A 57,671-nucleotide genomic window follows, 5' to 3' on the forward strand; every position below is an offset into this window, starting at 1 on the left:
CCAAAGGGGATAAGCATGGAGGAGCCGTATGCGATGACCCGCACGTACGGATCTGCGAGAGGCGCATGAATTAATTTTCATGCGCCTACTCTATTGGGAGACTATTATCAAACTTAAGAAAATCAAGTATTGGTGAATAACAACGTAGTAAATATATGGTATAGAGCAACCATCTCAAAATTCAACAAACCTAAACTCGAGTAGCGAGTCGTAGAGTAAATATCTGGCAAAGAGCAACCAATTCTATCCTAAGAGCAACTAGTTTACTGATGAGAGCAATCAACCTCCTCGCGAAAGCAACCAGTCCATCCATGAAAGCAACCAATTACCAAGCGAGAGCAACCATCTCATAATCCAACAAACCTAAGCTCGAATAGCGAGTCGCAGAGTAAATATCTGGCAAAGAGCAACCAATCATATCGTCAGAGCAACCAGTTTACTGATGAGAGCAATCAACCTCCTCGCGAAAGCAACCAGTCCATCCATGAAAGCAACCAATTACCATGCGAGAGCAACCATGTCATAATCCAACAAACTTAAGCTCGAATAGCGAGTCGCAGAGTAAATATCTGGCAAAGAGCAACCAATCATATCGTCAGAGTAACCAGTTTACTGATGAGAGCAATCAACCTCCTCGCGAAAGCAACCAGTCCATCCATGAAAGCAACCAATTACCACGTCAGAGCAACCAACCACTATATCAGTGAGAACTATTCAGGAATTTTATCCATACTATCAAAAAAAAAGAGCAATCCAACGATGGATTGCTCTTTTTCAATATTATGGAGTTGAGCTAGAATTCTCTTCGCCGCCATTAGTGCCATCCGGATTCGTAGAGTCATCTGGATTTACATCTCCATCGGAAGTGTCATTGCTTTCATTGCCACTATTGTTGCCACTTCCGTTATTATTTCCGTTGTTATTATTGTTACCATTATTGTTCCAATTTCCATTGTTATTGTTATTGCCATTATTGTTCCAATTGCCGCCGTTATTATTTCCATTGCCGTTGTTATTTCCGTTGTTATTGTTACCGTTTCCGTTGTTATTCCACCAATCGCCGGAATTCTCATCTTCATCGGTTTCAGCAGGAGGTTCTTCTTCCATGTTCTCCTCTTCATATCCTTCTAGTGTAAGCGAAACGGAAGCAGGTTCACTTCTTACTTCACCAGAAACTGCTGTTACAGAGAATACATACGTGCTTCCTGGGATGAGACTTTGTACAATTAACCCTGTTTGATTGGTTGTTTGTAGGATTTCTGAAGGACCGTTATCAACTGCTACGGATACTTCAAATTGTACTTCTTGTTCTGCATCTTCAGGTTGTTCGAAGTCCCACATTAATGTTGCGGTTAATGCAGTTTCGTCTAAATCAACGGATAAATTGGTTGGTGCACTTAGCTCTAATTGTTCGTATTCTTCGGACACTGTTGTTGGTTCTGTGCCTTTTACAAATAACTCAGTTCTTTTTAATTCATCTGGCGTATATTCACTTGCTAATTGAAGTGGATTCGTACCTTTTTCGATTGTCGCTTCGACAACTGAATTTGGCTTACTAAACTTCTCTGTATTTTTGTCTTCTGAAATATTCGCCATTACTTTCTTGAAAATCTTTTGTGGCAAATAACGTTCTTCATTTGTTGTCATCGGTGTTTTCATTTCTGGATAACCAGACCAAACTGCAATCGAGTAGTTAGTTGTATAACCAGCGAACCAAACATCTGGAAATGCACTGCTTGGTAAATCCCATTCTTTCATTTGGTTAGAGTCATAGTTAGAAGTACCTGACTTACCGGCAATATCTAAACCACTTATTGCTGCAGTTTTAGCTGTTCCTTTTGTTAATACATCACGTAAAACGTCTGTTACGATATATGCAGTAGAATCTTTCATAACCGCATTTGATTTTGGACGGTAATCTTTTTCAGTTTTTCCGTCTCGATAGACAATTTTGTTGATCGCATAAGGTTCTGTATGAACACCGCCGTTACCGAATGCTGCGTATGCGCCAGCCATTTGAACAGGGGACATCGGTTTATCAATGCCGCCAATTGCAGAACTTTCATGCACTTCTCCTAAATCGATTCCAAAACGATTGATAAACTCTTTCGCATTTTTCGTGCCGACTTCTTTTAAAGTTTTCACGGCAGGAACATTTCGAGAGTTATAAAGTGCTTCACGCATAGTCATCGCACCTTTATATTTCCCATCAAAGTTACGTATATTTTGTTCCGTACCTGTATACTTCATTGGTTCATCTACAATCGTTTGACCGGTAGACCAATTTAAAAATTCAACCGCTGGTCCATAATCGAGCAACGGCTTAATAGTTGAACCTGGGGATCTAACTTTCATATCATATGCGTAGTTATAGCCACGTTCTACCCCGTAATTACGGCCGCCGCCTACTGCTGCAATTGCACCTGTTTTCGTATCAATAACAGCCACAGCTGATTGTATATCTTCCGTAGGGAACATATCAGAATTTAATGTGTCTTCCACTTGTTTTTGAGCATTTGGTTGAAGTGTTGTATGAATAGTAATTCCTTCTGAAATGGTATCACCATCTCCATGTTTTTCTAATTCATCTAAAACGACATCAATAAATGCATCATATTTTGTGTTTTGTTTTGCTATACGTTCTTCCTCTGGAAGTAAAGAATCCTCTATTGGTATTGCTTGTGCAGTTTTCATTTCTTCATCTGTTATTTTGCCGTGCAAGTTCATTAAATGTAGCACTGTATTTCTACGTTTTTCAGCAAGGTCAGGATTTTTAAACGGATTATATGCATTTGGCCGTTGCGAAATACCTGCTAAAACTGCGTACTGATCTAATGATAAATCCTTTAGCTCTTTCCCATAAAAATACTTGGCAGCTGTTCCGTATCCGTAAACTCTTCCGGACATGAGTACTTTATTAAAATACATTTCAAAGATTTCTTCTTTTTCATATTTACGTTCTAATTGAACTGATAAATATGCTTCTTGCGCTTTACGTTTTAACGTTTTTTCATTTGTTAAAAAAGAGTTTTTGATTACTTGTTGCGTAATAGTACTAGCTCCTTGTTCACCAAAACCATGGGTGATATTGGCAAGTACTGCTTTACCTAACCGTAAAAAATCTACCCCAAAATGTTCGTAAAAACGGGAATCCTCGGTAGCGATGATTGCATCATGCATTTGTTGAGGTATCTCATCGAAAGGTACATATTCTCTATTTTCTGCGCCAAGTGTCGCAAATAGCTCTCCGTTGGCATCTAACAGTTTAGGACTAATTGGATCTTTTAATGAACTTTCATCTAATTTAGGAGCTGAGCTCGCGTAATAAGCAAAAAGTGATCCTCCCGCAATAAGACCTACGATACCCACTGCGACTATTGCTAATAATATTCGTTTAATCCAGAGCTTAGCTGGTGTATTGGACGTTTTTTTCTTCTTTTGTTGTAATTGCTTTCTTCTTTGTTCACGAGTTTGTCTTTGCTCACTCATAAACTTCTCCTCACTTTCACTTTATGCATGTAAGTCATTAACTATTTTTAAATAATCAATCCTAGGTGCATATTTGGGTATTATTTCTATTGCATGTTCCTCGAATTCCGCTAAAGCAATAGACTTTCTACCTCCCGCTAGCATTCTATCCCAATATTCCTTTAATTGGTCAAAAGGTAAATAAAAATAACGGTCAACTGCAGAAAAACGCACGAGTAAAAAACTGATACCTTGCTGCTTCACTACTTTACTCATATGTTCGACTTGATGAAGATGGACGTTTTTTAAAGGAAATGCTGTTCTATTTTCCGTTTCTTTTGCTTCAAAGTCAATATATTTCCCTTCAAAAACACCATTAAAGTCGGTTGTAGATGGAGTTCGATAGTAAGCTTCTTTAATAACGGCGCTACTTCTGCTTGGATAATCGACTTTCACGACTTGTATCGGTATTGGTTTTTTATAAATGACTGCGATTTCATGAACGAGATAGTATTCATTTGCATCGCTGATTTCATCTTCTAATGTTTTACCCCTATTACTAAAGGAATAATCTTTTCTTTTTTTAGTTTCAGTTTCCTTTTTGGGCGTGTATAGTTTCCCGTTTGGATAACGAATAGCCAAGATATTCACCTCTCTATACTATTAGTTTATCACTTTTAGGTGATAAGACTCCACTCTTAATCGCCAAATGAAGGGGTTGTTGACCAACACAAGATAATTAGACGCCAATCGATTCTATTTAGTTTCACTGTGTATTCTAAGTTTTTCTGGGTACTGTAGGAATAGTGTGTTGTAACGTTTTTGCTACTATAGAACGCTTTCTACGAGATGAGCCTTCACCGCTTGCGTGTAAGAGTGCCACCCGCTACGAAATAAAATAAATTGCTTGTTTACTCAGTATCGCCTTATTCGTGTTTTTTCGTTACGTATATCCAGTAAATGGCTTAGGGCAACTAACTAATCATCCTAAGCAACCAGTTCTTACCTGAGAGCAATTAAACCAGCACAAGAGCAACCAAATTGCTGGTGAAAGCAACTAATTCTTCTAAATAGCTCGAATAAATTTGTCGTAGAGCATTTGGTGCAAAAGCCGCTATCATAAGACCCATTCACGGGATAGCACAGTTGGCACCTGTAAGGCGCAAAGCTATGATTCTGCAAGAACTTGTCGACATTCTACTAGTTTTGTCCATTGGAAAGAACGTTTGTCGAGTGGGAAGGGATTTCTAAAAAAAGAGGGAACATACTCTAAAAAGGGAGGTAACAAACATGAACAAAATCGAACGTATTATTGACCAATTGGAGCTATTAGAATTTTTACTGGAAGACCGGCTAAGTGATGAACAAGATCAGTTTGAAAAAGACTTTAGTAAATCATCCTTTCGATTGCTTGGGAAATTAGAAAAAATCGAGAACCAATTATAAGGAATGTACGTTCGTTTGCAACTAGTAATATGAGCTATAATTTGGTACACTATTACTAGAATGCGGGGGATTATAATGTCGTTATTGCGTTTAACTGAACAATTACTAAAAGAATGTGATGAAAGCATATTACGTTTTCAATTTTATAGAGAAGAAGATAAAGAACCAGATTTTTTTAATGATGTAAAACCACATGCCTATCAACTAGATGAATTATTGCTCGAATGGGAAAAACTCGTTCGAACATGGATTCAAGTGAAGCGTCCAAAATATGTGCATCCAAGTCAGATTGACTCTTTACTTGAATCCATGAAGCAATTCATCGTTCAATCGTATTATAAAGGGACAAGTAAGAAACGATTTTTAAAATCGATTCATTCATCCAAATATACATTAGAAACAATCATTCATGCGATCAAGGAAGTGGGGGATGAGCATGCGAGCGAATAAAAGCATACAGGAATTGCTAGATGACTGGAAAGTCGATGCGAATAGGTCTTCTAGAATCGAGCATATTCATGTAACAGAAGAGAAAGAAGCAATATATGCTCCATTTCCTGCAAACATGCATCCATCCATTCAAAAAGCATTAAAGAGCCGCGGGGTAGAACAATTATATCTCCATCAACGGCTAGCGTTTGATGCGGCAGCAGCAAAGAAATCCTATACAACTATAACCCCAACCGCCTCCGGAAAGTCGCTTTGTTACCATCTGCCGGTTCTTCAATCGATATTAGAAGACCCAACCTCGCGCGCTATTTATTTATTTCCAACAAAAGCATTAGCTCAAGACCAGAAAAGTGATTTAAATGATCTGATTAAAGCAAGCGGGGAAGAAATATTAAGCTTTACGTATGATGGAGATACGGAGCCTGGGATTCGACAAAAAGTACGTAAATCAGGTCATATCGTTTTAACCAATCCTGATATGCTTCATTCGGGGATTTTGCCTCATCATACTAAATGGGTCTCCCTTTTTGAAAACCTAAAATATATTGTGATTGATGAAATTCATACATATAAAGGTGTATTTGGAAGTCATGTGGCACATGTTATACGACGATTAAAAAGGATATGTGCGTTTTACGGAAGCAATCCGCAATTTATATGTACTTCCGCAACGATTAAAAATCCAAAAGAATTAGCCGAAAGCCTAACGAATACAACCCATGAATTAATTGATCAAAATGGAGCACCATCTGGAAAAAAATATTTTGTCTTTTACAATCCACCAATTGTTCATCCTGTATTTAATGTTCGGCGAAGCGCCATTTTAGAAGTGCGAGATATCGCGCAGGAATTGTATATAAATGGTATTCAAACAATTGTATTTGCGAAAAGTCGCGTCCGCGTGGAGATGCTTGTTACTTATTTACAGGCGTTAGTTAGCAAAAAGATTAATGACCAAACGATTCGTGGCTATAGAGGTGGTTACTTGCCTTCTGAAAGAAGGACCATTGAGAAAGGTTTACGAGACGGCATTATTCGAACTGTAGTTAGTACAAATGCGCTTGAGCTTGGTGTCGATATTGGCCAGCTGCAGGCATGTATTATGACAGGTTACCCGGGAAATATTGCGAGTGCTTGGCAGCAAGCTGGACGTGCAGGAAGAAGACAAGACGAGGCGCTTATTATATATGTAGCTCAGTCAACTGCTCTCGATCAATACGTGGTGAAAAATCCGGCATATTTTCTAGGTCAGTCTCCTGAAGAAGTACGTATTCATCCTGATAATATGATTATTTTAATGGATCATTTAAAATGTGCAGCATTTGAGCTTCCTTTTACAACGCTGGATTCCTATGCAGAGTTTTCGATTCAAGAACTGCTCGCTTATTTAGAAAGCGAAGGGGTTTTATTGCGAACATCCGATAAATGGCATTGGATGTCGGAAAGCTTTCCTGCAAGTAATATTAGCTTGCGTTCTGCTTCCCAGGAAAACGTTATTATTATAGACCAAACGATCCCAACTAAAACGAGAGTGATCGGAGAAATGGATTTATATAGTGCCATGACTTTACTCCATGAAGAAGCGATATACTTGCATCAAGGGACTCAGTTTCAAGTGGAGATACTCGATTGGGAAGAAAAGAAAGCATTTGTGAAAGAAGTGGATGTGGATTATTTCACAGATGCCAATATTGCAGTAGAGTTAAAAGTGTTAAGTGAAGATAAGGAAAGAGAAGCGAATATTGGAACGTTGCGATTTGGCGATATTATCGTCTTAGCACAGCCGACGATATTCAAAAAGATAAAGTTTGATACGCATGACAATATCGGCTCTGGGCAAATTCATTTACCTCCACTTGAATTGCATACATCTTCGACTTGGTTTAGTTTTGACAAGCCTAGTGATTGGACAGATACGTTATTATCGGATGCGATGACTGGGGTTGCTTATGCGCTGCATGCATTTATTCCGTTGTTTATCCATTGTGATGCAAAGGATATTCATGTTGTACCACAAGTAAAATCTGTTAATGTAGAGAAACCAACTTTTTATATATACGATAGCTATCCTGGTGGAATAGGTTTGTCGGAAAGAATGTTTGATTTATGGAATGCTTTAGTTCCAAAAGTGACGGAGCAAGTAGAGGCTTGCCCATGTTCAAATGGTTGCCCCGCATGTATTGGTGCCCAAGACGCAGAGTTAAATCTAAAAAAAGAAGTGATCAAATTATTTCATTTATTGCAGGTGGAAGAGCATGTCATATGAAAAAAAACTAATGCAAATGAAAGGTCTTGTAAAAAAGAAACCATTAAATGAAGAGCCTAAAAAGGAAGTGCATATACCAACACTTCCTTTTTATACGGAACAATGGAAAACAGCAGGACTAAAACTAATCCAAAATGAAAAAGGTTTTTTGTTTGTGAAAGAAACTTTTTATGAGCAGTCGCATATACATGGAAACATTGGGCTACATCAATTGCATGAAGCAATAACGTTCATGCAGGAAAAGTATCCTGATCATCCACTTACTCTAGCGCCTGGTACCCCTTTTTGTTTTTACGATACAGAAACAACAGGATTGAAAGGGACAGGTGTACTCATTTTTTTAAATGGTTTGTTAAAGCAAGTGGAAAATGGCTTTTTGTTAACGCAGTATGTGCTAGCGGAACCGGGTCAAGAGGCTTCGTTTTTATTGGCTTCTGAGTTTTGGAAAACGTCGCAGTCCATCATTACATACAATGGGAAAAGTTTCGATTTCCCACAACTTGTATCAAGATGGACGATGAACCGAAATACCATTCCTCCGCTACAGGAGCATCAGCACATTGATTTAATGCACTCCTCTAAAAGAATTTGGAAAGGTGATTTAGAGCGATTTAAGTTAAAGCAGTTAGAAGAACAAAAGCTAGGCTTTGTCAGGGAAAATGATATCCCTGGTCATCTTGCACCTATCATTTATTTCGATGCGGTGAAACATGGGGATCCCGCAAACTTGATGAAAGTGTTAAAGCATAATGAGTGGGATATTTTATCATTGGTAACTTTATATATTTTATCTGTGAAGTTATTAAAAGAAGATAGAGTAGTAGAGTCTTCTGTCACGTATACGAATATTGGGAAATGGTTTCGTGATTTAAAATCGGTGGATGCTAGTCAGGATTGGTTCCAGTTTGTTATTGAAAAGTTCGCAGACGATGAAGTAAGTATTGCTTATTATTACGTCGGCCTGCACCTGAAAAGAAAGCATTTATTCGATGAAAGTCTCAAAGCATTTCACGCATCCTTAACAGAAATAGTTGGGAAATATCGTATCGATGTTTATATGGAACTAGCAAAACTTTACGAACATCAGCTAAAATATTTAGAGAAGGCATTAGAGATGACGAGGGAATGTGCAGATTATCTAGCGAAAACACTAGATGTGGTAAGTGAAAAACAGCAATTACGCCTGCATGAGGACCTACAAAAGAGAGAAGCGAGAATAATTCGGAAATTAACTATTTCCCGGGAAAGCGCACAACCTAACAAAAAGCGAGTTTTCCAGTCTTAAAATGCTCCTTTATTCGACATCACTATGCTATAATACGATTAAGTGAACTGACGGAAGGAAGATACCATATGGAAACAAAGTTAAAGACTTCAGATATACTTGAAAAAGAATTTAAAACGGGCTTAAGAGGCTACAACCAAGAAGAAGTTGATATTTTTTTAGACGATATCATTCAAGATTATGAGGCATTTGAAAAGAAAATTGCCCAACTACAATCAGAGATTAACCAACTGAAAGAGGAACTTGCAGAAGCACCTAAAAGAACGGCGCCAGCACCTCAAGCAGGAGCGACGAACTTTGATATATTAAAAAGACTTTCTCATTTAGAAAAGCATGTATTCGGCAGTAAATTGTACGAATAATTATATTTATTCACATCGATTGAATCTAACAAGCACATCGTATATACTAGGTATACCACTTATATATCCGGGCAATCGCTGCAATGCTAGATCATTGTAGAGGAAAGTCCATGCTCACACAATTCTGAGATGAATGTAGTGTTCGTGCTTAGTGAAAAAATAAACTAAGGCAGCTAATTTAGCTGACGGCGGGATGAAGGCCTAAGTCTTAGGATATGGCTGACAATCTCTGAAAGTGCCACAGTGACGAAGCTGTATTGGAAACTTTACAGGTGGAACGAGGTAAACCCCACGAGTGAGAAACCCAAATTATGGTAGGGGAATTTTCTTGAAGGAAATGAACGGATAGAAGAACGAGAAGTAATTTTCGTAGATAGATGATTGCCATCTACATCGTACGAGGTAAGGCACCGTTTGAGTACCGTAGAAACAAAACATGGCTTATTGGGTGTATGAGTGGCTTATACTTAATAATTACAAAGCTCTCCAATCTAGGAGAGCTTTTCTGTTCTACATAAGAAAATTAGCGGTATCTTATTTTGATAAAAAGGCAGGTGTACTTAAGTGAAACAACTATCAGCTGAAAAATTTTCATCTTTGCCAGATAAGGTCATTGATCAAATATTGCACTCCACCAAGGAAGGCATCATGATTACAGACGATAAGATGACTATTTCACTTGTCAACACTGCCTTCGAATCATTGACAGGATACACATTGCAAGAAGTAAAAGGAAAAACACCCCGCATACTCCAATCTGGAAAACAAGATGCCAGCTTTTATAAAAACATGTGGAAAGACATAAGAATGAAAGGTTCATGGCAAGGGGAAATTTGGAACAGACGCAAAAATGGAGAAATCTATCCGGAACGTTTAACGATACATACAATCGTTAATGAAGAAGGGATAGTAACAAACTATTTTGGCGTTTTTTCTGATATATCACATAATAAAGTAATCGAAAAAGAAATAGAAGAATTGACGTTTACTGATTCATTGACGAATACGATGAATAGACACACATTCTATGAACAACTAGAAGATTTGATCGCAAAATCAACGGAAAACAGTGAACATGCGATGCTAGTAGTAGATTTAGATCGCTTTAAACAAATAAATGAAACATTGGGAAATGAAGTAGGGGACTTCCTATTAACAGAAGTCGCCGATCGAATAAATTCCATTGTTCGGGCTAACGATTTAGTCTCTAGATACGGGGGAGATGAATTTTTAGTTACGATTACCGATTTGAACTTTCAAAAAGAGGCTGTACACTTCGCAGATAAGCTAAATAAGTTACTAAATAAGCCTTTTTATATAAATGGAAGAGAAATTTACATTACATCAAGTATAGGAATTAGTTTTTATCCGCAAGATGGAGTAGAAGTAGAAACACTTATACAAAAAGCGGATAAAGCGATGTATTTTGCCAAACAAAACGGACGAAATCAATATTCGTTTTACTTTGATGAATTACAGACAGATGCAGAGCGATTACTTTTGTTAGAATCAGAACTGAGAAAAGCGATTCAACAAAAAGCGTTTGTTATCCATTACCAGCCGAAAGTGTCTTTAGATACGAACCAAATAATTGGAGTGGAGGCACTCGTTAGGTGGTCAAATGATACACTAGGCGTTGTGTCACCAGCAGAGTTTATCCCGTTTGCGGAGGATACTGGGTTAATCATTCCAATTAGTGAAGTTATTTTAGAAAAAGTATGCATGGATATAGTCGATTGGCGTTCACGAGGTATACAGCATATACCAGTCTCTATTAATATTGCAGCACTTCATTTTCAACAAGATGATTTTATGGAACGAATAAATACAATCCTTACGAAGTATAATTGTAGTCCGCAGCAGTTAGAGCTGGAGCTGACAGAGCGAACGGTGATGGAGGATTCTGAAAGCATTGTCCATAAATTAGTGAAACTAAAGCGTATGGGATTCAAACTATCAATCGATGATTTTGGAACAGGCTATTCATCCTTAAGTTATTTAAATAGATTCCCTTTAAACTATTTAAAAATTGATAGCAGCTTTATTCAACAGATGACAGAATTACAAGATAAGCAAGCGATAGTAGATACCATTATTTTAATGGCGCATCGATTACACATAAAGGTAATAGCGGAAGGCGCAGAAACGAAAGATCAAGTGAAACTTTTAAAGGAAATGGGCTGCGATATTGTGCAAGGGTATTATTTTAGCAAACCGATATCAAGTGCAGCGTTTTTGGATTTTTTAGAGCTATGGGAGATCCATAAGCAAGAAAGGACTATATAATGACAACATTTAAATTAGTAGCGACAGCTGCGATGGGATTAGAATCCATCGTTGCCGATGAAGTAAAAGCACTAGGATATGAAACAACGACTGAAAACGGAAAAGTATATTTTGAAGGGGACGAACGTGCTATTGCACGTGCAAACGTATGGCTACGTGTCGCTGATCGTGTGAAAATCGTAGCTGCTCAGTTCCCTGCAAAAACATTTGATCAGCTTTTTGAACGGACAAAAGCGATACAGTGGGAAAAGTTCTTACCAGTAGATGCAGCATTCCCGGTACAAGGGAAATCTGTTAAGTCTACGTTATTCAGTGTTCCCGACTGCCAGGCAATCGTGAAAAAAGCAATTGTAGAACGCTTAAAACTTGCATATAAACGTATTGGATTTTTAGATGAATCTGGTGCAACATATAAAATTGAAATAAGTATTTTAAAAGATGTTGCGACAATAACAATCGATACGAGTGGAGCAGGTCTTCACAAGCGTGGTTACCGTCAAGATCAAGGGGAAGCTCCTTTAAAAGAAACGTTAGCTGCGGCCCTAGTGAAAATTTCCAAGTGGAGTCCTAATCGTCCATTCGTCGATCCATTTTGCGGATCTGGAACGATTCCGATCGAAGCAGCGATGATTGGTCAAAATATTGCTCCGGGCTTCAATCGTGATTTTCATAGTGAAGCTTGGTCTTGGATGCCTAAGACGATCTGGGATGATGTACGCAATGAAGCAGAAGATCTTGCTGACTATGATCAAGAGCTTCAAATAATTGGATCTGATATCGACCATAAAATGATTCAAATGGCAGAGCAAAATGCATTTGAATCAGGCTTTGCCGATATAATCACGTTTAAGCAAATGCAAGCACGTGATTTTACCACATCGTTGACAGATGGGGTTATGATTGGAAACCCTCCTTACGGTGAACGTATTGGGGAAATCGAAGAAATTGAGCAAGTCATTAGTGATTTAGGCCATTTGATGGGACAATATCCTTCGTGGTCAGTTTATATGCTTTCTTCTATGGAAAACTTTGAAAATGCATATGGAAGAAAAGCAACGAAAAAGCGGAAATTATTTAATGGTTTTATCCGAACAGATTACTATCAGTTTTGGGGTAAACGTTCTTAAAAAGTAAGGGAGACTTGGTTCTCCCTTTCTTTTACGTTATTCCCATATTGGATTTTAGATACGAAGGAAAATTGATGGAAGTAGGGAGTTTTACAATGAAAAATGCGTTACCGTTTCAATTATCAAAAGACCGTTCTTTCTTCGAGTCGTTAGGAGATTGGATGGGGGACGTTCTATACGATGAATTACCCGAAAAAGGGTTTGAATGCCGCGATGAACAAATTTTCATGGCCTATCAAATCGAAAAAACATTGAAAGAAAAAAATGTACTATTTGCAGAAGCAGGCGTAGGTACAGGCAAAACGATTGCTTACTTACTTCCTGCAATATCTTACGCACGCTATACTGGGAAACCAGCATTAATCGCTTGTGCGGATGAAACGCTGATCGAGCAGCTAGTAAAAGAAGCTGGAGACATTTTCAAAATTCAAAATTATTTAGATATTAAAATAGATGTACGTTTAGCTAAATCACGCGATCAATATTTATGCATGAAGCGTTTAGAGGAAGCGCAAAAGGATGGAGATAATGATTTCTTTATAGAAGAGATTGAAGATCTAATTCCCGATTTTGTGTATGGGCATTCCTCGCTTCAAAAGATTTATCCTTATGGCGAACGAAGCCAGTTTCCTGGTGTAAGTGATACGGACTGGCAAAAGGTGAATTATCATCCGACACAGCAATGTACAGTTTGTGACCTGAGAAATCGATGTGGTCAAACGATTCATCGTCAAAATTACCGAGAGTCAACGGATTTAATCATTTGTTCGCATGAGTTCCTAATGGAGCATATTTGGACGAAAGAGTCTCGTGTGCGAGAAGGGCAAATGCCACTTTTACCAGATGTGTCGATGATTGTGTTAGATGAAGGGCATTTACTTGAGTATGCAGCACAAAAAGCGTTGACGTATGAAGTACAAAGTGAAACGCTAATTCAGTTATTAGAACGTGTGATGGTCGATGGAGTTCGTGAAAAAACTTTGAATTTAATGGAAGTGCAACAAGAAACACATGACCGTATTTTCGGCATTTTAAGAAAAAACAGCACGGAAGAAGAAAGTGAACGGATGAAAATCGATAAAACACCTGAGCTTATACAAATGTGTAAACAAGCGATTCGAATTACAGACGATTTGCTAGAGGAGTTTGTATTTGAATCCGAGTTGTTTACGATTCCTGAATATGAACTTCGTATGGTGGAGGAATTTTTGGAGCAATATGCATTCTCTTTACGTTTATTTACGGAAAAAGGGGACGGCGTTGAGTGGCTGGAAATCATTGACGGACACGAAACACTAATTGTGATGCCACGTTTAGTCACAGATATTTTGCACGAAAAATTATTTACAGCTAAATTACCAATTGTTTTCTCTTCTGCAACTTTATCAATTGAAAAAGATTTTACGTATATTGCAGATTCTTTAGGGATTGAAAAGTACCAATCATTTTCCGTTGAATCTCCTTTTGACTACGATGAAGTAATGAAAATTTATACTCATAAGACAAGTCAAGAAGACAAAGTGAAGAAAGTAGACGCATTATTAGAAAATACGCAGCAAACGTTGATATTGTTTAAATCAAAAACAGCGATGGAACATTTCCGCTCTCACACGTCCATTTCTGGTAATATTGTATTTGAAGGGGATCGTGAGCTTTCGACGATTGTAAAAGAATTCCAAAATGGTGAGTATGCAACATTATGTTCCTATCATTTATGGGAAGGGCTTGATTTGCCACAAGAAGCTCTAACCCGGGTAATTATTTACGATTTGCCATTCCCATTAGCAGATCCATTATTTGATGCAAAAAGATCGTTTTCGAATGATCCGTTTGAAGAAGTGGAGTTACCGTTTATGTTATTACGACTGCAGCAAGGAATTGGACGTCTGATTCGTACTTCAAGTGACCATGGGGAAATTCATCTTCTATTAAATGAAGAAGAAGCAAAACTAGAAAGTCGTTTTACAGGGATATTGCCAACAACAATATAAAGTGGCTAACAAGGGGGAATTGGGATGACAGTGGAACAACAGTTTTTAGATTACGTGAAAAAGATTGGTGCATATAATGAAGCATTAGGGGTTTTGTATTGGGATATGCGCACAGGGGCTCCCAAAAAGGGGATTGATCAACGTTCGGAAGTTGTAGGAATACTTGCTACCGACGTGTTTAACTTATCTACTTCGAAGGAACTCAAAGGTTTATTGGACGGAGTAGAGTCAAACCTTGATCAAGCGGATATTGTAACGAAACGTACTTACGAAGAAGTGAAGAAAGAATATGATATGAGTAAAAAGATTCCCGCAGAGGAATATAAAAAGTTTGTCATTCTTCAATCTAAATCTGAATCTGTATGGGAAGACGCAAAAGCAACCAATGATTGGGCAATGTTCATGCCTTACTTAAAAGAAATGGTCGCAACGTTAAAGAAGTTTGTTAACTATTGGGGAGTAAAAAATGATAATCCATACAATGTGTTATTAGACCAATACGAGCCAGGTATGACGACGGACGTTTTAGATGAAGTATTTGGTGAGTTAAGAAGCCGAATTGTTCCATTATTAAAGAAAATAACAGATTCTCCGAACCAGCCGAAAACAGATTTCTTATTCAAACATTTTGATAAACAGAAACAAGAAGCATTTAGCTTAGATGTCTTAAAACAGTTAGGATATGATTTTGACGCTGGAAGACTAGACGAAACCGTACATCCTTTTGCTACAGGTTTAAATCGTGGAGACGTGCGAATCACTACAAAATATGATGAGTCTGATTTCCGTTCCGCTGTTTTTGGAACGATTCATGAATGCGGACATGCGATTTATGAACAAAATGTTAGCGAAGATTTGACTGGGACTCCTTTAGCAGGTGGTGCTTCTATGGGAATTCATGAATCCCAATCGCTTTTTTATGAAAACTTTATTGGACGCAATCCGAAATTCTGGGAGCAGAATTATGAAAAGCTACAAAGCTATTCACCAGAGCAATTCTGGGATGTTAAGATGGAAGAATTCTTACGAGCTATTAATGAAGTAAAGCCTTCTTTCATTCGAATAGAAGCAGATGAACTCACATACGCGCTGCATATTATGATTCGCTATGAAATTGAAAAAGGCTTGTTCAATGGGGACTTGCAAGTAGAAGATTTACCGGAAATTTGGAATGCAAAATATGAGGAGTATTTAGGGATTCGTCCTTCTAATGATTCGGAAGGTATTTTACAGGATGTACATTGGGCTGGCGCAAGTTTTGGCTATTTCCCTTCCTATGCCCTGGGATATATGTATGCTTCTCAAATGAAAGCGGCTATGTTAAAAGATATACTTAATTTTGATGAGTTATTTGAAAAAGGCGATCTGTCTCCAATCAAAAACTGGCTTACTCAAAATGTGCATCAATATGGAGCGTTGAAAAAACCGCTTGAAATACTAAAAGATGCAACGGGAGAAGGGCTTAACGGCAATTACTTGGCAGATTATTTAGAACAGAAATATACGAAAATCTATCAATTAGTATAAAGTAAAAGAGAACATTATATATCAAGTTTTACCCCTCTAAGTAGGTTGTGTAAAAAATCTGTGCATGCATGGAGACACAATTATGCTTAGAGGGGTTTTTCATGTCTTCCCTATAAGTAAAATACAAGCGAACAACAAATTATAGGTAATTGCATAGAATAAATAATACAATGGCCTAAAACATCCTCCAATTTGAAAATCATTTATCCTGAATTTACGGGCAGTAAGACTCCGACTTCAAGATGTAAGAAAAGCGAAAAGATAAGCGGGAGATCAACTGCTGGCATGCGCCCGATGAAATGATTCCAGACTATGTACGCAACATCGTGTTGCTCCTGCGCAAAGCTCGTCGCAAAATAAAAGAGCGTTTGCAACGTCTGTGTGACCCACATCGTGCGGGACACAACTAACAATCAGTGGAGGATTGACGGGGACTAAAAACGCGACGTCCATGTCGCAACGTCCTGTGCATCGAAAAAACCCACTGATTGAAGTTTCACTTTATATATAAAGAGTTAAAGCAATTCAGCTTCTAATTGTTAATTTATAAGTAAGGTGGGGATGAAAATTACATGTTTAACGGTCGATCTATACCAAAAATAAAATTTAATCCCGAAAAAGTAAGCGTGACTACTATTACTCATGATTTTCATAATATGAACAACGAAGGGAAGTTGCCTCTTCCCTGGTTTGACTTGGAAACTATGCAAAAGAGGCATGTTTCACAAAAAAATGTTTTTACTTTTTCAGCTACCGGAGTTGCTCATGATTTGCCTGCAGAGGAAAAAGTGGGACGTGAGACTGCTTTAGCTTCAGTTACTGCAGTAAAAACAGAGGATAAACTTGTTGCTTATAAAAGGAACGAAACTGCTGAGCTCCCCAAAAAACGAGAACGCCATAGGAGAAAGATGCAATATGAAACTTCTGTCGAGGACATAAAAAATGAGCCTACTATTCAATCTGCTAAGCATCCGAAAGTCAGCAAAAAGGCTATAAAAATTCCTTTCTCCCTCTTTGCGAAGATCCATACTTTCCGTTATCCACCAATCTCGATCGAAGCGAATACGAACAGTGTTTATCAAATCGAAGCTCAAGCAGAGCAGGACATAGTGTTTAAGTCTGAATCTAACCGTGAAATGGAAGATTCACCAGAATTTAATCTTACGAATGATCCTGATAAATATCCAAAAGTAAGTAAAAAAGCTATTAGAATTCCTTTCTTTCTTTTTGAAAAGATCCATAATTTCCGTTACCCTCCCATCTCAACCAAAGCGAATACAAATTTAGTTCCGCAAATTGAAGCTCAGGTGGAGCAGGAGATAGTATCCAAGTCTGAGCTGAACTTTGAAATGGAAGATGAAGTAGGGCTAGATGTTCTAGAAGATACACAAGAATTCAATCAACAGAAGCAAACTGATCAACTCAACAAAATGTCCAAAAAGACTATAAAAATCCCATTCTCTCTTTTTGAAAAGATCTATAATTTTCGTTATCCTCCCATCTCAACCGAAGCGAATACTAATTGTGTTCCACAAATCGAAGATCAAGCGGAGCAGGAGATAGTGTCGCCGGCTGAGCCTAATCTTGAAATGGAAGAGATTATAGCATCAGACACTATTGTAGATGATTCAAATGAAGATTATAAAAATAACTATGAAGACGATAAAACAAACCAATCAAATAAGTTAAGTGGACAGACTGAGACACGTTTAAGAAAGTTAACAATCCCATTCTCTACCTTCGTAGAAATCGATAACTTTCTCCATCCTCCATTATTCGGAAGTACAGATCAAAAGACATTTACATTTAATGATTCATCTGATAATAAGCCCCCTCAATTGGACACAAAATTAGTTGATACAGTCACTTATCTTCATGAACAACCATATTGCCACCTAATCGGATTTAAATCACATGAACTTATATTCTCTACGAGTAATAAAAGTATTGAACGAGAGAGTAATAACAAGCAAAAGGCGTACCATCGAGCTGTTGTCGTCTCAATTCATAATTCAATTTCTATGAAAGAAGGAGAAACAAATAAACCATATCCCAATCACAAGTATGTATATACTCGAGTTCCGGTAATAGTAGGGGAATATAATGTGGAAGTCTGTTTAGACGAAGATGTTTTATTTGAAGAGAAAGTTTATAAAGTAAAAGAACTTTCTAAAGTAGTAGAATTAACAAATTGCAAGTTTGTTCCAACTAAATATTCTCCTTCATCGACCGGTAAGGACCGTATTGCATTAAAAGGGAAATTATTTATGGAAGGAAATATTCATCAAAGTATTGAGTATGTTACAAGGATAAAAGTAGAAGAAAATTCCGAGTCGTTAAAAGAGGAACAATCTTCTCATCCACTTCATCAAAACATTGTTATAGAATTAATAATCCAGCTGCTACAAGTCCAAACGGTTATTAATCAGCAGTTAACCTAAATTTTTGGTAAGTGAATAGAATGTATGCTTAAGATTAATTTAATAATTCTACAATCAAAAGACATCTTTACTTTTCAAAATGTAAAGATGTCTTTTGTTATGCACTTTATTGTAGTTAGCTCAAAAAGCAGAATAATTGTGTAAATAGGAGGACTTTTTAATTCCCTTTCCTCTGTGTTAATTGCTTATGTCCCAATTTCGTTTATAACATACTTTAGAACGTAAGGAAGAATGAATGGAGGAAATAATACTTTGAGTGAGCAAAATGAAACAAGCAATGAGTATTGGCCTGAAGTTATTCCATGTCCGGTCGAGGCAAGGTCATTAACCCCATTAAGTGACGAACGAGCAACACCTTGTATAATTCCACCGCCCGCTACCCCAATCATTAAAGTTCCTGTTGTATTGGCAGAAACAACGATTCAAATCGTAGTGGAAGCAGATATTCCGCTTAATCCACCAGCCAGTGAAATTAAACGAGTATTCAAAGATGTTTTTCTGACACAGTGCAAACTTGTCCCTGTGCGTTTTGAAGAAGAATTGTGTGATGATACGGTTCGTACAGTAACGAGAGCAAAATTGTTTATAGAAGGATACATTCGTAAAGATATTGAGTATGCTACAACGAATTGTAATGATGTAATTCGGGATCGGATTGCCACAGTTCCATTTTCTGGTTTTGTTGATTTAGCAGATGACGACTTTTTCCTTTTCCCTGTTTTAGGGGATTCTTCAGAAAATAGATCACGGTTCATCAATCCGAAAAATAGTGAAACTCCACGTTTGGATAAATTCTTCTTTGAAAATAGCGTTTATTATAATGAGCAGCCATATGGAGAGCTAGTAAGTGCAAAATTCTTCGAAGTCGACTTCTCACCGTGCCCTACAGATGTAGATGAATCGTTTAATGTTTTGCGTGAGAAAATTGTGGTAGATCTTACTTTAAAAGTACTACAAGTAAGACAAGTAAAAGTTACCGCTTTAGGTCTATAATCTCTAAGCAAAATAAAAAGACATTACCTATTACAAAAGTTTAGAGATTAAAGAATTGAAACGCATACTATAAGATTAGTATTAAGTTTGGTCAATTGAATGAGCACTAATAACAAAAATTTGAAAGGAGGTGATATTGATGAGTGAACAAAATATTACAAATAGTGGAGATTGTTCCATTATTCGTCCGTGTCCGGTTGATGCTGTGACACTAACACCTCTATCTGATGAAGTAGCAAGACCTAATTTAGTTCCAGCGAATCTTAATCCAATCCTTAAAGTTCCTGTTGTATTAGCAGAAACCACTCTTCAAATTGTAGTAGAAGCGAATATTCCGCTTAACCCACCGGCAAGTGAAATTAAACGAGTATTTAAAGATGTTTTTATCACGCAATGTAAGCTTGTTCCTGTACGTTTTGGTGCGGAATCATGTGAAGGTAATGTTCGTACAGTAACGAGAGCAAAATTGTTTGTAGAAGGATTTATCCGCAAAGATATTGAGTATGCTACTACAAATTGTAATGGATTTATTCGCGATCGAATTGCTACTGTTCCATTTTCTGGTTTTGCTGAATTAACTCCTGGAGAATTTTTTGTTTTCCCAACAATAGGAGGTTCTTCTGAAAGCAGATCCCGATTTATTAATCCGAAGAACAGTGATATCCCACGTTTGGATAAATACTTCTTTGAAAATAATGTGTATTATAATGAGCAGCCATATTGCGAGTTAGTAAGTGCTGATTTCTTTGAACTTGATTTTTCACCATGTCCAACGGGTGTAGGTGAGTCATTTGATACTTTACGTGAAAAGATTGTAATGGATCTAACCCTCAAAGTATTACAATTAAGACAAGTGCGAGTAGATGCATTAGGCTTGTAATAATATCATTAAAGATTAGCTGTTTGAAAATAGATTTATATGACAAAAACGCTTGGTGCAAACCAAGCGTTTTAACAATGTTCACAATCTTACCCATTAGATTCTAGCAATGCTGTTTGAAATAGGCCGTTGATAGGAACTTTATCCCGCCTTAACGGGCAGTAAGACTACCAATTCAAGATTTAAGAAAAGCGAAAAGATAAGTGGGAGATCAAGAAAACCCCAACTGATTGAATTTTCACTTTATAACAAATATTATTTAAAACACCAATTACAATAGCTTAGAGAGTAAGTGATAAACCGCATACTATAGATTGAACGAGCAGTATATCATGTCAAATGATTGATAAATAAACTGCAAAATAGGAGAGGAGGTGATTTTAATGAGTGAACAAAATATTATGAGTAGTGGAGAGTGCCCTATTGTTAACCCATGTCCGGTTGATGCAGTGACATTAACACCTCTATCAGATGAAGTAGCAACACCTTGTTTAGTTCCATCAAACGTTAATCCAATCATTAAAATTCCTGTTGTGTTAGCAGAAACCACACTTCAAATCGTAGTTGAAGCGAATATTCCCCTTAATCCACCAGCAAGTGAAATTAAACGAGTGTTTAAAGATGTCTTTCTCACACAATGTAAACTAATTCCTGTCCGTTTTGGAACGGACGGATGTGATGGGAATATTCGTACAGTTACAAGAGCAAAATTGTTTGTAGAAGGGTATATTCGAAAGGATATCGAATATGCAACTTCAAATTGTAACGGTGTTATTCGTGATCGAATTGCTACTGTTCCATTTTCCGGTTTTGCAGAATTAACTCCTGGGGAATTTTTTGTTTTCCCGATAATCGGTTCTTCTTCCGAAAGCAGATCTCGATATATTAATCCGAAAAACGGTCATACTCCACGTTTGGATAAATTCTTCTTTGAAAATAATGTGTATTACAATGAGCAGCCATACTGTGAGTTAGTTAGTGCGGATTTCTTTGAGCTTGATTTTTCACCATGTCCTGCAAATGTTGGTGAATCATTTAGTGTTTTACGTGAGAAAATTGTAGTGGATCTTACACTGAAAGTACTGCAAGTAAGACAAGTGAGAGTGGATGCTTTAGGTTTAGGTTAATAGCAGATTAGTTTGCATACAAAAACGCTTGGTAAAAAACCAAGCGTTTTTATCATTACCACAATTTAAATCCTTTAGATCCCGGAGGTGCATTTTGAATCATATCAATTACTGGAACTGTATAAGCGAACAATATCAATGCGATACAAATTGTCAGCCATATTTTCCAGTTTTCCAATGCCATTGGTGTTTTCTCAGCATTTTCCGATACCTCACCAACTGGGAATTCTGTTTCTCCTTTAGGTGCAAACCACAGTAAATTTGCAACGATATAAAGAACTAACACGATTCCGATAAAAAGAATAGTACCACCGACCGCTTGTGCAATTTGATACGGAATCCACTCAGCTGCTTGCGCAGATCCTCCATAAGTAGAGAAGTCTGAACGTCTTGGTGCGCCGAATAGTCCAACGATATGCATCGCTCCTGACATGATGGACATACCGAACGCCCAAACGATTGCTTGAATAATTGCAAGCTTATTCATTTGTTTCGTTAAAACTCGACCAGTAAGGTGGGGAATTAACCAATAAGCAGCTCCAAAGAACGTTAACACAACTGTAGTTGCAACAGTTAAATGGAAATGACCTGTTACCCAAATGGTATTATGAACTAATTGATTCATTTGGTGAGAAGCGTTAATAATACCACCCGCACCTGCTGGAATAAAAGCAGCCATTCCGATAAACGGTACAAGGAAGCGTGCATCTCCCCATGGCAATTTTTTGAACCAGCCTAAAACACCTTTTCCACCCAATGCGCGACCTCTAATTTCAAAAGTAGCGAACATAGAGAAAGCGGTTAATAAAGAAGGAATAACAACCATTAATGTTAATACTACTTGTAGAAACTTCCAGAAAGAACTAATTCCAGGCTCCACTAATTGATGGTGAAATCCTACAGGAATCGAAAATAATAAAAACAACATAAACGATAATCTAGCAAGTGCATCAGAGAAAATTTTTCCACCAATAACTTTTGGAATGACTACATACCAAACCATATACGCTGGTAATAACCAGAAATAAACAAGTGGATGACCAAAGTACCAAAACAATGTTCGGGAAAGTAGTACATCAACTTTATCTACCCATCCTAAAGACCAAGGTAGTAGTTGGAATAATACTTCTACTGCAACTCCAAGTGAACATACAATCCACATAGACAAGTTAACTACTACCATAAAAGTAAGTAGAGGACTCGATTGTCCAGGATTCGCTTTTCGCCATTCTATATATTTACCAATTTGACCAGCTCCGCCGATCCACGAACCAACAATGACTAATGCCAAGCCTGCATAGAAAATCCAATGAGCTTGAAGTGGTGCATAAAAAGTATAAAGCACAGATGCTTGGTTAAGCAGAACCATTGTCGCAGAGGCGGTAGTACCAATGGTCATTACCCAAAAGCCGACCCAACCTAACATACGTTGTTTATCTGTCAACGTGCCAGATGTCCTGCTAACTGCGGCAATTTGGAAACCAAAAATGAAATAAGTTGTTAGTACAAGTCCGAGTAATACACCGTGAACAGTTAAAATTTGATAATAGCCAATTCCCCAAGGAAGTGTAAATGTACCAGACCGTACTAATGTTTGTAATAGACCGCAAAGTCCACCAATCGCTAATGCGATGAACGCGACGTAAATATGTGCCAGAGCTAATTTACCATCTCTTCTATCTACTTTTACTAAATCTTTTGCTCTTTCAGCTACAGTTGTCATTTTACTCTACCACCTTTAGCATGGACGTCATGGACGAATGTCCAACCCCGCAATATTCGTTACATAATATTAAATATTCTCCTGCTTTATCAACAGTGGTTATATATTCAGATACATAACCAGGTTCCAAAATCATATTAATATTGGTTCCAGCTGCCTGGAAACCATGTACTACATCTTTCGTTGTTGCAATAAACTTAACGGTAGACCCAAGTGGAACTTCAATTTCAGGTGGATTATAATAAAATGCCGAAGCAACAAAGACAACCTCGTAATCCCAATCTTTTCCTTCTACTTTATGAACACCCGGATTATTAAATGGTGCAATCTCATCGACCCGCTCAGGATCCACGTAAACTTTTGCACTTGGCGGATGGGAACCGTAATGGAAAGCACTAAATCCAACAACAACTAAAAATAAAACAAGTGAGCTGATTCCAAATGTGAGCCACCATTTTTCATATTTATGAATATGCATAGCTTCAAACCTCCAATAAATTAAAATCGATCAATAAATAAATAAAATGCCATAAACCATGTGATTATAATAAATGCGCCAAGAACACCAACCGAATAAAGTGTACCTTTTAAATCTGGTTCTTTCTCACGTTTCTTCGACATTTTATACACCTCCAAATTTTGTTCTTGTATAGTCATATCATAAATACATTTTTAAAGAGATGATGTGATAAAAGTCACACATAATAACCGATTGTGTGAACTAAATGTGAAGAATCACAAAATCTCATTTTTCACATTCCCAAAAAAGAGTTTACCAACCAAAGTAAATTGGTTATTCAGTCGATTTGTTTTTTAGTCTCTGGTTTATTTAGTTCGAGGAACGATAAATGGTTTAATAAGACATAACATGCTGATAACACGACTAACGCCAGTTGAGCACTACAGAACCATTCTAGTGGATACCTTATTGGTAATAGCGCGATGATTTCCTATTATTTACTTTTTAGTTTTCCAATAATGATAAGCATCTCGCTGCAGTGTTTTCCAGTTAATGGTTAAGGGCAACCAATCAGTCATTGAAAGCAACCAAATCTATTCGGTAAGCAACTAAATCAGCACAAGAGCAACCTAATTAATGATAAGAGCAACCAAATTGCTAGTGAAAGCAACCAATCCCTAAATAACAAGTTTCATTTGAAGGAGACCAGGCTGATTATTACAGATTATTTATAAACATTGCGCAAATCAGAGCTAATGTTGCGGGTACTGACTGTGATATTGTGCTATTTTATTAGACAGCTCAACTAAATAGAGTAGGTATTCTTTCTATAGCGTACTGGGATGTATGACTGCGGCAAGTACGGAGACTTTCTATTATTTACTGCGCAGTTTTTCAATAATGACAAGCTTCTCGATGCAATGTTTTCCAGTTATTGGATAAGGGAGACCAACAGTAATTGAAAGCAACCAAGTCTATTAGGAAAGCAACCAAGTCAGCACAAGAGCAACCAATTTAATGATGAGAGCAATCAAATTGCTAGTGAAAGCAACCAATCCCTAAAATAAGAGGTTTTCTTTGAATGAACCAATAAAAAAAGATCTCCCTTTAATGGAAGATCTTTTGACTGCTTGCTATTCATCAATCGTTAAAATAATCGTTACTTCACCAACATCCGCAATTACAACTGGTAATTTGAAAGCATGCTGGAATCCGAATAATCTGGACGTCCCAACTATAACAGTAGGGGGAGTAATATCAATGTCCACTCCATTTGCAGCTACCGTCGTACACAAGTTGCCAGCAATCATATTACCTAATTCTCCAGTGAATGATTCGAGCATCTCTCCTTCTAAAGGCATTCCGAACATAGTAGCTCCGATTTTAGAGAAGCCATTAGAAGTAGAATCTATTATTATTCGACCTTTAATATCACCAATAATTCCTATTAGTACACTCATTTCTGTTTGCTCAAAAGGTTGTACCATTAGAGAAGGGGACTTTATATCCATCGAAAGAGGGATAACTGATTTTAATGATTGGATTGTTCCATTTAATATTGTTTGTATATGCTTTGAAGCACTCATTTTTTCCCCATCCTTAACATATAGATAGTACAATTTTAGCATGAAAAAGCGGGAAAAAGAATAGAAATTGTAGAAAGTAGTGAAATAATGTGTTATGTTGTAAATGAGAATGGTTTTCAAATGTAGGGAGGATGATTTATATGCTAGCTCTATTCATTGGTTCTACTGTTTTGTTATTTAGTGGTATAACAGCCTATGTGTTACGTTCTATAGCCCCACAACCAAAATAATTCTACGATTTAAATCAAAAGAGGCATTTAAGTCGATTTTTATAAATTTTCAAATGTAAATTTTATTAAGAAAAAAATCACTAATTTTATTAGTGAATATACTATCTTACTAAATATCCCTAATAGCCGATTCTTTAGTAATGAATTTCGGTTATTAAAATAAGATTATGTAGGTATTAAGGATAAAAATTTGTCATTAAACATTTACCGCTCCTTTATTTGCTATTAATACGTAACTAATAAACTATTAATAGCAACAAAAATAATATTTGGAGGAGAGGTTTTCATGTTTAAAAAAGTTGGCCTTATCGCACTAAGTACCGGACTTGTTCTTTCGGGAGTAGGTTTAAGCAATGCAGATGCTGCAAAAAAAGAGGTTAATACTTCAAAAGTCAAAATGAATGAGAACGGACCTGTAGAAAATGTTATTTATATGATTCCGGACGGATTTGGAGCAAATCATGCAGCAAATTACCGTATCTTTAAAGGACAAGAAGCAGTATGGGATTCACATATTAAAGGAATGTATACTACATACTCAGCAAACGCTGATATTACAGACTCTGCAGCTGCTGGTACGGCAATGGCAGCTGGCGTTAAAACAAACAATGGTGTTATTGGATTTGATCCAGAAGGGAATAAGGTGAAGACAATTCTGGAAGCATCAGAGGAAGCAGGGAAATCTTCCGGCCTAGTTGCAACCTCTACAATTACACATGCAACTCCGGCTAGTTTTGCATCACATGTAGAACATCGTAGTAATGAAACAGAAATTGCTCGCCAATACATCCAAGAAAGCGGTGTAGATGTAATTTTAGGCGGTGGTAAAAATAATTTTGTACCTGTTTCAGATGGTGGCAAGCAAACGGAATTGGACTTAATCGATGAAGCACAAGAAAACGGATTTGAATTTGTTGAAACACGTGCACAATTAGCGAATGCTAAAAATATAAACGTAGAAAAAGGCGATAAATTACTGGGTCTATTTGCAGACGAAGCACTAGCTCCTGAATTTGATCGTGTGGAAACTGAAGAGCCAAGCTTGGCAGAAATGACTGAAACGGCAATCGATGCCCTAAATCAAGATAAAGATGGTTTCGTCTTAATGGTAGAAGGAAGCCAAATAGACTGGGCAGGCGAGGAAAACGATGCTGGCTACGCAATGCATGATACAAAAGCTTTTGAAGAAGCAGTGCAGGAAGCAATTGAATTTGCAGAACAAGATGGCAAAACATTAGTAATTGTCGCTGGAGATCATGAGACTGGTGGAATGTCAGTTGGTTCAGCTACTTCATCTGATGCTGCAGCCGCTATTCTAAAAAATGTAACAGCTACTGGTGGCTTCATGGCTAGCCAATTAAACAAAGACCGTTTAAATGTAAAAGAGGTCATTTTAGAATATACGGGACTTGAATTATCGGTGGAAGAAGAAAGAACTATTCAACAAGCAGAAGATGCAAAGCCTGCTATTAATAAAGTGTTAAGTGAACGTGCAGGTATTGGCTGGACTAGATACGGCCATTCTGCAGCGCCCGTTCCTGTTTTTGCATTTGGTCCGCAATCATATAAATTTGTAGGATTCCACGACAATACAGAACTGCCAAAAATTATTTCGGAAGCGATGAAGCTTAAGTAAATCTAGAAAAATAATTAGACTGTAGACAAGCCCTGAGAATATCGGGGTTGACTACAGTCTTTTTTTAATACTTTTCTTCTGTTCTTGCCATGTTTTTAGCGTAAAAAATTTCATCCATTTCGGTTTTCAATTTTTTGGTGATAGCTGTTTTTTCTTCCTCAGTTAACTCGTCTTCCCGGTATCCGAAAAGATAGTTATTTAAGTCAAATTTCTTTAGCTTGCATTTTGTATGAAAAATATTTTCTGGGTATACATTCACATCAATCATTTGATAATATTCCTGTAAGCTTTCGGGAATATAGTTTTGAATAGAATTGATATCATGATCGATAAATAACTTATGACCTGTTACATCTCTAGTAAAGCCACGTACTCGATAATCCATTACCATGACGTCCGTCTCAAATGAATGAATCAAATAATTTAGTGCCTTTAAAGGAGAAATTTCACCGCAAGTGGAAATATCAATATCCGCACGGAAGGTACTAATTCCTTCATCCGGATGATATTCCGGATAAGTATGAACAGTTATATGACTTTTATCTAGATGACCGACGACTGATTCAGGTAACGGTCCTGGTGATTCTTTAAAAGAATCGACGGGAGTATCATCAACAGGTCCTTCCGAAACTAAAATAGTGACACTTGCTCCCTGCGGTTCATAATCTTGCTTGGCAATATTTAATACATTCGCCTCAATAATATCTGCCACTTTCGTTAAAATTTCGGTTAAACGATCCGCATTATATTGTTCGTCGATATAGTCAATATAAGCTTCTCGTTCTTCTTTTGATCGCGTATAGCAAATATCATACATATTAAAGCTTAAAGTCTTCGTAAGGTTATTAAAGCCATGTAACTCAATTCTTTGCTTAGGAGTTAAACTCATTTTGAAACTCCTCTCTTTCATATAATTTTGGGACTAGTTGAAACGATATAATAAGTATGCGTTAAAACTAATTTCAGATACCCGTACCTTTATCTTTCCACAAAGCCCTTTTTCTAAAACATTTGGTACTGCTTTTAAAGTGTCTGAGCTAAACAATCTTCTTTGTCCATACAAATGGGGTCTATTTTTGGAACATTTTCTGCTATGATATAAACTATATTGTCGAAATATAAAGGAGTAGTTTTTTCAAATGGTCAATTCAGCGGAATTACATAACATTAAAGAACAAAACGCATTACTAGCTGCATTATTTCACGAGCAACAAGATGAAGAACGATTTGCGAAGGCAAAACTATTTGCGCAGAAATTAGAGCAAGGGACTTTCACCATTGCTTTTGCAGGGCATTTCTCCGCAGGAAAATCGAGCATGATCAATGCGTTAGTAGAAGAACAGCTGTTACCAACAAGCCCAATACCTACTTCTGCAAACATAGTTACCGTTCAAAAAACTGCAGAAAATTATGCACTTGTTCACTTTGTTGATCAAGCTCCTGTTAAATTCTCAGGTGAATATGATATTGGGTTAGTAAAAAAATATTCCAAGGATGGCAGCCAAGTTTCTCAAATTGAAATTGGTCATAAATCTTCAGGGTTACCGGCAGGTATTAGTGTGATGGATACACCTGGAGTAGATTCTACAGATGACGCGCACCGAGTTTCAACTGAATCTGCACTCCATTTAGCTGATATTGTATTTTATGTAATGGATTATAATCATGTCCAATCCGAACTTAATTTCCAATTTACAAAGCAATTACTTCATTATAATGAAAATGTGTATCTGATCGTAAACCAAGTGGATAAACATCGAGAAGAAGAGCTTTCCTTTGAAGCATTTAAACAATCGGTAGAGAATAGCTTTCTCGCTTGGTCAGTGGAGCCAAAGGATATATTTTTTACTTCTTTAAAAGACAAGGCATTTATACATAATGATTTTCCGAAGGTTCAGCATATCGTGCAGCATTCCATTGATCATAAAGAAGAGCTCTTTATCACTTCTGCGAAAAGCACGCTTAAGAAACTAGAAGATGAACATATGCATTTCTTGGAAGATGAAAAAGAAACATGCTTCGAAACTTTCGAAGAAGAGCTGACAAGAGTAGAATGGGATAACAAAGAAGAGTTAAAAAAACAATTAGAGCTATCCGAAACGCATGTAAAATTGCAAGATGCAGGTCTTTGGAAAACTGAATTCGAAGAGGGTCGAAAATCGCTTTTACAAAATGCTTCCGTCATGCCTTATGAAATGAGAGAAGCGCTTAAAATATATGCGGAAGCGATGCAAAGCTCATTTAAAGTAGGATTTTTCAACAGTAAAAAGAAAACCGAAGAGGAAAGAGCAACTCGCCTGCAAGCAGCGAGCGACCTGTTAGAAAAGATTGTAGAGACAAATATTGCTTCCCATTTAAAACAGTTAATGAAACATATGCTAAAAAATGTGTCGTTACTTTCAGATGAAAAAGCACTTGAAATAGAGAATACAACTTTTCCATTACCAATATCCATTATAAAAGAATCACTTCATGAAGGTGCCAATACTTCCGGAGATGCAATACTCCATTTTGCCAACCGTGTACAAGATGCGATCAATCGATTTTTCGTAAGGGAAACAGATAGTTGGAAAATTGAAATGGCGAAACAAATAAATGAACATCCAATGGAAGAAAACGAAAAAGTAGAGCAGAAAATTCTTCAATTAAATAAGAAATTGCTGGCCATTCATACAATAGAAGAAATGGAAGACAAAATGCAGGCATTTACAAAGGAAATCAAAACTCCTTCACTTGCTATTCGGAAGGAACGAGATTCCCTACTCATCGAATGGGAAAAAGAACGAATTGCATTTGAAAATGCTATTACAGAATATGATGAAACTAAGCAAGAGATAGAAGAAAACGTTGTACAAGTAATAGAAGAAAAGCAGCAAGAAGTGAAAGAAGTGGATTTCTCACAAGAAGCTGTACTTAGAAGAGCCAACAAAATGGCAGAAGCAATCGGACAACTTCCTGCATTTAAAGAAGCAGCAAATTATCTAAAGAAAAAAGCAAGTAGAGTGGAACATCAACAGTTTACAATTGCGTTATTTGGAGCCTTTAGTGCTGGTAAGTCTAGTTTCTCCAATGCATTAATGGGAGAAAATGTATTGCCAGTATCGCCAAATCCAACGACTGCTGCGATCAATAAAATTCAACCAGTTACAGAGGACCATCCTCATAATACAGCGGATGTGACGTTAAAAACAAAGCAACAGCTATTAGAGGATGTCCAATTTGCCTATAGTATGCTTGGTGTGACGATTTCTTCATTGAAAGAAGCTTTTGAAAAAGCGCCAACTATAAAAGAGCAATCCGTAGTAGAAGAGGTTCATAAATCATTTATCGTGGCCTTTCATAAAGGGTTTGCAGAATACGAAGCAAATCTTGGGCAAACGTTACGTGTAGATGCAGAAGAATTTCATCGCTTTGTCGCGGAAGAATCTCGCAGCTGCTTTGTAGATTTTATCGATTTCTATTATGACTGTGAGTTAACAAGACTTGGTGTTACATTAGTTGATACACCAGGAGCCGATTCGATTAATGCTAGACATACTGGTGTTGCATTTGACTATATTCGAAATGCAGATGCCGTTCTGTTTGTGACTTATTTCAATCATGCGTTTGCAAAAGCGGACCGGGAATTTTTAATTCAGCTTGGTCGAGTGAAGGATTCCTTTGAGCTAGATAAAATGTTCTTCGTCGTCAACGCGATTGATCTTGCCGCAAATGAGGAAGAAGAGGCGCTTGTCAAAAATTATGTACAAGGTGAGTTACAAAGATTTGGCATCAGATTCCCGCGGGTATATGGTGTTTCAAGCCTACAAGCCTTACATGAAAAACAAACGAATGCTCCGTTACATGAAGGAATGTTCCAATTCCAAGAAGCATTTTATCAATTCTTAGCGCATGATTTGAAACGAATGGCAGTAACGACATTGGAAGAAGAAACAACGCGTCAACAAATGAAATTGCACCAGATGATTGAACAAACAGAAATGAACTTAGCTAGGAAGGATGAAAGGCTAGGAGAATTGCGCACGTTAGAACAAAATATACGGAAGCGTTACACCAATTCTAAAGGCGCATTAATTGCAAAAGAAGCGAAGCAGGAGCTGGAAACATTGCTTTACTATTTATTGCAAAGAGTCTATTACCGTTTCAATGAATTTTTTAAAGAAGCGTATAACCCGTCCTTATTTTCAAACAGGTCAGCCAATGCCGCTCTCGACATCGCATTGAAAGATATATTAAATATGCTGCGTTTTGATATCGAACAAGAGTTACGTGTAACCAACTTCCGTTTATTGCAATTTATCCAAAAACAAATGACGGAGCTAGAAAAAGAAGAGATGCGCGTGTTAAAAGACTGGAATCCAAGCTTTACCTACACGCCACATGAATTCGAAAATCAAGATTTACTGGACTTTGAAGGACCATTCCAGCATATTCAAAAATATGAGCAAGTAAAATCCTTGTATAAAAACAACAAATCTTTTTTCGAGAAAAACGACAAAGAAAAATTGCGTGACTCTCTTTCCGAACAAACAAAAGTGGAAGCGGAAAGCTATCTAAACGACCAACAAGAGCGACTTTTTAAGTGGGCAGAGCAATATGCTGATATGGAAGCGGAAGCAGTTCGTTTGAAATGGTTAAACGATTCGATTAGCCAGTTAGATGCTGAGCGTGCACTATTAGAGCAAGAGGAAATGCTAGCGAAATGGAAAGAACTGTATGCTATAATTTCAAACTAAAGGGGCGAGTTATATGACGAACGTTTTTATTAATTGGGAAGATGTACAGCCGGAAAAAGTGCGTTTCATCGATACACGATTTGATTTAGCCAAGAAAGCGGCAGGTCCAAATATGTATAAAGAAGGTCATTTAGAAGGGGCAATTTACTGGGATCTCGAACAGGATTTATCCGATATGACAAGTAATAAGGGTCGTCATCCGATGATTTCAAAAGACAAAATGACAGAGCTATGCAGACAAGCGGGACTTCAACTAGATGACGCTATTATTGTTTATGATCAAGGTGCTTCTCCGTTTGCGTTAAGAGCGTACTTTTTACTGGAATGGGCAGGATTTACGAATGTGTATGTATTGCGTGAAGGATATGAGGCGGTGAAAGGGTTATTCCCAATTTCAAAAGAAGAGCCCGAGATATCTCTTTCCAATGTAGAACCAAATTGGAATGATGCCGTTTATTTGGATGTGGAAGATGTAAAGAAAGTAGTAGCAGGGGAGCTAGAGGGACAGCTTGTAGATGCTCGTGCGGCTTTTCGTTTTAAAGGAGAAAGAGAACCAATTGATCCTATTGCCGGGCATATTCCGACTGCCATTAATTTTGATTGGGAGCAGTTGAAAGAAGACGGCAAGTTTTTAGAAAAGGAAATGCTAGCAGAACAACTGCAGCATGTAACCGATAAAAACAAGCCGGTCATCGCATATTGCGGAAGCGGCGTTACTGCAGCACCACTATATGCCGGATTAAAAGAGGCTGGTTATTCTAATGTAAAATTATATGTAGGAAGTTACAGTGACTGGATCCGAGAAAATGAAGTAGAGCAAGACTGATGTTAAGCAGGCCCCATGACTACTAGCGTAGATATGGGGCCAGTACTTGCCTATTTTTGAAACAGTAGCTTTTTGTTTACATATGCGACGTTTTCGTTAACAATAATTTCAGCGTAAGGAAGTCCAAAAGCAGTATAAGCAATAATGACGGAAGACAGTGGTTCACCTTCCACTTCCTCCATCGATTCAATTGCATATGAAACGATCAATGACTGTTCCAGCGTGTTACTAAATATGTCTGCAGTCGTTTCTAATGCATACGCTGCAAAATCCTTTTCCGAATCGTTCTCATAATTTTGTATATTTGATTCTAAAAAATAAGTAGGTAAAAAAGCGTAAATTCCGATGATGAGTAATCCCAACTTAAATAGCCCTTTGCGTACTCTTTTATTAACAATCCTTCTAATCCTTTTAGCCATTTTAATCAACCCCTTGTAAATTCACCGAATGAAAAATCTCTTAATATTCTATTCAAGCTAAATTACAAATAATCCACTATTTTTTAATCTACTGATGTCGGAAAATTTCACGAGTAAACAAAATGATTTCTTTTATACAACATTTCCGTTATAATAAGTTGTCGTATGTGAACAATTGGGGTATAATAGGCGAATTGTATACGGATGAAATGAGGGCTAAAAAATGAAAAAATCAATATATGGTCTAACAAGAGACCAGTTAATAGAATGGTTATTAGAACATGGACAAAAGAAATATCGTGCCGAACAAGTTTGGGACTGGTTATATATTAAACGAGTACAAAGTTTTGATGACATGACTAATGTAAGCAAAGAATGTCTAGACATATTAAAAGAGAACTTTGTGATCCAAACGCTAAAAGAATCTGTAAAACAAGAATCAGCAGATGGTACGATCAAATTCCTATTTGAAATGCAAGACGGCAACTTAATCGAAACAGTACTAATGCGTTTTAAATACGGCTTATCGGTTTGTGTTACAACCCAAGTCGGCTGTAACATCGGCTGTAGTTTCTGTGCTAGTGGATTACTTAAGAAAAATCGTGATTTAGATGCAGGCGAAATTGTTGGACAAATTATGAAAGTACAACAGCATTTAGACCAAATGCAAAAAGACGAGCGTGTAAGTCATATCGTTGTTATGGGTATCGGAGAACCATTTGATAACTATACAAACCTGATGAGTTTCTTACGCACTGTCAACGATCAAAAAGGTCTAGCTATCGGTGCTCGTCATATTACCGTTTCGACAAGTGGACTTGCGAAAAAAATTATGGACTTTGCAAACGAGAATATTCAAGTAAATCTTGCAGTATCATTACACGCACCAAATGATGAATTACGTACAAAAATCATGGTGATCAATAAAGCATTCCCAATTGAAAAAGTAATGGCAGCAGTAGATTATTATTTAGAAAAAACAAATCGCCGTATTACATTTGAATACATCTTACTAAAAGACGTAAATGACCATGTGGAAGAAGCGCAGCAACTAGCGAAGCTACTCGAAAACAAACGTCATTTATCGTACGTCAATCTGATTCCATACAATCCAGTAGACGAGCATGGACAATACCAACGTAGCTCTGAAAAATCAATCAGTGCCTTTTTCCAAACGCTGAAAAATCACGGAATTAACTGTGGAGTTCGCATGGAACAAGGAACGGATATTGATGCAGCATGTGGACAGTTACGTAGTAAACAAATCAAAAAAGAAAAAGTGAAAAACTAAAAAACGCATTCGCCCTATGGGCGATGCGTTTTTTCTGTAGATTCATCCTGTTTAGCTGGACGTTCATCAATTGTATGCTTATATGCATAGCCTTTGTTAACAGTATAGATGCTAAGCGCAAGTATAATGATAAACGTAAGTGCCCCAATGATAAAAACGGTTGTCATACGATTCCCTCCGTACAATTATGTATACAACTATCATAGCATGTTCAAAAGCTAAATGTTAACCTTTCAGGCCAATAACTGCATTCGGTTCCTGCAATAGATAGTTACTGCCGGGGATTTGTTTGCATTGTTTTTTGATCTGGCTTGCAAGCTCGGACAGTTCATAAATAGATTGAGTATTTTTATTAGACACTCCTGCGATAGAAATAGTTAGAAGCGGAAATGATTCCTCGATTCCGTGTCTATTTTTGGATATGATATATCCTTTTAAATAATCCTGTGCATGATAGAATTGTTCCACGGATTTATCGAATTCCTCAATAATTTTTTCACAAAGCTGTTTACTTTTGGAAGCCGCCGTTATTAAAAGGAAGTCATCCCCACCAATATGACCTACAAATCCATCGGGCGGGCAGCTATTCTCAATAATCTCTGCTAAATGCATAATGACTTTATCTCCTTTTTCAAATCCATACACATCATTATAAGGCTTAAAATTATCAATATCGAAATATAAAACAGTCATATCTGTATCTGCGTCTATACAGCTTTGTAGCTGCTGCTCGATCATCAGATTTCCAGGCAACTCAGAAAGCGGATTCAAATGCTTGGCGTAGTCTATTTCTAGCTGCATACTTTTTTCGAGCAGATCTTTTACTGTCACAACACCGAAATACTGATCATCTTTCGTCACAGTTATGAAATCATACAAATGAAGCGGATCTCTTTTCATTGCTATTTTTGCTACTACATCTATCGGGGTTTCTGCATCTACTTTCATATAGTTACGGCTCATGATCACAGCGATTGGCTTTTTGTTATATAAACTATATCCATATGGGCCGCTAAACTTGAGGTGCAGTTTATTTCTAGTTATAACGCCGATCAATTTATTGCCATCTTGAATACAAAAACCAGGAAGTAAATCGTTAGCTTCCATTAAATTGCTTACCTTAGAAATAGGCATTTGACTGGGAATGGTCTTTAACGGAGTCGCTATTTGTTCGATAGAAGTATCCGTTAAACGGTTTCTACTAACGCGATTTTTTCTAGAAACTTCTGCTTTGATGATTGTTTTAACTTCCTCACGTATTGGATATAATTGTGTCGCTGGTTTTTGTATAAAATAGCCTTGTCCAAAATGCACCCCGATATCAATTAATGTCCGAAGCTCGTCCTTTGTTTCTATTCCTTCAGCGATAATATTTATTTGAGAGTAATTTGCAAATTCACTTAAAGAACTCACTAGCAATTGTTTCGTTCGGTCCCGGTCAATATCCCGAATAAGTTTCATGTCCAGTTTCATATAATGCGGGCGCACATCCGTAATAACATTTAACCCCGAATAACCCGCTCCTACGTCATCTACTGCAATTTGATAATATTGGTTTTTGTAATGATCGATTGTGCTGATAAAATCTTTTAAATTGTTAATCGCTTCTCTTTCTGTAATTTCAAATACAATGCTATCTGCATCCATGTGAAATTTAGATAAATATTCTTTAGTGAAACCTTGCTTGAATTTAGAGTCGTTCATGATATTAGGATTAACGTTTAAAAACAGTTTTCCTTCCGCTTTTAAATCATGCGCGCATTTCAAAGCATTTGCTCGACATAAATTTTCAAGCTCCCAAAGCTGTCCATTTTTTAATGCATAATCAAATAACATTTCCGGGTTATGTAATACTGTATTCGCAGGCCCTCTTGATAACGCTTCGTAACCATAGATTTGTCCACTATGCAGCGAAATAATAGGTTGAAAGACTGTTTGGATTGCTCGCTCTTTTAATATATAGGAAAATAATTCTCCGTAATCATGATCTTCAATTGCCATTTTACTAATTCCCCCTAAAATGAACAGACACTGTTCAATCTATATTATAGTTTCGAAATATCTAGCTAGTGTAAAGTGCATGTAAATAATTGATTGCAAAAAAAGGACTTAATTTCGAGTAAGTTTTTCAATAAGAAATGATTGCTTTCGATGACAAATTGGTTGCTCTCATTGACCAACTGGTCGCCCTTATCCAATTACTGGGATATTGCAGTCGGATGAAGTGTTCATTAAGTGCGTTATCTAGAGACGCATAAGTATAAGCCATACTTATTTACAGGTTTGTAATATATCAAATAATTCATAATGTTATTGACTATCAATCATTTGCAGTGTAACATATGTATAAATTCATACTTTAGCGAGTTGAATCGCTAATGTAAATGATTTAATAGGGGGTTAAATAGAGATGAAGAAATTAGCTTTAATAATATTTGCAGCTGTATTATTTTTAGCAGCATGTGGGGGAGAGAGTGGGCAAAGCCCGGAAGCAAATGCAAAGGAAGACAAGAAAACATTTAAGATTGGTGTTACACAAATTGTCGAACACCCATCGTTAAATGCAGCATATGACGGGTTTCAAAAAGCTTTAGAAGATGCTGGTTTGGACGTTGAGTATGAAGTTCAAAACGCTCAAAATGATAATAGCCAAAATACAACTATAGCAAACAACTTAGTAAGCGCAGGAGTAGATCTTATTTTTGCAAACTCCACACCAAGTGCTCAAGCAGTTGCAAGTGTGACAAAAGATATTCCAATCGTTTTCACATCTGTTACAGATGCAGTAAGCGCTGAATTAGTACAGTCAATGGAACAACCAGGTGGAAATGTCACTGGAACTGTTGATACGCAGCCAGATGCAATTCCAAGTACAATCACCTTTCTAAAAGATGAGCTAGGTGCAAAAAATGTAGGTATGGTGTTTAACGCAGGAGAACAAAACTCACGCGCACAAGTAGATGCAGTAAAAGAGCAAATGAGTGCTGTTGGATTAAATGTAGTAGAAGCGTCTGTATCTACTTCAGCTGAAGTAAAACAGGCTACTGAATCGTTAATCGGAAAAGTAGATTCCTTATACATTATTACGGATAACACAGTTGTTTCTGCACTTGAATCCGTTATCTCTGTTGCAAATGACAATAAGCTTCCTATGATGGTAGGCGAATTTGACTCTGTTAAACGTGGAGGATTAGGAGCTTACGGTTTTGAATACTTTGATATCGGTTATGAAGCAGGAGAAATGGCGGTAAAGATTTTAAATGGTGAAAGCACACCAGCTGATTTACCAGTTCAATATCCACAAAATTTACGATTTGTTCTAAACAAAGACACTGTAGATGCCCTTGGATTGGAAGTAAAAGATGAGTGGAAAGCAGAATTTGCTGAATAGATAGGAGTTTGATTCTTTATGTTTACAGCTATTTTTGGATCTGTAGAGCAAGGAATCATCTATGCAATTATGGCACTCGGAGTGTATTTAACATTCCGAGTGTTAGATTTTCCTGATTTAACCGTAGATGGAAGTTTCGTTACGGGTGCAGGAACAGCAGCGATGATGATTGTGTTAGGATATCATCCGGTCATTGCAACAATTGTTGCAATTATAGCTGGTTTTATTGCAGGATGTATTACTGGATTGTTACATACAAAAGGGAAGATCAATCCTTTATTGTCTGGGATTTTAATGATGATTGCTTTATATTCGATTAACTTACGGATCATGGGATTCACCGTGGAGAATTCCGTTGGACGGCCGAATATTCCTTTATTGAATTCAGAAACTTTGTTTAGTCAATTTAACAATTGGTGGGGAAGTTTAGGGGTCAATGAAGCAATTAATAATGTTTTAAGCGGAATTGGTGTGAAGTCATTACCGCAGACTTGGGGAACAATTATCATCGTTTTTGTTTTAGTTGTACTGATTAAGTTGATTTTCGATTGGTTCTTAAAAACAGAAGTAGGTCTGGCTATTCGTGCAACTGGTGATAACAAAAAAATGATTCGCAGTTTTTCAGCGAATACAGATAATCTAGTTATCGTTGGACTTGGAATTTCCAATGCACTCGTCGCGTTTTCTGGTGCATTACTTGCACAATATTCGAAGTTCGCGGATATCGGAATGGGTATTGGGATGATTGTTATTGGTTTAGCGTCTGTTATTATTGGAGAAGCAATATTTGGTACAAAATCAATCGTGCGTACAACACTTGCTGTCATTGCAGGGGCGATTATTTATCGAATCATACTTGCGTTTGCACTTCGTATCGATTTACTGGATACAGGAGATATGAAACTAATTACGGCTTTGATTGTAATTATTGCGCTAGTACTACCAAATTATTTTGATAAACGTCGAGAGAAAAGTAGAAAAGCAAAACGACATGCTGAAAGAATGGCAAGTTCGACTATTGTAACAGAGCAGGAGGGGAAAAACCTTGCTTAAATTACAGGCGATTAATAAAATTTTTAATGAAGCGACAGCTGATGAAAAGATTGCACTAGATCACATAAATCTCGACCTAAAAGCAGGAGATTTTGTCACGGTTATTGGTAGTAATGGTGCAGGAAAATCAACGATGTTAAATATGATATCAGGAGCACTTACCCCTGATTTTGGTGAAATAATAATTGACAATAAAGATGTAACAAGACTGCCAGAATTTAAGCGCTCCCAGCTAATAGGGCGTGTCTTTCAAGATCCTATGGCAGGCACCGCACCGACAATGACGATTCAAGAAAATTTGGCAATTGCTTTTTCTAGAAATAAAAAACGAGGCTTAAGAAGCGGGGTAGACAAACAGCGAAAAGAGTTTTTTCTGCAATCGCTCGAGACGCTGCATTTAAATCTAGAAAATCGATTAAATGCAAAAGTTGGACTTTTGTCTGGCGGGGAAAGACAAGCACTTTCGCTATTGATGGCAACATTCACAAAGCCATCCATCTTATTACTAGATGAACATACTGCAGCATTAGATCCGTCTAGAGCAGAATTGATATCCAATTTAACGAAGCAGCTTGTAGAAAAAGATCAATTAACGACACTAATGGTGACACATAATATGCAGCAGGCATTAGATCTTGGAAATCGACTAATCATGATGGATAAAGGACAAATCATCTTAGAAGTCGGGGAAGAAGAAAAGAAAGATTTAACGATCGCAAAACTAATGGATGAATTCCAACGGATTCGCGGAGAGAAATTAACGAGTGACCGAACATTATTGTCTGTCTAAACAAAAGAACAGTTTATACTTGCAGGACTCGTTATTTAATATGAAGCGGCTACTAAATGAAGAATTTAGTAGTCGTTTTTTTTTGATTATTTTTCTATGGTATAATTGTGTGTAAATTCAATAAAATTAAAAAGGAGTTCCCTTATGAAACTCGATGATAAACAGAAGCGGATTCAAATAAAATATAGGCAACAATTATACCAAAAGAACCGAGTAAACAATAAAAACTACCTAAAAGAAGTGGTTATTACATTTTTAATCCTAATAATAATGCTCCTATTTTTTATTCTTACTGACTACGATCTCTTTCCTTCCTACCGATACTATCGATTTTAAGATACAATTAATTGTAAATACCAATGGAAGAATAGGCAAAAGGATATCCATTGCTCAGGAATATTCATTATTCTTTTTTCTAAGATTATTTGTTTCCTTCACCAAGTGTAAAGCTATTATAGTGACATTTTGTGAATTTACTAGGATTAGCAGTAGGCATCTATTATGTAAGCGTGCTGGGAAACAAAAGTTTCTTATAGTAGAGAGGCTCCAATCTAATTGTGGGACAGCTGGGAGGAGATGTTTTGTATAGAATCCTTAAAATTATACTTGGTGTTTTAGGTAGTTTGTTGCTAGTGATCGGATTTGTTGTAGTTGTTTTTTTATTAGAGATGAAGCCGGATAAAGAGGAAGAAGAAAAGATAAAGCTTCAAGCAGAGCAGTACTTAGAAGATCGATTTGATGATAACTTTGAGATATATGATGCTTTTTATGACAATATGGGGAACTTTAATTTTGAGTATGCAGCCATGGCAAGAGACAAAGGAAGCAGTACACAATTTTTTATTTATTATGATGAAGGAACGAACCAATTGGTAGACACTTATATCGCTGATAAATGGGAAGATGATTTAGAGGATGAAATACGCCCTTTTGTTAAAGAGTATTTTGGAGAGACAACGAATATGCTTGTTTTCATCGGCGATAAAAACATTGGGCAAGAATTAGATATTAACCCTCTTGAGCCAAGAAGTTATAAAGAGTTTAATGTTACACCTACTATCCGTATTACAGTTCCCCGCAAAAGGAACGATAGGGACGAAAAAATGCTTGATGAGTTCATATCTTTCCTAAAAAGCGATAGTAAATTGCAACATGGGTCGGTTATTATGGGGTATGTTGCAGAAAATGGTGCGATTTTAAATGATGAATGGAGTAAAAAATTCTGATTAGGTACTTTCTTAAATTAGTATAGCCTTTAGTTGAAAGACTAATAAGAGAAGATCAGCTGTAGCAGTCGTGAAATTAAATATTTTCCATTGTCTATTGCGTTTTAATTCAAAATAATATAGGCTATACAAAACCTATATAAAAAGCGATGAAAAGAAGAGTAAACATACGTACTATCTACAGAGACCTCTGCTAGCTGAAAAAGAGGGATATGAAATGTGTTGAAACAAGGCTTGGAGCTGTGCATTGGATTTGTTTGCTTGGAACAATGATGATGCAACGTATTCTCACGTTAACGAGATAGGGTATCGCTAGTGGAGATTTATGCACAAAGCCGTACTTGATAAGACTTCCGCAGCAATGGGGAGGTGAACTGGGGTGGCACCGCGATATGACTCGCCCCCAAGATGAAAATCTTGGGGGTGAGTTTTTTTATTTTTGTTTTACAAAAAATAAAATGGAGTGGTGCATATGTCTAATTGGAAGTATCCTTTCATGCTGCTTGGAGGAATAGGAATTTCAAATGTGGGAGCTTGGGTTTACCTAATCGCGCTAAACTTAATTATATTAAATGAAACAGGATCTCCTCTTGCAATTGCTTTATTGTATATACTTGGCCCTATTGCAACGATATGTTCGAATATTTGGGCAGGGAGTTTCATTGATCGGGTAAATACACGGCGACTTATGATGGCATTGGACGTTTTCCGAGCACTATGTATTGCGTTCATTCCCTTTTTACCTTCCCTTTTCTATGTGTATATACTAGCGTTTATCATTAATATGGGAAGTGCTATTTTTCAGCCGACATCGATGGTTTATATGACGAAACTAATACCTGAAAAAGATCGGCAACGCTTTAATGCTTTACGTGGTTTTATCAACTCTTGTGGATCGCTAATAGGCCCTGTCATTGCAGGAATTTTATTTTGGATGGGTACTCCTTATACAGCAATCCATATGAATGCAGGGGCTTTATTTTTTTCGGCACTTATTATTAGGATGCTACCTGATGTTGATTCAAAACTTGAAGAGATAGAGGGGCAAAGATTTACTTGGGATATGATTAAAAACGACTTTCAGGTTGTTTTACATTTTAGCAAGGACCATGTCTATATCACAAAGATCTATTTATTATTTTGTGGAGCTACTATATGCATGACTGCAATCGATTCTCTCGAAGCAGCCTTTGCTAAAGGAGTTCTTTCTATATCCGATACCAATTATGGGTTTTTATTGAGTGTTTTTGGAGCAGGGATTATATTAGGATCCATTATTAATTCTTTATTTTCGAAGCGTTTGGCAGTTAATCTTTTAATAGGTTACGGTACTGTTTTTACCGCAATTGGGTATATAATGCTTTACAGTTCGAATGGTTTTTTTAGTGCAGCATCTGGTGTATTTTTAATCGGTTTTGCAGTAACCTTTGCAAACACAGGGTATTTAACTTTCTATCAAAATCATGTTCCTGTGAAAATAATGGGAAGGTTTGAAAGTATCTTCAGTGTTATGGAAGCAGGGTTTATTATTGTGTTAACGGTTTTGATAGGATTAGCAGCTGAATTAACTTCCATTCGGCTTGTAGGATTAATAGGATCATTTGGCTTCTTCTTAGTAGGGTTAGTGGCTTGGAAAGCCGTGGCAAGTGAAGCTCAGAAGAATTATTTTAAAAAAGGTGTGTTATAGTTAAAGAATTGTTAGCACTGTAATAATACGCGTCATAAATAACAAAGGAGGCAACAACAGTATGAACATTATAGTTACAAGTATATTTGTACAAGATCAAGACAAGGCACTGGAGTTTTATACCGAAAAGCTAGGATTTGTAAAAAAACATGACGTTCCAATGGGGAAATTTAGATGGATTACACTTGTTTCACCCGATAACCCAGAAGGTACCGAACTTTTACTAGAACCGAATGACCATCCTGCTGCCAAAGAGTATCAAAAGAGAATATTTGACGATGGTATCCCCGCAACAATGTTTGGGGTAGAAGATATTCATAAGGAATATAAACGACTGTTTGAAAATGGTGTAAAGTTTACGATGGAACCGACGAAAGCGGGAGAAGTCACTATAGCTGTTTTAGATGATACTAGTGGTAATCTTATTCAGATAATGCAGAAGTAACTTAGCAGTTTTATTAAGAATTTATCAAAAAACAAACTATTTTAGGTTAACCCCATTTTTTTTTATAAAATGGGGTATTTTTAAGTTCTAAAACTTCTGAAACCAACTGTTTTATTAAACGTATATATATTTTAAGTGTTTAGATTTAGATGGTTATACAAATTTCTTACCTGCTAAGTAAAAAAAGTACATAAAGAGGAGGCAGATGGTGAAAAAAATTGCATTAATTGGTTCAGGGGGATCAGGAAAGTCCACTTTGGCACGTAAGTTAGGGCAAAAGTTGAATATAGAAGTTTACCATTTAGATGCCTTGTTATGGAAACCAAATTGGACACCAACACCTAAAGAGGAGCAAATAAAAATTCAAAAAGAGTTGGTAATAAAAGAAGAGTGGATTATTGACGGAAATTATAATGGTACGATGGATATAAGACTCAATGCCGCAGATACCGTTGTCTTTGTTGATATTAGTAGAGTAATATGCGCGTTTAGGGTTGTTAAACGGATGATTCAATATCGTGGAAAAACGAGACCCGATATGGCGGAGGGTGTCAATGAAAGACTGGATGTAGACTTTTTAAAATGGGTTTGGGATTATCCAAAAACAAAGAAACCGATTGTATTAAAGAAACTTGAACAATTGGCCAATGATAAAGAAGTGATTATTTTAAAATCTCCACGAGAGGTGCAACTTTTTTTTGATAAAATTTAAAAAAGTTATAACAGTAATAGCGAATTTGAAGAACTAAAAGCTACGTAAGACTAGGAGTGTATATATTTTGAATAGGGTTATAGAAGATGAACATTACTACATTAATAGATATGAAGTTGTTAACGATTTAGTACAGTTTGAAAGAGTCTATATGGTGGATGAATACCAATTTAATGATAAAACGTATGAGGCTTTAGGGAAAGTGTATGAAATGTTGCCTTCTTACACAGGCAACCAAACCACTCTTCCTAGTTGGTTCGGTGATGAGGAAAAAGGAGATAAATACTTTATCACTGTTTCTTTTGAACCGTCTGGACTGCAGTTTTGGGGTAAATTACCTACAACGGATTTTTTACAATGGGAAAGTAAATTCCATGATCTCATAAAGGACTTTCCTTTTAAATATCAGTAAAGTACTTTAGTTGAACAAGGAAAGAGAGGTGATAATACAGCTCTCTTTAGGATCAACTAAAACACCCCGTACAAGCTAGGCTTTAGAGCCTTCCGCAGCTTTGTGAAATCTTTTTCTCATAAAAGGCTTCTTGAACTTCATTTCTGCAGCTATGACACCTATAAAAATGAGGATTGCTCCTATATAACCTTTAGCTGGAAGTGTTTCTCCAACGAACATAAAAGCGAAACCGGCTGCGAAAACTGGTTCCAATGAAAATATAAGACCCGTGTGCGTGGGAGTGGTATGTTTTTGTGCTACAGCTTGGCCGATAAACCCAATTGCACTGCATAGGATACTTAAAGCCATGATGGAAACCCATGATTCAGTTGTGCCAGGAAGATGTGGCTCTTCAAATAATAATGAAAATAGTAGTCCCCATGCCCCAGCAACCCCTAGTTGTATAATCCCGAGTGTGATCGAGTCTACATTTTTCGTCAACTTATCCGTAACAATGATCTGTGTTGCATAAAATACTGCCCCTAAGATAATTAAGTAGTCTCCTGAATTAATCTTTAATCCATTATTTAATGTTAAAAGGGCAATTCCTATTATTGCGATACCTACGCCAAAAACGACTTTTTTCTCAGGTTTTATCTTGAAAAATATCGCTAATAACAAAGGGACAAATACTACAGAGAGACTAAATAAAAATCCCGCATTTGAAATAGACGTGAATTTTAATCCAATAGTGACTGCAGAAATAACTAAAAACAAGATGGTTCCTAATATAAATCCATAAAAAAACGTTTTAAAATCAATACGAATTAAACGCTTGTAAAATACTGCCCCAGCTAAAATAAAGGCTATGCCAAAACGTAAAGCTATTAAGTTAAACTCTTGTAGAGAATCGAGACCCATCTTCATAAATAAGTAGGACGAACCCCATAACATGGTCACCATTAACATCATGAAGTCTGCTTTTAATTGAGTGTTTAATCCTCTTCCATTTTTCATCTCGAATAATTTAGTCCCATCCATTTTTAGCTCACCTTCCTTCTCCAAAATTGATTATTGATAAGTATAAATGTAAACTGTAGATTAATAAAATGAATGTTTTTAAGTCTTTAGATGAAATAATTTAATGTAAATGGAGGGGTTAAACTTGTCTCTTGCCAAGTTTGAAATATTTAGTACGGTTGTAGAATTAGGGAGTCTCACAAAGGCGGGCGAAACTCTTGGTTTAACTCAGTCCGCAGTAAGTCACGCAATTGCAAGCTTAGAATCAGAATGTGGATTCACGATACTCAATCGAGGTCGTTCGGGTATCCAACTAACAAGTAACGGTGAACGGATCTTAAAGTACATACGTGAAATACTTAAGTGGAATGAAGAAATGGTTCAAGAAATAGCTAATATAAAAGGTCTTGAAGTTGGGACTGTACGGATTGGAACCATTTCAAGTGTTTCTATCCACTGGTTACCTGAAATTATGAAAACGTTTAATGAACATCACCCTTCTATCGAAATTAAACTAATGGAAGGGGATTATGATGATGTGGAGCAATGGATCTTCACTGGTTCGGTTGATTTTGGCTTTGTCTCACTACCGACCTTGCAACAATTTGAAGTGATGCCATTAAAAAAAGATAGAATGCTCTGTATCCTTTCAGATGACCATCTGCTCGCGGAACAAGAGGAGATCAGTTTTGCAATGATCAAAGAGGAGCCTCTCATTAAATCAAAAAAGGGAAGTGACAATGATTTAATACGAATACTAAAAGAAAACAATGTCACACCACCTATTAAATTTGAACTTTCAGATGACCAAGCCATAATTTCGATGGTGGAAAAGGGGATGGGGATCAGTATCCTTCCTGAAATGGTTTTACATCGAGTTCCAAACAATGTACGAATGCTTGCGTTAGAGGGAGAAAATTATCGTACACTTGGGATTGCTGCTACTTCTTTTAAATCCCTTGCTCCAGCTACAAAAAAGTTCATTGATTTTCTTGAATCATGGCTAAGCACTAACTGAATATATTTTGCCGTGTATAAAAGCCTAATTCCTTTAAGGTCTGGAATTAGGCTTTAATCATACACAACTTGTTCTATAATTGAAATTTGTATAAAAGCACCTTAATAATTATCTATACTCCTTTTTTAATTGATGATTCTCATCATAATGCGAAGTAGGATGATATGGGATAGAAGGTATTTCTGAAAGATTGTGTAATATGCTTCTATATTCTTCTAGGTATCTTTTTCGGTCTTCTTCTTTATGAGATGGGGTCCATGCAATAAATGGTTCGACAGGCTCCAAGCCGGCAAAATAAAGCATTCCGTGATTGATAGGATAAAGAATTTTCTCATGTATATCACCGTCCATTCCATACAGTGTATACGCCATTTTAGGAGAGCCTGTTGTTGCGGACAGCATCGCTTTTCTACCTTTGAGCCCACCGGTATCATATCTACTATCTCTGGAATAAATAAAGCCAGATGCAAATACTCGATCAAACCAACCTTTTAAAATAGCAGGGACAGAATACCACCAAATAGGAAATTGAAAAATGACAAATTCTGCCCAAAGAAGCTTTTCTTGCTCAGCTTGAATATCTGAAGAGAAGCTGCTTGTTTTTGATGCATGTTTTTGCTCAACTGCATATTTTAAAAAGTCTTCATTCTGAATGGATTGAAAGTCTTCTTCATCAGCAACAGCTTTAAAATTCATCGCGTATAAATCAGACACTTTGACCTGATGACCTAGTGATATTAATTCAGAGACTGCAAGGTCTTTTAAAGCTCCATTAAAGGATTTTGGTTCTGGGTGGGCGTATACGATTAATATGTTCATGAGTTCATCTCCTCTAGTTTAAGTGAGTTTTGTTTTAAATGTAGCGTTTGCTATAAGAACGCCAGTTAAAATGAGCAAAGCACCAAAATACCATTGTAGCCCCATATTTTCATGAAGAAAGATGAATGCAAGTATGGCTGAAAAAATAGGTTCAAGCGAAAAGAGAAAACCCGCGCTTTCAGGTGTCGTATATTTTTGCGCAATAGACTGCATGACAAAGCCAAAAGCAGAACAAAGGAGTGCAAGTCCAAGTATAGAAAACCAATGAACAGTGTTTGTTGGTAAGACAGGAGTTTCGAACAAAAAAGTCCCAATCGTTGCGAAAAGGGTAGCGAACCCCAATTGATATATTCCTAGCAGTAAGGCATCCACTTCACGGACACAGCGGTTTGTCATGATAATATGGATTGCATATAGGAAGGCAGCTACTAAACAAAGAAATGCACCAGCTGCGATATTGATATCGTCCCGAACTAGCAGGAATATTAAACCGGTAGTAACAATAACAATCCCCCATACAATTTTTTTACTAGGTAGCCTCCGTGTAATGAAAACCTGTAAAACGGGAACAAGAATTACTGTTGTACTCGTAAGAAAACCAGCTGTAGAAGCAGTCGTGTTTTTCATCCCATACATGAGCGCAAAGAAAATACAAAAGAGCAGAGCACCCAGTATTGCACTGTATTTCAACATTCTAGCATCGATATGGACAATTTTACGGAAGAATATCGCGATCATAATGATAAAAGCTATACCAAATCGTAAAGCGATAATGGTTAATGGTGGGATTTCCTCTACTAGGAGCTTCATAAAAATATATGATGCTCCCCATGCCGCTGAAACCGCTGCTAGCAACCAGTTTGCTTGCCGTTGTGTCATTGTAAGTATTTCTCCTTTCCTCGATTTCTTTAAAACTTACGTCTATCGTATCATCCCTATTTGCATTAATAAAACGAATAATTATAATAGAAGTATTAGAAAATCTAATGTAAAGGAGACAAGCTGTGTGAATTCATATTATGCTTTTATAAAAGCCATCGAAACAGGCAGTTTTACGAAAGCAGCTGAGGAGCTAGGTTATACTCAATCTGCCATTAGCCAAATGGTCCATTCATTGGAACAAGAACTCTCTACTACGCTTATTTTGCGCTCTCGATCAGGTATTACATTGACACCTGATGGCGAGGAATTTTTCCCTTATATTAGGAACATTTATAACTCCCATAGGAAATTGGTAGAAAAGCACAGAGAGATGCTAGGGTTACATAGAGGTCTTATTCGGATTGGAACGTTTTCAAGTGTTTCATGTCACTGGCTACCGGTGTTGATGAAGGATTTTAAAGATATATATCCAGCTGTTCAATTTGAATTACATCAGGGTGAATACACAGATATTTCGAATTGGATCAAAGAGGGATCCGTAGATTTCGGCTTTGTGAATCCCAATTCTGTATCCAATTTGACTACTATTGCCTTGGAGGAAGATGACATGCTTGCCGTAATATCAGCTGATCATCCATTAGCTACAGCAGATAAAGTTACATTGAAAGAATTAACGGAAGGGCCATATATACTTTTAGATGAAGGAGAGATTAGTGAACCATTAACTATTTTTAAGCAAAATAACTTAGAACCTAATATTCAATATCGCGTACATGATGATTATACGATCATGTCTATGATTGAGCAGGGGCTAGGCATTTCAATATTACCAAAGCTTGTGCTAAGCAGATGCCCGTATAATATTATTACGAAAGAAATTTCTCCATCGGTCATCCGTACAATTAGCCTTGCATACCAGGATAAAAAGGTATTGCCATTAGCGAGTAAATACTTTATAGAATTTATAATGGAGAGATACGAAAAAATGCAATGATGTGAGTATAGTGAGAATATCATTACGATGAATGGTGCATATTAATTGTTTTTTGAGCATGCGAAGTTTCTTAAAGGAATAATTGTTCTTATGTAGATTTGTAACTTTAAACAAATTTAAGGAGTTTTTTATGGACAATTCATTTTCAATGTTTTTAGATATTTATTTAGAAATATGGAGAGATTCTTCTTTAGTGGACTTGAAAAAAATCATTTCAAAAGATTATGAAGCAAGTGAATAACAGGTAAAGATATAGCTGACTTTGGTTATGAAAAATCAATAAATGGTTGGGAGCAAGGTTTTAAATTTGCTAAAGAATGTAATGCCGAGTGGAATATTAATTTAATTTCAATCTTTCCTTTAAGAGAATCTGAAAATATGGCTATCATATCTGCTACATTGGTTATTCAAGGTAAGAGTTTAGAAACAGGGAATTTGTTTTTTCAGACTTTCAAAAAAAATAGCATTCACGAATGGAAATTAGCAAGAAGTTATATAGAAGCTGGAATTCCATGTATGCCGGCGTGTGAAGAAGTGAAGGAGGAAATATAAATTGACCTTAGCAGGGAATACAGTATCTCTTTTTCTGTTGGCCAAATAAAAGGATATTTCGCGCATAACATACCGGAAGAATTCTGGAGAGCTTATTCGATTTATTCTGCTATAGTTATTTTTTCAAGTGTTGTCTGGTCAATTAAAAAATCTTCGGAGCAACTAGACAAATTATAGAACGAATCGATTTGATATTGGAGGATCATAAGAACTTTGAATTAGTAAAACCTATTTGGTATGAATCCACCTTTTAATCGGAAAAGTTTGATTCATGCTAATTTAATAAAATCATAGACATAGTGAATAATTTTTCTAGCGTAGATCTTAAGTTGAAGATAATATAATTAAAAAAAACTAATTAAAGGAGAAGTATAGTCTTGGAAGCAAAATGTCTTAAGTTTCATGAATTCGGTAACCCTAAAGATGTACTTAATGTTGAATATAAAAGCATTGAATCACCAAAGGAACAGGAAGTGCTGGTACGCATGATAACATGTCCTATAAATCCTTCTGACTTGATACCGATTAGAGGGGCATATGCTCATCGAATTACTTTACCTAATATTCCGGGATACGAAGGAGTGGGTATTGTAGAAGATGTAGGGCCATTAGTATCTCGTCAACTAATTGGTAAACGTGTTTTGCCATTGCGAGGGGAAGGTACATGGCAGGAATATGTCAAAACTTCCTCAGAATTTGCAGTTCCTATACCTGACGCTATTGATGATTTTACAGCAGCACAGATGTATATTAATCCAATTACAGCATTGGTAATTTGTAATGAAGCATTAAAGTTAAAAGCAGATGATGTTTTATTGGTTAACGCATGCGGTTCTTCTATTGGTCGTATTTTTGCTCAATTATCAAAGGTTTTAGGTTTTCGACTGATTGCTGTTACTAGAAATAACAAGCATACAGCAGAATTGCTTGAACTAGGAGCTTCTTTTGTAATTGATACCTCTATAAGTCCGCTATATGAAACGGTTATGGATTTAACAAATGGAAAAGGTGCAGACGCTGCTATTGATTCTATTGGCGGTTCATCAGGCAACGACCTGGCTTTTTCTGTGCGAGCTAATGGTTATTTTCTAACAATTGGTCTTCTATCAGGAGTACAAGTGAACTGGGCAGATATTGTAAAAAGAGCAAAGGTGAATGCTAATATATTTCATTTACGAAATTGGAATAAAAATGTTAGCGCAAATAAATGGCAAGAAACCTTTAACTATTTAATGAGATTACTAGAAGACAAAAAAATGCATTTGTTGTCCCTTAATTCTCAATACGATTTAACCAATATTAAACAAGCGGTGGATGCTGTTGAATCTTCTAAAGTATCTAGAGGGAAAGTCTTTTTAACATCCTATTGAAGAAGTAGAAGGGGTTAGGTGATTCTTTTTAGGGTCAGAAATAAAATTGTATGCAATCCCTATTTTTATTGCAAATGCAACAAAAATAGGGTAAATTATATTCATAATAAATGTTGTATTTACAACAAAAAGCAAAGTAAGGAGTTTATTATGAAGGATATTCTTCGTGAAATTGGTATGATAGCAAGAGCATTGGATTCTGTAAGTAATATAGAATTTAAAGAATATGATCTTACAAAAGGACAATATTTATATCTTGTGCGAATATGTGAATCCCCAGGAATCATTCAAGAAAAGTTAGCTGAGATGATAAAGGTAGATCGAACAACGGCAGCTCGCTCTATAAAAAAACTACAAATAAATGGTTTTATTGAAAAAAGAGAAGATCAACATAACAAAAAAATTAAAAAACTCTTTCCAACTGAAAAAGGAAAAAAAGTTTACCCTTTTATAAAAAGAGAAAACAATTATTCGAATACCGTTGCTTTAGAGGGATTTTCCGAGAGTGAAGCAGAAATTATTTTCAATCTCCTTCAAAGAGTGAGAAGAAATATAGAAATAGATTGGGAATTTGTCAAGAAGGGAAACAAGAGAGATTATTGAATATATAAAGGAGTGTTCGTTATATGACGATACATATTAAAGAATGTACTATTAAAGATTCTAGTAAATTACAAAAAGTTAGTTATGAAACATTCAATGAGACATTTAAGCATCAGAATTCCTCAGAAAATATGAACGCCTATTTGCAAAAAGCATTTAACCTGAAACAATTAGAAAAAGAATTATCCAATGCTTCTTCGCATTTCTTCTTTGTCTATTTTAATAATGAAATTGCAGGATATATAAAGATCAATACCAATGATGCTCAGTTAGAAAAAATGGGTGACGATGCACTTGAAATCGAAAGGATTTATATAAAGAACCAATTTCAAAAACACGGGCTTGGTAAATACCTGTTCAATAAAGCGTTGGAAATTGCGCAGGAAAGTAACAAAAAGAAGATCTGGCTAGGTGTATGGGAGAAAAATGACAATGCCATTGCTTTTTATAAGAAAATAGGATTTGTTCAAACTGGTGCTCATTCTTTTTATATGGGAGATGAGGAACAAATTGACTTTATCATGACCAAAACGCTGTTATAAAAACGGGTCAGTATGGAGGTTTGGATGTTATGAGTAATATTGAAAAAGTTAATGAACTGTTACAGTTATTTATGAAGGAATTTCCAACTTTAAAAAATGGTAATAAATTAATAGGGAAATATGTAATTAATCTTGCGGACGATGCTGAACAAATAAATTTGTCAAAAGACTTCGTTAAAAGTTATAAGCAGTTTGAAAACTGGCTTAATAAGTTGTTTGAACAAGAAAAAGTACCAGACAATATTATTGCCATTAATTTTGGACTTTACGAGAGTGATGATGGTATTCAGCCATATATTTCGGGTTCGACAGACTGGGATTTTCATGACGATGATTGGGCAAGTAGCAATGATTATTTCCCCGAAGGTAGATACCCTGAGATCACTCTTTATAAGGATTTGCTAAAGTATCGGGATGACAACTTTGAATTAGGATTGTTTTTAACTATCTCATCAACTATTATTTTTACTAATACCTATTTAATTGATAATCCTACAAAATTTCCACCAAACGTTGTATTGTCAACGGGATTTGATGATGGGGATCTTTATAATTTTAGTAAGAAAAGTTATGAAACAATAACTGTCTTAGTCGGCTGAAAGAAGCTTAAAATCAGAGGTAGGGTGAGAATATGAAGCCTATTTTACTATTTATTTTATTAGTGTATTGCCTTGGATTTATCATGGCAGGCCTTTATATGCGGAACAAGAAAAACAGAAAAGCAGCTGGTAATACATATATAATAACTGGATTACTAGGAGTTATGGTAGGAATGATTTATCACTTTTACTTCACTTAAAATTTTGTAACGCTGACCTATTAATTAAAAACCTATCTGTCACACTTTTCAAAAATGGATTTCATTTTGATTTTATTAAATAAGACTACCAAAAAAGTCGTTTTCCCTTACATAAGGGAAGCGGCTTTTTAGATTGTTCTTCCTTGTTATCAAACTTTTTACGTATAGTTCTTTTACGAATTATGAAAATATTGTTGACTATTCAGTTGAACTGTATTATCTTTTTGTTAAGTTGAACTATATAGTCGAACTGAATAGAGGGTGAGAAGATGAAACATAAATTATTGCCGTTGTCTGAAACGATGCATTATATTTTGCTGGCCTTGCGTGAGCCGCTTCATGGTTATGCCGTCATGCAGAAGATTGAGGAGATAAGTAACGGTACTGTTATTTTAGCAGCTGGAACATTATACGGGGCGATTGAAAACTTGAATAAGCATGGTTGGATTGAACCTGTCGGAGAGTCAGGTCGGAGAAAAGTTTATATGATAACTGAGGAAGGAAGTGCCATTTTAAAAATGGAACAAAACAGGTTATTGCATATTTTATCCTTGTACGAAGGAAGTGAATCAAATGAAGAAGCTTAAGACGTTTTTTGATATTGAAAAAGAAGAGCAATGGCTGAACGAGCAATTACAAAAGGGCTATCGTTGTACAAATATCAGTGGATTAGGTATATACACTTTTGAAAAAACCGACAAGAGATATGTGATGCGACTGGATTATCAAGATTATTTATCAAAGCAAAAGTTTAAGGATTATAGAGTGATATATGAAGACTTCGGTTGGAGTTATATAAATGGCCCTTGGCTAGGTGGAATTCGGTATTGGCAAAAAGAAGAGGATAACCAAAATGAAATCTTCTCAGATCGGGAGTCAACGAGTAATTATTATAAAAGATGGATGGGTTATTCAGCTAGTTTAGCTATAGTGTTCTTGTTTTTTTCTTATACGCTTTACAAGGATTCAGGTTTATATTTAGCGGATGGTCTTTGGAGTATGGAAGGCTCCTTATTTTGGAAAGCATTTTTGTTTGAAACTCCCTTTGCTCTTTTGAGGTCACTTCCCGCTCTTATGGTTGTCTTCTTTGGTAGCAGTTTCTATAAAGCTTATCGAAAGTATTCTATGTTAAAAGAATAATAATAAACAAGGGGATTTGAAGATGTATCTTTCTAAAAAGAAACCTTTCTTATTGGCTATTATTTGTCTCATGATTGTTTTATCGGCGTGCAGTAATAACGATAAAGTGTTTGATGATGCCGAAAATTATATTTCATCTGTAAAAGAAATTAATATTCCAGATGATGTAACAATAATCGGCTTGGGAGAGGCAACACATGGGAATGTAGAGCTTCAGAAGTTGAAAAAGGATGTATTTGAAGCACTAATTAAAAATGAACAAGTCCGTGTTTTTGTAATAGAAGGGGACTTTGGTGGCGGACAGGAGATTAATCAGTTCATTTTAGAGGGAAAAGGTTCTGCAGAAGAAGCCGTGAACGCACTTGATTATAGCATTTATAAAACGGAGCAAATGATTGATCTTGTTCAATGGATGCATGATTATAACGCTACGGCTAGTAGCGATGAAAAACTATATTTTTATGGAAACGATATGCAGCGATATGATTACAGTAAAAAAGGTCTGCTAGATTACTATAAAGTTGTTAATGAGGATGTGGAACAAAACTATGCAGTTCAACTCGAATCTGCTTCTAATAATATGATGAGATCATTATCAACGAAGCAACTGAAAGAAATTGAAGAAGTGCTAGATCATATCATTTCAGATCTGCAATCAAATAAAGTTGCATATATCGAACATTCATCGCCGGATACGTTTGCCTTTGCTTTCCAATACGCACAACTGATGAAACAACGAACAGAGCTATTTTTAAATGAGGGTGAATACCAACAACTTCGTGACCAGTTCTTGGCAGACAATTTGCAATGGATTGTTGAGATGGAAGCGGCTCGTGGTCATGAGAAGGTATTTTTTACCGGACATAACGGGCATATTGAAAAAACGTCTGCTTCATTAGCTGGTTATAAATCGATGGGCAATTATTTAGATGAGTTATATGGGGCCAAGTATTTTGCAATCGGTACTGACTTAATGAATAGTAATTTTCAAGCCTTAAATCGCGGTTCAGATAAACGAAAGAATTATAAGATAAAGAATCATAATGATTTGGTTGATGCATTTCGTGAAGTAGAGCCAGCTATCTTTTACGTCGATTTTGAAAAAGCAAGTGAGTCAAAGGAACTGTTAGACATTATAAAAAGCAAACAAAAAATGGTGAATGTGGGGGACGATTTTCGTTCTTGGCAAAAGCTATTAAAAATGTTTTACACGATTGAAATGGTACCCAATAAAGCCTACGATGGCGTTATTATTTTAAAAGAAACAACACCAACAGAGGTACTTGAGTGAACCAAGCAAAGATAGATAGGGGAATGGTCATGAAAGAGAATGAGTTGTATGTTTATCATCTAGTAACGAGGGAAAAAATGAGGCTAGGTCAAATAATTAGATTTGATAAGAAACAAAAAAATACTCTATATCATTTCTTTTTTGAGAGAGAACAAATGAATGCTAAAGGAGAAGATTTTTTTCAGATTTTACAAGAGAATTATTCAAATGCTGGCTTATCCCTGAATAAAGAAAATGCGGATGTCACCATTAACTATGCAAATCAAACAATAAGAGCGATAAGAGAAGTGATTGTTGAAATGGTCAGGCTTCAAGAATATCCACAATATCCTTCCAGACTGTCATGTTTATATGCGACAAAAACCTATGAAGATGTAATGAAATGGAAAGAATTATTTGAGCGTTATAATCGGAAGGTTTTGCAGATTGTTAAACTTCGAGTTAATGGTAATTCTTTTGAGGGAGACGGAAACCGATTGCCAAAAGAGGACGGGGTTTCCTTTTCTCAAAAAATAGAACAAGCTAGAGAATACTGGCAAGGTAATGTAGAAAACGAGCTTTCTGAATTGTTAATTGATGGGAAAATAGAAGTAGTGGAAATTATAGTTGATTTCCCTGCATAGGAAAAGGTAGGTTAGAATAAAAAGCACCGCAAAATTGCGGTGCTTTTGTTACTCTATATTAGTCAGCGAAAGCTAAAGCTGCTTCTACTTCGCCCCATGGAATATCCAATGCCTCTGCTACACCTTTACCATAAGCAGGATCTGCTTTATAGCAATGAGTAATATGACGCAACTGAATGTGTTTGTCGACACCTGCCATGTTTCTGCCCGTGTTATCAAATAATAATTGTTGTTGCTCAGGACTCATTAATCTAAATAATTTACCTGGTTGCTCGAAATAGTTATCATCATCTTCACGGAAGTCATAAATATCTGCTGGGCCATCAAGTGCTAGCGCAGGATCTTTGAATTCCGGTTGTGATTTCCATTGACCATAAGTGTTTGGCTCGTAGTGAAGTGTTGCACCTAGGTTTCCATCCGTACGCATAGCTCCATCTCTATGGAAAGAGTGAACAGGACATCTTGGTTGGTTAACTGGAATTTGGTGGTGGTTAACACCTAAACGGTAACGCTGTGCATCTCCATAAGAGAATAGACGGCCTTGTAACATTCTGTCTGGAGAGAAGCTAATACCAGGCACTACGTTTGCAGGTGTAAATGCTGCTTGTTCTACTTCTGCAAAGTAGTTTTCTGGGTTACGATTTAGTTCCATTTCTCCAACTTCGATTAATGGATAATCTCCTTTGTACCAAACTTTTGTTAAATCGAATGGATTATCAGGATGATTTCTTGCTTGTTCTTCTGTCATCACTTGGATGTACATTTTCCATTTAGGGAAGTTTCCTTGGTCGATATTTTCTAATAGATCACGTTGGTGACTTTCGCGGTCTTTTCCTACTAATTCTTCCGCTTCTTGGTCTGTTAAATTCTCAATTGGCTGCTGAGAACGCATATGGAATTTCACCCAAACACGCTCATTGTCCGCGTTAATCATACTGAATGTATGGCTACCAAAACCGTGCATATTACGGTAAGTTGCTGGAATACCGCGGTCACTCATTACGATTGTTACTTGGTGAAGTGCTTCCGGAAGTGAAGTCCAGAAATCCCAGTTATTATTTGCACTACGCATATTCGTTCTTGGATCACGTTTAACCGCATGGTTTAGATCCGGGAAGTTAAGTGGATCACGGAAGAAGAAGACTGGTGTGTTGTTTCCAACTAAATCCCAGTTTCCTTGTTCTGTATAGAAGCGCATAGAGAATCCGCGAATATCACGTTCTGCGTCAGCTGCTCCACGTTCACCAGCTACAGTTGAGAAACGTACGAACATGTCTGTTTCTTTTCCAACCTCTGAGAAGATTGCTGCTTTCGTATATTTAGTAATATCATTTGTTACAGTGAATTTACCATATGCAGCAGAACCTTTTGCGTGCATACGACGCTCTGGAATTACTTCTCTATCAAAGTGAGCTAGTTTTTCTAATAACCAAACGTCCTGAAGTAAAAGGGGACCTCTTCTACCAGCAGACATCGAGTTTTGGTTGTCCACTACAGGAGCGCCTGCAGCAGTCGTTAATTTGTTGTTTTTTGTATTTTCCGGCATTAATAATTCCTCCTAGATTAGAATCTTTATAATTCAATAATGATTATATCAAACTGGAGGAAATATTGCTAGAAATCAAATGTGACATTTTAATAGTTTTTATTTACTATTAATTTCGATTTGTTTGACTAAATAGCTGATTCGTTAATATAACAGCCTTCGTTAAATTAGTAGGTCAAATAATGTACTATCCTTGTTTACTTCTTTATACGAAAATCCAT

At 36.6% G+C, this 57,671-nt stretch carries 52 protein-coding genes, 1 other RNA gene and 1 other annotated feature (1 of these 54 running past the window's edge); of the genes, 38 read left to right on the forward strand and 15 right to left on the reverse strand.

Features of this window, described 5'->3' with window-relative positions; all coding sequences use genetic code 11:
* Nucleotides 1-780 precede the first annotated feature (780 nt).
* Together ACIP9W_RS07140 and recU are read right to left on the reverse strand one after the other, a co-directional pair.
* Entirely contained in the window at nt 781-3,489 is a 2,709-nt protein-coding gene (locus ACIP9W_RS07140; RefSeq protein ID WP_400787655.1) for a PBP1A family penicillin-binding protein, read from the reverse strand.
* A gap of 21 nt (nt 3,490-3,510) precedes the next feature.
* Complete coding sequence (gene recU, locus ACIP9W_RS07145) at nt 3,511-4,110, reverse strand: Holliday junction resolvase RecU (protein WP_142537179.1); 600 nt, start codon at nt 4,108-4,110, stop codon at nt 3,511-3,513.
* A gap of 648 nt (nt 4,111-4,758) precedes the next feature.
* Between recU and ACIP9W_RS07150 the strand changes: the two genes are divergently transcribed.
* The 14 genes from ACIP9W_RS07150 (at nt 4,759) to ACIP9W_RS07215 (ending at nt 21,649) form a co-directional block, all read left to right on the forward strand.
* A complete protein-coding gene (locus tag ACIP9W_RS07150) occupies nt 4,759-4,914 on the forward strand; it encodes a hypothetical protein (protein WP_170206427.1) in 156 nt (51 codons plus the stop codon).
* 75 nt (nt 4,915-4,989) lie between these two features.
* Complete coding sequence (locus ACIP9W_RS07155) at nt 4,990-5,364, forward strand: YppE family protein (RefSeq protein WP_400787659.1); 375 nt, start codon at nt 4,990-4,992, stop codon at nt 5,362-5,364.
* Nucleotides 5,351-7,630, forward strand: coding sequence for a DEAD/DEAH box helicase (locus tag ACIP9W_RS07160; RefSeq protein ID WP_400787662.1), 2,280 nt, complete (start codon nt 5,351-5,353; stop codon nt 7,628-7,630). The genes ACIP9W_RS07155 and ACIP9W_RS07160 overlap by 14 nt, the downstream gene beginning before the upstream one ends.
* On the forward strand, nt 7,620-8,915 hold the full coding sequence (locus ACIP9W_RS07165; RefSeq protein ID WP_400787665.1) for a ribonuclease H-like domain-containing protein: 1,296 nt from the start codon (nt 7,620-7,622) through the stop codon (nt 8,913-8,915). Before ACIP9W_RS07160 ends, ACIP9W_RS07165 begins: the two co-directional genes overlap by 11 nt.
* Nucleotides 8,916-8,983: 68 nt before the next feature.
* The gene (gene gpsB, locus ACIP9W_RS07170) at nt 8,984-9,277 is read left to right on the forward strand and encodes a cell division regulator GpsB (RefSeq protein WP_282245845.1); all 294 of its coding nucleotides are present in this window, start codon (nt 8,984-8,986) and stop codon (nt 9,275-9,277) included.
* A 63-nt stretch (nt 9,278-9,340) separates the two neighbouring features.
* Nucleotides 9,341-9,726: RNase P RNA component class B (gene rnpB / locus ACIP9W_RS07175), an RNA gene on the forward strand.
* 115 nt (nt 9,727-9,841) lie between these two features.
* Nucleotides 9,842-11,563, forward strand: coding sequence for a putative bifunctional diguanylate cyclase/phosphodiesterase (locus ACIP9W_RS07180; RefSeq protein WP_400787668.1), 1,722 nt, complete (start codon nt 9,842-9,844; stop codon nt 11,561-11,563).
* Nucleotides 11,563-12,690 (forward strand): THUMP domain-containing class I SAM-dependent RNA methyltransferase, encoded by a 1,128-nt coding sequence (locus tag ACIP9W_RS07185; RefSeq protein ID WP_400787670.1) that lies wholly within the window; start codon nt 11,563-11,565, stop codon nt 12,688-12,690. The genes ACIP9W_RS07180 and ACIP9W_RS07185 overlap by 1 nt, the downstream gene beginning before the upstream one ends.
* A 95-nt stretch (nt 12,691-12,785) precedes the next feature.
* On the forward strand, nt 12,786-14,681 hold the full coding sequence (locus ACIP9W_RS07190) for an ATP-dependent DNA helicase (RefSeq protein WP_400787673.1): 1,896 nt from the start codon (nt 12,786-12,788) through the stop codon (nt 14,679-14,681).
* A gap of 24 nt (nt 14,682-14,705) precedes the next feature.
* Complete coding sequence (locus tag ACIP9W_RS07195; protein ID WP_400787676.1) at nt 14,706-16,208, forward strand: carboxypeptidase M32; 1,503 nt, start codon at nt 14,706-14,708, stop codon at nt 16,206-16,208.
* A gap of 572 nt (nt 16,209-16,780) precedes the next feature.
* Nucleotides 16,781-18,649, forward strand: coding sequence for a BC_2427 family protein (locus ACIP9W_RS07200; protein WP_400787679.1), 1,869 nt, complete (start codon nt 16,781-16,783; stop codon nt 18,647-18,649).
* Between the two features lie 252 nt (nt 18,650-18,901).
* Nucleotides 18,902-19,642: a CsxC family protein gene (locus ACIP9W_RS07205; protein WP_400787681.1), complete on the forward strand. Its 741-nt coding sequence runs from the start codon at nt 18,902-18,904 to the stop codon at nt 19,640-19,642.
* Nucleotides 19,643-19,781: 139 nt separating this feature from the next.
* A complete protein-coding gene (locus ACIP9W_RS07210; RefSeq protein WP_400787684.1) occupies nt 19,782-20,522 on the forward strand; it encodes a CsxC family protein in 741 nt (246 codons plus the stop codon).
* 383 nt (nt 20,523-20,905) lie between these two features.
* Nucleotides 20,906-21,649, forward strand: coding sequence for a CsxC family protein (locus tag ACIP9W_RS07215; protein ID WP_400787686.1), 744 nt, complete (start codon nt 20,906-20,908; stop codon nt 21,647-21,649).
* A gap of 55 nt (nt 21,650-21,704) precedes the next feature.
* Here ACIP9W_RS07215 and ACIP9W_RS07220 read toward each other — a convergent pair whose 3' ends face one another.
* The 4 genes from ACIP9W_RS07220 to ACIP9W_RS07235 form a co-directional block, all read right to left on the reverse strand.
* A complete protein-coding gene (locus ACIP9W_RS07220) occupies nt 21,705-23,372 on the reverse strand; it encodes a b(o/a)3-type cytochrome-c oxidase subunit 1 (RefSeq protein WP_400787689.1) in 1,668 nt (555 codons plus the stop codon).
* Between the two features lies 1 nt (nt 23,373).
* Nucleotides 23,374-23,850 (reverse strand): cupredoxin domain-containing protein, encoded by a 477-nt coding sequence (locus tag ACIP9W_RS07225; protein WP_142537165.1) that lies wholly within the window; start codon nt 23,848-23,850, stop codon nt 23,374-23,376.
* Nucleotides 23,851-23,870: 20 nt separating this feature from the next.
* A complete protein-coding gene (locus tag ACIP9W_RS07230) occupies nt 23,871-23,993 on the reverse strand; it encodes a cytochrome c oxidase subunit 2A (protein WP_142537164.1) in 123 nt (40 codons plus the stop codon).
* Nucleotides 23,994-24,965: 972 nt separating this feature from the next.
* The gene (locus ACIP9W_RS07235; RefSeq protein ID WP_400787691.1) at nt 24,966-25,418 is read right to left on the reverse strand and encodes a chemotaxis protein CheX; all 453 of its coding nucleotides are present in this window, start codon (nt 25,416-25,418) and stop codon (nt 24,966-24,968) included.
* Nucleotides 25,419-25,934: 516 nt separating this feature from the next.
* Here ACIP9W_RS07235 and ACIP9W_RS07240 point away from each other — a divergent pair.
* Nucleotides 25,935-27,284 carry an alkaline phosphatase gene (locus ACIP9W_RS07240; protein ID WP_400787693.1) on the forward strand — a complete coding sequence of 450 codons (1,350 nt, stop codon included), beginning with the start codon at nt 25,935-25,937 and terminating at the stop codon, nt 27,282-27,284.
* A 64-nt stretch (nt 27,285-27,348) separates the two neighbouring features.
* Here the strand turns inward: ACIP9W_RS07240 and speD are convergent, their stop codons facing one another.
* Nucleotides 27,349-28,173 carry an adenosylmethionine decarboxylase gene (speD, locus tag ACIP9W_RS07245; RefSeq protein ID WP_282245828.1) on the reverse strand — a complete coding sequence of 275 codons (825 nt, stop codon included), beginning with the start codon at nt 28,171-28,173 and terminating at the stop codon, nt 27,349-27,351.
* A 250-nt stretch (nt 28,174-28,423) separates the two neighbouring features.
* On the opposite strand from speD, the gene ACIP9W_RS07250 reads away from it, so the two are divergent.
* The gene (locus ACIP9W_RS07250) at nt 28,424-32,020 is read left to right on the forward strand and encodes a dynamin family protein (RefSeq protein WP_400787696.1); all 3,597 of its coding nucleotides are present in this window, start codon (nt 28,424-28,426) and stop codon (nt 32,018-32,020) included.
* A 13-nt stretch (nt 32,021-32,033) separates the two neighbouring features.
* Nucleotides 32,034-32,846, forward strand: coding sequence for a sulfurtransferase (locus ACIP9W_RS07255; protein ID WP_400787699.1), 813 nt, complete (start codon nt 32,034-32,036; stop codon nt 32,844-32,846).
* 50 nt (nt 32,847-32,896) lie between these two features.
* Here the strand turns inward: ACIP9W_RS07255 and ACIP9W_RS07260 are convergent, their stop codons facing one another.
* The gene (locus tag ACIP9W_RS07260; RefSeq protein ID WP_400787701.1) at nt 32,897-33,265 is read right to left on the reverse strand and encodes a hypothetical protein; all 369 of its coding nucleotides are present in this window, start codon (nt 33,263-33,265) and stop codon (nt 32,897-32,899) included.
* A 223-nt stretch (nt 33,266-33,488) separates the two neighbouring features.
* Here ACIP9W_RS07260 and rlmN point away from each other — a divergent pair, with 223 nt between their 5' ends.
* The gene (gene rlmN, locus ACIP9W_RS07265) at nt 33,489-34,556 is read left to right on the forward strand and encodes a dual-specificity RNA methyltransferase RlmN (RefSeq protein WP_400787703.1); all 1,068 of its coding nucleotides are present in this window, start codon (nt 33,489-33,491) and stop codon (nt 34,554-34,556) included.
* Nucleotides 34,557-34,570: 14 nt separating this feature from the next.
* Here rlmN and ytzI read toward each other — a convergent pair whose 3' ends face one another.
* The gene (gene ytzI / locus ACIP9W_RS07270) at nt 34,571-34,723 is read right to left on the reverse strand and encodes a YtzI protein (protein ID WP_282245819.1); all 153 of its coding nucleotides are present in this window, start codon (nt 34,721-34,723) and stop codon (nt 34,571-34,573) included.
* Between the two features lie 58 nt (nt 34,724-34,781).
* Nucleotides 34,782-36,557, reverse strand: coding sequence for a GGDEF domain-containing protein (locus ACIP9W_RS07275; protein WP_400787705.1), 1,776 nt, complete (start codon nt 36,555-36,557; stop codon nt 34,782-34,784).
* Between the two features lie 409 nt (nt 36,558-36,966).
* Between ACIP9W_RS07275 and ACIP9W_RS07280 the strand changes: the two genes are divergently transcribed.
* From ACIP9W_RS07280 to ACIP9W_RS07315, 8 genes are all read left to right on the forward strand, one after another.
* Complete coding sequence (locus ACIP9W_RS07280; RefSeq protein WP_400787707.1) at nt 36,967-37,947, forward strand: ABC transporter substrate-binding protein; 981 nt, start codon at nt 36,967-36,969, stop codon at nt 37,945-37,947.
* Between the two features lie 18 nt (nt 37,948-37,965).
* On the forward strand, nt 37,966-39,000 hold the full coding sequence (locus ACIP9W_RS07285; RefSeq protein WP_400787709.1) for an ABC transporter permease: 1,035 nt from the start codon (nt 37,966-37,968) through the stop codon (nt 38,998-39,000).
* On the forward strand, nt 38,993-39,790 hold the full coding sequence (locus ACIP9W_RS07290; protein ID WP_400787711.1) for an ABC transporter ATP-binding protein: 798 nt from the start codon (nt 38,993-38,995) through the stop codon (nt 39,788-39,790). The genes ACIP9W_RS07285 and ACIP9W_RS07290 overlap by 8 nt, the downstream gene beginning before the upstream one ends.
* Before the next feature lie 581 nt (nt 39,791-40,371).
* Nucleotides 40,372-41,016, forward strand: coding sequence for a hypothetical protein (locus ACIP9W_RS07295; RefSeq protein ID WP_400787714.1), 645 nt, complete (start codon nt 40,372-40,374; stop codon nt 41,014-41,016).
* Between the two features lie 140 nt (nt 41,017-41,156).
* Nucleotides 41,157-41,424 (forward strand) — a binding site (T-box leader).
* A 64-nt stretch (nt 41,425-41,488) separates the two neighbouring features.
* Nucleotides 41,489-42,703, forward strand: a complete 1,215-nt coding sequence (locus ACIP9W_RS07300; protein ID WP_400787716.1) for an MFS transporter — start codon at nt 41,489-41,491, stop codon at nt 42,701-42,703.
* Nucleotides 42,704-42,764: 61 nt separating this feature from the next.
* The gene (locus tag ACIP9W_RS07305; RefSeq protein WP_400787718.1) at nt 42,765-43,148 is read left to right on the forward strand and encodes a VOC family protein; all 384 of its coding nucleotides are present in this window, start codon (nt 42,765-42,767) and stop codon (nt 43,146-43,148) included.
* Nucleotides 43,149-43,356: 208 nt separating this feature from the next.
* Nucleotides 43,357-43,860 carry a DNA topology modulation protein gene (locus ACIP9W_RS07310; protein ID WP_400788186.1) on the forward strand — a complete coding sequence of 168 codons (504 nt, stop codon included), beginning with the start codon at nt 43,357-43,359 and terminating at the stop codon, nt 43,858-43,860.
* Between the two features lie 67 nt (nt 43,861-43,927).
* Nucleotides 43,928-44,272, forward strand: coding sequence for a hypothetical protein (locus ACIP9W_RS07315; RefSeq protein WP_400787721.1), 345 nt, complete (start codon nt 43,928-43,930; stop codon nt 44,270-44,272).
* A 75-nt stretch (nt 44,273-44,347) separates the two neighbouring features.
* Here the strand turns inward: ACIP9W_RS07315 and ACIP9W_RS07320 are convergent, their stop codons facing one another.
* Entirely contained in the window at nt 44,348-45,292 is a 945-nt protein-coding gene (locus tag ACIP9W_RS07320) for a DMT family transporter (protein WP_400787724.1), read from the reverse strand.
* Nucleotides 45,293-45,416: 124 nt separating this feature from the next.
* Between ACIP9W_RS07320 and ACIP9W_RS07325 the strand changes: the two genes are divergently transcribed.
* On the forward strand, nt 45,417-46,289 hold the full coding sequence (locus ACIP9W_RS07325; RefSeq protein WP_400787726.1) for a LysR family transcriptional regulator: 873 nt from the start codon (nt 45,417-45,419) through the stop codon (nt 46,287-46,289).
* Nucleotides 46,290-46,397: 108 nt separating this feature from the next.
* Here ACIP9W_RS07325 and ACIP9W_RS07330 read toward each other — a convergent pair whose 3' ends face one another.
* Together ACIP9W_RS07330 and ACIP9W_RS07335 are read right to left on the reverse strand one after the other, a co-directional pair.
* Entirely contained in the window at nt 46,398-47,108 is a 711-nt protein-coding gene (locus ACIP9W_RS07330) for an NAD(P)H-dependent oxidoreductase (protein WP_400787728.1), read from the reverse strand.
* Nucleotides 47,109-47,126: 18 nt separating this feature from the next.
* Nucleotides 47,127-47,987 (reverse strand): DMT family transporter, encoded by an 861-nt coding sequence (locus ACIP9W_RS07335; RefSeq protein WP_400787730.1) that lies wholly within the window; start codon nt 47,985-47,987, stop codon nt 47,127-47,129.
* 127 nt (nt 47,988-48,114) lie between these two features.
* Here ACIP9W_RS07335 and ACIP9W_RS07340 point away from each other — a divergent pair, with 127 nt between their 5' ends.
* From ACIP9W_RS07340 to ACIP9W_RS07390, 11 genes are all read left to right on the forward strand, one after another.
* The gene (locus ACIP9W_RS07340) at nt 48,115-48,984 is read left to right on the forward strand and encodes a LysR family transcriptional regulator (protein ID WP_400787733.1); all 870 of its coding nucleotides are present in this window, start codon (nt 48,115-48,117) and stop codon (nt 48,982-48,984) included.
* 378 nt (nt 48,985-49,362) lie between these two features.
* Entirely contained in the window at nt 49,363-49,536 is a 174-nt protein-coding gene (locus tag ACIP9W_RS07345) for a hypothetical protein (protein WP_400787735.1), read from the forward strand.
* A 377-nt stretch (nt 49,537-49,913) separates the two neighbouring features.
* Complete coding sequence (locus ACIP9W_RS07350) at nt 49,914-50,906, forward strand: zinc-dependent alcohol dehydrogenase family protein (protein WP_400787737.1); 993 nt, start codon at nt 49,914-49,916, stop codon at nt 50,904-50,906.
* Nucleotides 50,907-51,056: 150 nt separating this feature from the next.
* Complete coding sequence (locus tag ACIP9W_RS07355) at nt 51,057-51,509, forward strand: MarR family winged helix-turn-helix transcriptional regulator (protein WP_400787739.1); 453 nt, start codon at nt 51,057-51,059, stop codon at nt 51,507-51,509.
* A gap of 23 nt (nt 51,510-51,532) precedes the next feature.
* Entirely contained in the window at nt 51,533-52,051 is a 519-nt protein-coding gene (gene paiA, locus ACIP9W_RS07360) for a spermidine/spermine N(1)-acetyltransferase (protein ID WP_400787741.1), read from the forward strand.
* A gap of 29 nt (nt 52,052-52,080) precedes the next feature.
* Nucleotides 52,081-52,650 (forward strand): hypothetical protein, encoded by a 570-nt coding sequence (locus ACIP9W_RS07365; RefSeq protein WP_400787743.1) that lies wholly within the window; start codon nt 52,081-52,083, stop codon nt 52,648-52,650.
* Between the two features lie 32 nt (nt 52,651-52,682).
* The gene (locus ACIP9W_RS07370) at nt 52,683-52,850 is read left to right on the forward strand and encodes a hypothetical protein (RefSeq protein WP_400787745.1); all 168 of its coding nucleotides are present in this window, start codon (nt 52,683-52,685) and stop codon (nt 52,848-52,850) included.
* 269 nt (nt 52,851-53,119) lie between these two features.
* Nucleotides 53,120-53,437: a PadR family transcriptional regulator gene (locus ACIP9W_RS07375; RefSeq protein WP_400787747.1), complete on the forward strand. Its 318-nt coding sequence runs from the start codon at nt 53,120-53,122 to the stop codon at nt 53,435-53,437.
* Nucleotides 53,424-53,990: a DUF2812 domain-containing protein gene (locus tag ACIP9W_RS07380; RefSeq protein WP_400787750.1), complete on the forward strand. Its 567-nt coding sequence runs from the start codon at nt 53,424-53,426 to the stop codon at nt 53,988-53,990. Before ACIP9W_RS07375 ends, ACIP9W_RS07380 begins: the two co-directional genes overlap by 14 nt.
* A 22-nt stretch (nt 53,991-54,012) precedes the next feature.
* Nucleotides 54,013-55,281, forward strand: coding sequence for an erythromycin esterase family protein (locus tag ACIP9W_RS07385; RefSeq protein ID WP_400787753.1), 1,269 nt, complete (start codon nt 54,013-54,015; stop codon nt 55,279-55,281).
* A gap of 29 nt (nt 55,282-55,310) precedes the next feature.
* Nucleotides 55,311-55,904 carry a DUF2441 domain-containing protein gene (locus tag ACIP9W_RS07390; RefSeq protein WP_400788189.1) on the forward strand — a complete coding sequence of 198 codons (594 nt, stop codon included), beginning with the start codon at nt 55,311-55,313 and terminating at the stop codon, nt 55,902-55,904.
* A 58-nt stretch (nt 55,905-55,962) separates the two neighbouring features.
* On the opposite strand, the gene ACIP9W_RS07395 is transcribed toward ACIP9W_RS07390, so the two are convergent.
* The gene (locus tag ACIP9W_RS07395) at nt 55,963-57,450 is read right to left on the reverse strand and encodes a catalase (protein ID WP_142537135.1); all 1,488 of its coding nucleotides are present in this window, start codon (nt 57,448-57,450) and stop codon (nt 55,963-55,965) included.
* A 162-nt stretch (nt 57,451-57,612) separates the two neighbouring features.
* Nucleotides 57,613-57,671, reverse strand: partial view of a threonine ammonia-lyase IlvA gene (gene ilvA, locus ACIP9W_RS07400; RefSeq protein ID WP_400787756.1) — the end only. 1,204 nt of this gene lie beyond the right edge of the window; 59 of the gene's 1,263 nt are visible here — the last part of the coding sequence; its start codon lies beyond the right edge, outside the window — the gene reads right to left on this strand; it ends in the stop codon at nt 57,613-57,615.

It is taken from the genome of Psychrobacillus sp. NPDC093180, assembly GCF_044754065.1.
Lineage (GTDB): Bacteria > Bacillota > Bacilli > Bacillales_A > Planococcaceae > Psychrobacillus.

What these genes read in the sequence shown, in the direction of transcription:
- ACIP9W_RS07365 (WP_400787743.1), top strand. Translation starts at nt 52,081, where the DNA reads ATGAGTAATATTGAAAAAGTTAATGAACTGTTACAGTTATTTATGAAG.
- ACIP9W_RS07260 (WP_400787701.1), bottom strand. Translation starts at nt 33,265, where the DNA reads ATGGCTAAAAGGATTAGAAGGATTGTTAATAAAAGAGTACGCAAAGGG.
- ACIP9W_RS07385 (WP_400787753.1), top strand. Translation starts at nt 54,013, where the DNA reads ATGTATCTTTCTAAAAAGAAACCTTTCTTATTGGCTATTATTTGTCTC.
- ACIP9W_RS07195 (WP_400787676.1), top strand. Translation starts at nt 14,706, where the DNA reads ATGACAGTGGAACAACAGTTTTTAGATTACGTGAAAAAGATTGGTGCA.
- ACIP9W_RS07370 (WP_400787745.1), top strand. Translation starts at nt 52,683, where the DNA reads ATGAAGCCTATTTTACTATTTATTTTATTAGTGTATTGCCTTGGATTT.
- gpsB (WP_282245845.1), top strand. Translation starts at nt 8,984, where the DNA reads ATGGAAACAAAGTTAAAGACTTCAGATATACTTGAAAAAGAATTTAAA.
- ACIP9W_RS07285 (WP_400787709.1), top strand. Translation starts at nt 37,966, where the DNA reads ATGTTTACAGCTATTTTTGGATCTGTAGAGCAAGGAATCATCTATGCA.
- ACIP9W_RS07160 (WP_400787662.1), top strand. Translation starts at nt 5,351, where the DNA reads ATGCGAGCGAATAAAAGCATACAGGAATTGCTAGATGACTGGAAAGTC.
- ACIP9W_RS07390 (WP_400788189.1), top strand. Translation starts at nt 55,311, where the DNA reads ATGAAAGAGAATGAGTTGTATGTTTATCATCTAGTAACGAGGGAAAAA.
- ACIP9W_RS07225 (WP_142537165.1), bottom strand. Translation starts at nt 23,850, where the DNA reads ATGCATATTCATAAATATGAAAAATGGTGGCTCACATTTGGAATCAGC.
- ACIP9W_RS07200 (WP_400787679.1), top strand. Translation starts at nt 16,781, where the DNA reads ATGTTTAACGGTCGATCTATACCAAAAATAAAATTTAATCCCGAAAAA.
- ACIP9W_RS07155 (WP_400787659.1), top strand. Translation starts at nt 4,990, where the DNA reads ATGTCGTTATTGCGTTTAACTGAACAATTACTAAAAGAATGTGATGAA.
- ACIP9W_RS07190 (WP_400787673.1), top strand. Translation starts at nt 12,786, where the DNA reads ATGAAAAATGCGTTACCGTTTCAATTATCAAAAGACCGTTCTTTCTTC.
- ACIP9W_RS07320 (WP_400787724.1), bottom strand. Translation starts at nt 45,292, where the DNA reads ATGGATGGGACTAAATTATTCGAGATGAAAAATGGAAGAGGATTAAAC.
- ACIP9W_RS07235 (WP_400787691.1), bottom strand. Translation starts at nt 25,418, where the DNA reads ATGAGTGCTTCAAAGCATATACAAACAATATTAAATGGAACAATCCAA.
- ACIP9W_RS07165 (WP_400787665.1), top strand. Translation starts at nt 7,620, where the DNA reads ATGTCATATGAAAAAAAACTAATGCAAATGAAAGGTCTTGTAAAAAAG.
- ACIP9W_RS07345 (WP_400787735.1), top strand. Translation starts at nt 49,363, where the DNA reads ATGGCTATCATATCTGCTACATTGGTTATTCAAGGTAAGAGTTTAGAA.
- ACIP9W_RS07150 (WP_170206427.1), top strand. Translation starts at nt 4,759, where the DNA reads ATGAACAAAATCGAACGTATTATTGACCAATTGGAGCTATTAGAATTT.
- ACIP9W_RS07355 (WP_400787739.1), top strand. Translation starts at nt 51,057, where the DNA reads ATGAAGGATATTCTTCGTGAAATTGGTATGATAGCAAGAGCATTGGAT.
- ACIP9W_RS07255 (WP_400787699.1), top strand. Translation starts at nt 32,034, where the DNA reads ATGACGAACGTTTTTATTAATTGGGAAGATGTACAGCCGGAAAAAGTG.
- ACIP9W_RS07240 (WP_400787693.1), top strand. Translation starts at nt 25,935, where the DNA reads ATGTTTAAAAAAGTTGGCCTTATCGCACTAAGTACCGGACTTGTTCTT.
- ACIP9W_RS07300 (WP_400787716.1), top strand. Translation starts at nt 41,489, where the DNA reads ATGTCTAATTGGAAGTATCCTTTCATGCTGCTTGGAGGAATAGGAATT.
- ACIP9W_RS07215 (WP_400787686.1), top strand. Translation starts at nt 20,906, where the DNA reads ATGAGTGAACAAAATATTATGAGTAGTGGAGAGTGCCCTATTGTTAAC.
- ACIP9W_RS07230 (WP_142537164.1), bottom strand. Translation starts at nt 23,993, where the DNA reads ATGTCGAAGAAACGTGAGAAAGAACCAGATTTAAAAGGTACACTTTAT.
- ACIP9W_RS07275 (WP_400787705.1), bottom strand. Translation starts at nt 36,557, where the DNA reads ATGGCAATTGAAGATCATGATTACGGAGAATTATTTTCCTATATATTA.
- ACIP9W_RS07380 (WP_400787750.1), top strand. Translation starts at nt 53,424, where the DNA reads ATGAAGAAGCTTAAGACGTTTTTTGATATTGAAAAAGAAGAGCAATGG.
- ACIP9W_RS07210 (WP_400787684.1), top strand. Translation starts at nt 19,782, where the DNA reads ATGAGTGAACAAAATATTACAAATAGTGGAGATTGTTCCATTATTCGT.
- ACIP9W_RS07375 (WP_400787747.1), top strand. Translation starts at nt 53,120, where the DNA reads ATGAAACATAAATTATTGCCGTTGTCTGAAACGATGCATTATATTTTG.
- ACIP9W_RS07335 (WP_400787730.1), bottom strand. Translation starts at nt 47,987, where the DNA reads ATGACACAACGGCAAGCAAACTGGTTGCTAGCAGCGGTTTCAGCGGCA.
- paiA (WP_400787741.1), top strand. Translation starts at nt 51,533, where the DNA reads ATGACGATACATATTAAAGAATGTACTATTAAAGATTCTAGTAAATTA.
- ACIP9W_RS07330 (WP_400787728.1), bottom strand. Translation starts at nt 47,108, where the DNA reads ATGAACATATTAATCGTATACGCCCACCCAGAACCAAAATCCTTTAAT.
- rlmN (WP_400787703.1), top strand. Translation starts at nt 33,489, where the DNA reads ATGAAAAAATCAATATATGGTCTAACAAGAGACCAGTTAATAGAATGG.
- ACIP9W_RS07250 (WP_400787696.1), top strand. Translation starts at nt 28,424, where the DNA reads ATGGTCAATTCAGCGGAATTACATAACATTAAAGAACAAAACGCATTA.
- ACIP9W_RS07140 (WP_400787655.1), bottom strand. Translation starts at nt 3,489, where the DNA reads ATGAGTGAGCAAAGACAAACTCGTGAACAAAGAAGAAAGCAATTACAA.
- ACIP9W_RS07220 (WP_400787689.1), bottom strand. Translation starts at nt 23,372, where the DNA reads ATGACAACTGTAGCTGAAAGAGCAAAAGATTTAGTAAAAGTAGATAGA.
- ACIP9W_RS07185 (WP_400787670.1), top strand. Translation starts at nt 11,563, where the DNA reads ATGACAACATTTAAATTAGTAGCGACAGCTGCGATGGGATTAGAATCC.
- ACIP9W_RS07395 (WP_142537135.1), bottom strand. Translation starts at nt 57,450, where the DNA reads ATGCCGGAAAATACAAAAAACAACAAATTAACGACTGCTGCAGGCGCT.
- ytzI (WP_282245819.1), bottom strand. Translation starts at nt 34,723, where the DNA reads ATGACAACCGTTTTTATCATTGGGGCACTTACGTTTATCATTATACTT.
- ACIP9W_RS07305 (WP_400787718.1), top strand. Translation starts at nt 42,765, where the DNA reads ATGAACATTATAGTTACAAGTATATTTGTACAAGATCAAGACAAGGCA.
- speD (WP_282245828.1), bottom strand. Translation starts at nt 28,173, where the DNA reads ATGAGTTTAACTCCTAAGCAAAGAATTGAGTTACATGGCTTTAATAAC.
- ACIP9W_RS07280 (WP_400787707.1), top strand. Translation starts at nt 36,967, where the DNA reads ATGAAGAAATTAGCTTTAATAATATTTGCAGCTGTATTATTTTTAGCA.